The sequence below is a fragment of the Nitrospirota bacterium genome, from assembly GCA_016219645.1.
Taxonomy (GTDB): Bacteria; Nitrospirota; Nitrospiria; order Nitrospirales; family Nitrospiraceae; genus Palsa-1315.
Genome location: JACRLR010000052.1, coordinates 115,344 through 161,272 on the forward strand (window position 1 = coordinate 115,344; position 45,929 = coordinate 161,272).

Sequence of the window (45,929 nt, forward strand, 5' to 3'; positions counted from 1 at the left end):
CTGCTCGACCCACGTAATCACCTGATCGAGCCCCTGTCCAGTCTTGAGATTCGTGAAGATGAACGGCAAATCGCCCCGCATCCGGCGACTATCCCGATCCATGACGTCGAGATCCGCGCCGACATGAGGCGCGAGATCGATCTTATTGATCACCAGGAGATCCGACCTGGTGATTCCTGGCCCACCTTTACGCGGGATCTTATCACCGGCTGCCACATCGATGACGTAGATCACTGTGTCCACAAGTTCCGGGCTGAATGTCGCAGCCAGATTGTCGCCGCCGCTCTCGACAAACATCAACTCAACGTCAGGATGCTGCTCGACCAAATCATCCAAGGCCGCCTGATTATGCGAGGCATCTTCACGGATCGCCGTGTGAGGGCAACCTCCGGTTTCGACGCCCAGAATGCGGTCTTGCGGCAACGCTCCCCGGCGTGTGAGAAACTCGGCATCCTCCTTGGTAAAGATGTCGTTCGTCACCACTGCCAAACTCACGCGATCGCGCAGACGAAGACAGAGCGCTTCAACCAGCGCAGTCTTTCCAGACCCCACCGGCCCACCGACACCGATCACGGGAACATGACCAGCCCGCGCTCCCGTGACGCGACCGTTGCCTGAAAACTGTTCATCGGCTCGATGCATGGGCCTCCTAAATGCCAAAGCGCTTATGCCCTATGTGCTCTTCAGGACCGAAAGAGCCGGGACTCCAGACGGCTGTGCCTCATGGCGTAGATATCTTGCACGGGGGACCAGGAACGGAATACCCTCTGTTGTGCTGCCCGCCGGCTGACCTGCTGTATGACGTCAAGCCAGCTGTCGATGAGCCGTTGTCCTTCCTTCTGTCCGACTGGCAACAGCTTCATCGCCGCAGACACATACCCGGTCGCCGTCTGATAGAGAAACGCCGCGATGGAGTCCTTCTTTGACCAACCGGCAGCCGCGAGCGTCATCCCAAGCGTCACCGCCAGATGGCCGGGTGTTCGCTCCTGTTCGACAGCTGCTAGAAATTCTTCGAGCAACGGATGCTTCGTGGCCTGTTCCACCGCCAGCCTCATGACCTGCCGACCCATCTGCCGGCTGGCAGTCCGCGACTCGCTGCCCAGCTTCATGGCGTCCAATTCTCGATCCGCCTCGAATGCTAGACTCATGACGCCGGAAACGCAGGCATCATGCGCGAATCCCGCCGCCACCGCCTCACGCTCGCCGATTCCAGTCGTAATCAACTCAACCACGTAGCGAGACAGGCCTTCCGCATTCCGAACTGCCCCACCCTGCACCGCCGCCTCCAGCCCGGAGGAAAAGGCATAGCCTCCCGATGGAAAAAAACTATCAACGAATCGAAGACCTTTCAGCATCGAGAGAGTATTCATACCTGACACTCCCTAACCAACAATTACCCCCAGCAGGCTGCTCAAAACGTTGTCCAGCAAGGCCGCAGCCGCCGAACGCACCGGAGACGTACCCTCGGGGGTACGTTGAGGATGCGTTCAAGGCGAGAACGAAGCTGGGCACCGTTTTCAGCAGCCTGCTAAAAAAGGAAATAGCGTTGCGCCATTGGTAACACCGCCATCGGATCACACTTCAATACTTGTCCATCGGCCTTCACGACATAGGTTTCCGGGTCCACATCGATGCACGGCAGCGCGTCGTTCAGCTTCATATCGCGCTTGCCGATCCCTCGGCACTTCTTGACCTCCGCCACGCGTTTCTGCAAGCCGAGAGATCTGTGCACCGCGTGGTCTATTGCGGCCTTGGAGAGAAACGTCAGGCTGGTGGAAAACGGCGTGCGGCCAAAGCTCCCGAACATGGGCCTGGTCAACACCGGCTGGGGCGTTGGGATAGAAGCGTTCGGATCTCCCATGGCAGCCGACATCGGGAATCCGCCCTTCAGGACGATTTCGGGCTTCACGCCGAAGAAGGCCGGCTTCCACAGGACCAGATCAGCCAGCTTGCCGACTTCGACCGAGCCCACTTCGTGCCCGATGCCGTGCGCGATCGCCGGATTGATCGTGTACTTTGAGACATAGCGCCGCACACGAAGGTTGTCATTCGCGCCAGACAGTTTTTCCGCTGCGGTCTGCGACAGATGCCCCCGTTGCACTTTCATCTTGTGCGCCGTCTGCCAGGTGCGAATGATGACTTCGCCGACCCGCCCCATCGCCTGCGAGTCGGATGACATAATGCTGATCGCCCCCATGTCGTGCAGGATATCTTCCGCCGCAATGGTCTCACGGCGAATGCGCGATTCGGCAAATGCGATGTCCTCCGGCACACGGGGATTTAAATGGTGACAGACCATGAGCATGTCGAGATGCTCATCCATCGTGTTCACCGTGAACGGCATCGTGGGATTTGTCGACGAGGGCAATACATTGGCCTCACCGCACACCTTGATAATGTCGGGAGCATGCCCGCCACCGGCGCCTTCCGTATGGAACGAGTGAATCGTCCGCCCCTTGAAGGCCTTGATGGTGTCTTCGACGAACCCGGCCTCGTTCAACGTGTCTGTATGGATGGCGACTTGAACATCGAATTCTTCCGCGACATCGAGGCAGGTGGAAATCGCCGCCGGCGTCGTACCCCAGTCTTCATGCAGCTTGAGCCCTATCGCGCCGGCCTCAACCTGTTCGCGTAAACCCTCAGGCAATGAAGAATTGCCCTTCCCGAGAAAACCGAGATTGATCGGAAACCCCTCCGCTGCTTCCAGCATCCGATGGATGTTCCAGGCGCCGGGCGTGCAGGTCGTGGCATTCGTCCCGGTGGCCGGGCCGGTGCCGCCACCGATCAACGTTGTGAGCCCATTCGCCAAGGCTTCATTGATGATCTGCGGGCAGATGAAATGGATGTGCGTATCGATGCCACCGGCTGTAATAATTTTCCCCTCTGCCGACAGCACTTCGGTACAGGCGCCGACTTCCATTCCTTTTGTGACACCTTCCATCAGATCGGGATTGCCCGCCTTGCCTATGCCGACAATGCGGCCATCCCTGATGCCGATATCGGCCTTCACGATCCCCCACCAGTCGAGGATGATCGCGTTGGTGATCACAAGATCGAGCGCGCCCTTCGCGCGGGTGGCTGCCGGCGACTGGCCCATCCCGTCGCGGATGACCTTGCCGCCGCCGAACTTGGCCTCCTCACCAGGCACAGTCAGATCGCGCGTGACCTCGATCAGCAACTCCGTATCGGCCAGGCGAATGCGATCCCCCGCCGTAGGGCCATATAGATCGTTATATTGTCGCCGAGGAATTTTCATGACTTGTCGGCTGTTGAAAACGGCTCCCAGCGGCGTTCTCGGTCATCCGTCTCCCTACGACGTACCCCTGAGGGTACGCCTCAGTCGTCGGACTCCCTGCGGCCTTGCTGGAAACCGTTTTGAACAGCCTTTCCCTTTCGTTTCAGATCATGCCCAGCTTAATTTTCCTTCTGGATAAAACCCTGCTCGCGAGCTGCTTCCAGCGCCTTGGCTTTCACGGTCGAATCATCAAGACGACCGTTCACCAGTCCATTGATCCCATAGGCCACACGATTGCCGCCTACCGAGATCAGCGTCACCCGCTTGTCTTCGCCCGGCTCAAACCGCACTGCTGTGCCGGCCGGAACTTGCAACCGAAACCCATAAGCTTTCTCACGATCGAACCGCAGCGCGCGATTCGCTTCAAAGAAATGACAATGGGACCCGACCTGGATCGGCCGATCGCCCGTATTGGCCACAAGAAGCTCAACCGTCTGGCGGCCTTTGAACGCGACAATGTCGCCTTCGCCGAGGATGACTTCTCCGGGAATCACAACAGCAGGCTTAATCGAAGCCTTTTGGGCCTCACGGCTCTCGACCCTCCGCTTCATTATCTTTTGCTTGGCTTTGGTCTTCTTTTTCATCGCTTCACCTATCGAATCGGTTCATGCACGGTTACCAATTTCGTGCCATCCGGAAACGTACCTTCGACCTGTAATTCCGGAATCATTTCCGCCACACCTGGCATGACATCTTTCTTCTTCAACAACGTCGCGCCGTAGCTCATCAGATCCGCCACTGAGCGCCCATCGCGAATACCCTCCAGAATCGCCGCTGTGATAAAGGCGACCGCTTCAGGATGATTCAGCTTCAGCCCGCGCGCTTTTCGCTCCTTAGCCAAATTCGCCGCGACATAGATTAATAGTTTTTCTTGCTCTCTCGGTGTTAGATGCATGAGATCCTCATTCCGGTTCCAGTCAGAGATGGGGAAATAGTAACGGGGTGGTTAGGCCGACTTCAACAACGCTCTCGTAACCCCTCCACCACCCATACCCTTCTCTCTTCTTTCCCCTACCTCAAGGTGGTGGGCAAGACGGAATGCGGGTGGCGCCAGTCTGGGGGCCCAGCCGCCTTGCATTCAACTCACTGTTACAGGGTGGCCCGATTGGTCTCCTACTGCGCGCGTCCAACGAGGGCCTTCTCAGGCCGCGCCTTGCGCGAGCAGGAGAACGCTCCTGTCCCCTGCCCACCCCCTCCCATCCCTTCTCTTTTCTATTCGCTCGCGGAAGCGGGAAAGTGGCATGAGCGGGATGGCTAGGTTGGGCTCTACTGCGCGCATCGAACGAGCACATTCTTATCGTGCGCGTTCTGCGAGCAAGGAGTCCACCTAGCCATCCCGCGTACTGCGCTACACCGTCAAATGCTGCTTCACCATGTCCGCGCTCAACTCATTACTCTTGCCCGCCGCCACCACCGCCCCCTTGGCCATCACGACATACTTCTCCGCCAGGCGGGCGGCAAAATGGAGCCCCTGTTCGACCAGTAAAATTGCAAACCGGCGCTGTTGCTTGAATCCTATAATGACGTCTTCAATGTGATCGACGATCGAAGGCTGAATGCCCTCGGTCGGTTCATCGAGCAGGAGCAGCTTGGGATTTGACAGGATCGCGCGGCCGATCGCCAACTGCTGCTGCTCACCGCCGCTCAGGACACCTCCCGGGCGATTGAGAATTTGCGTGAGCTTGGGAAAGAGGTGATAGACCTCTTCAAACGCCGTCTTCTCGACCGTGCCGTTCGCCTTGTCCGATCTCGCCCAGAATCCGAGTTGCAAATTTTGCTTCACCGTCAAGTGGGGGATGATCTCGCGACCCTGCGGCACGTAGGCCAACCCACGGCGTGCTCGCCGGTCGGTTGCCTCCTTCGTGATATCGGCTCCATCGAACATCAACTGTCCTGACCTTGCCGGCAGGAGACCGGTCAACACCTTTAATGTGGTCGTCTTGCCGACACCGTTCCGCCCCATGAGACAGACGACTTCTCCAGGGTCGATGGTAAAGGCCACGTTCCTGAGGATGTGGCTTTCACCATAGTAGGCATTGATGTTCTTCAGCTCAAGCATGGTGGTCTATCTGGTCTATCTGGTCGTACACAAGACAGACCTTCACGTCCTGCTAATGGGCGACCTTTTGTCTACCTAGGTAGATCTCCCTGACGCGCTCGTCGGCCTGTACCTTCTCGACTGTGCCTTCGCAAATCACAGTGCCCTCGTGCAAGACCGTCACGACCCGGGCGATCTGACGGACAAAATCCATATCGTGCTCGATGACGACGATCGCCCGCTGCTCCGCCAAGGATTGGAGCAATCGACCGGTCTGTTCCGTTTCTTTGTCGGTCATGCCGGCGACCGGTTCATCGACCAGCAGCAACGAAGGCTCCAGTAGGATCACCATGCCGATTTCGAGCCATTGCTTCTGCCCATGCGACAGCGATCCGGCTCTGGTATGGGCATAGTCTTGTAAGCCGATCGTTTCAAGGTTCTCGGCGATCCTTCCCCGTTCCTCCACCGTCGATTTCCCTAACAGAGTCGGAAAGACACCTTTGCTCTTCCGTTTCAACGACAGGTCGAGATTTTCCCATACGGTCAGATTCCCATAGATGGAGGGGGCCTGGAACTTCCTCCCGATGCCGAGCTTCACGATCTCATCTGCCTGTTTTCCGACCAGTTCCTTGTCTTGGCCGAAGACGACACGGCCGGATGCCGGTTTCGTCTTCCCGCAAATCACATCCAACAGAGTCGTCTTTCCCGCTCCGTTCGGCCCGATGACGACACGCAGCTCGTTGTAGTCGACCATGAAAGTCAGGTTGTTCAGGGCCTTGAACCCGTCGTAATCGACGGTCACGCCATCGAGATAGATGATGGATTTTTGAAAGGAGCTTTGCTCAACCACCTTCACGCTTCCCTTCAGACGGCGCCGCTGCCTTTCCTGTCCCAATCCGTTCTTTCACCTTGCGCATGATCCCGATGAGCCCGTCCGGGAACAACAGCACCACGGCGACAAAGAGCCCACCGAGAATGAAGGGCCAGAGTTCGGGAAAATAGTTCGTGAGGATACTGCGCCCATAATTCACGCTCACCGCCCCCAATACCGCCCCTGCCAGACTGCCGCGGCCACCCACCGCCACCCAAATCACCATTTCAAGCGACGGGAGCACCCCGATCTGCGCCGGCGTGATGATGCCGACCTGAGGAGCATAGAGCATCCCGGCCAATCCGGCCAAAGCCGCGGCTACGACAAAGACGAACAGTTTGTAGTTCGCCGGGGTGTAACCGGAAAACGTCACCCGCTGTTCGCTGTCCCTCACGGCGACCAGCACCCGACCAGCCCGCGTGCGAATAATCCAGCGGCAGAGGAGATAGGCCCCGCCAAGACAGAGTACGGTGAGCACATACAGCGCCCGTTGCGTGTCGGGCTCGGACAGCCGATACCCCAGCACCTGTTTGAAGTCGGTCAACCCGTTCGTGCCGCCGAGATTTGTGTCGTTCCGGTTGAAGACCAACCATGCGGCGAGCGCCAGCGCCTGAGTAATGATCGCGAAATAGACCCCTTTGATGCGGCTGCGGAAGGCGAAAAATCCAAACACCAGCGCGAACAACATCGGCACCAGGATCGCTCCAATGACCGCAACAGGAAAACTGTAGAAGGGTTTCCAGAAAAGCGGCAACTCTTTCACCTGGTTCCACACCATGAAGTCCGGCAGATCGCTGCCATAGACGCTCTCTTTCCCGATCGTGAGCATCATGTGCATGCCCATGCAGTAGGCGCCTAATCCGAAAAATACCCCTTGGCCCAAGCTCAAAATGCCGGTGTAGCCCCAGATGAGATCGAGCCCCAGGGCCAGGATCGCAAAGGCGAGAAACTTGCCGAATCGATTCAGGCTGAAATCGGAGAGGTGCAGCCAGGAATCTTCCGGCGGCAGGATGTTCAGGAGCGGCATGGCCACAAGCAGAATGAAACCGACAACCCAAAAGGCCAGACCTCCGCCGCGATTCGTGTCCGCTATTCCGTCACTCATCGTTGTCTTCTCTCTACTCCCCAAGGGTGCGGCGCGAGTCCATTCCACTGCGCGCATCGACGCCCTTCATCCTTCTCGATAATCCTTCCAAGCTCGCTCGTTATCTCCCAGGGATGGGGCCTGATTGATCTTCCACTGCGCGCGTCCAACGAGGGCCTTCTGAGGCCGCGCGTTGCGCGAGCACAGAAGATCATCAGGCTCCATCCCCTCCTTTCTCAATCGGCGCTTCGCCCCTTCATCGCAAATAAGCCCGATGGCCGCCACTGCAAGAACAGAATCACCAGCACGAGGATGAACACCTTCCCGTAGACTGCGCCGAAGCTCGGCTCGATCAGCTTGTTCAGCCCGCCGATCCCCAGCGAGGCGACGATCGTGCCGGCCAGTTTGCCAACTCCGCCTGTTACCACGACCATAAATGCATCGACGATGTAGTTCTGGCCGAGGCCCGGGTCGACGTTCCCGACCATCGTGAGGGCCCAGCCTGCGATGCCTGCCAGCCCCGACCCGAATGCAAAGGTATAGGAATCGACTTTCCTGGTCGGGATGCCGAGACAGGCGCTCATATTTCGATTCTGAGTCACAGCGCGCACGCGTATGCCGAGATTCGATCCAAAGAGCGTGTAATAAATCGCAAGAACGCAGACGATCGAAAGCCCGATGATGAATATCCGGTTATAGGGCAGATAGACCCCGATCATCACTTGGGCGCCGCCTCTGAGGGCCCCCGGCGCAATCACGGCGGTGAGGTCACCGAAGTAGACCCGGGCCGCCTGCATGAGGACCAGACTCACTCCCCAGGTCGCCAGCATAGTTTCCAACGGTCGTCCATAGAGAAACCGGATCACTGTTGCCTCCAGCAGCAATCCGGAACCGGCAGCGGCAAGGAATGCGATCGGCAATGCCGCGGGAAAATACCAGTCGAACACATCTGACGGAAACCAGGCCACGAAACATTGCTGCGTGACAAAGGTCGCATAGGCGCCGACCATCATCAGCTCGCCATGGGCCATGTTGATGACACCCATCAAGCCGAAGACGATCGCCAGTCCCAACGACATGATCAGCAGAACTGAGCTGAGGCTGATTCCGCGGAAACAGGTTTCAATCACATTCGACCAGAACCCCCAGGTCTCGATGCGCTGGATCGCTTCGCCGGCCTCCTTCGCCACTACCTTTTCCGGTTCGGTCGCCTCGGCGCCCTCGCCTGCTGCGACGAGTTTCTTCAAGGCCGTCACCCCGTTCTGACTGCGGAGTTCGCCGAGCTTTTCGGCTGCAACGGTCCTGACCAACGGATCGTCTGATGCGAGCCGCAGCAGCGCCGCGGACTCTTCCATCGTGTACCGCACCCACTTATTCGGCTCCTTCGCCGCCGCAGCTTCCAGCCACGGAATCGCCCAGACCCTCCCGGCCGAGCCGAGATCCGTCGCAGCCGATCGGCGAACATCTGTGCTGGGGCTGGTCAGATTCGCCCGGTTCTTCAGGGAATCCATGAGCGGTTTGATGGCCTGTCGGGTGCTCCGGTCCGCATTGGCGCGGATCGCCTCCAACTGCGGAAGCAGGCCGGCATCGCCCTGTTCAACCAACGTACGAATGGCTGCGTCGCGAACTGATTCGTCCTCGCTGGTGAGATGGCTGAGCGCTTGTTCAATAGGAGAGGCAGGAGCAACGGCAACAGGCTCATCCGCTGCCATTGCCCCGATCTGTCCGGGGAACAGGAGTAGGCCCACGATACCGACTGCTGCAACTGTGTGGCCGAGAAAAATATTCACGATTGTAAAGCGCCTCCTCCATAAGACACACGAATGACGGAGATCTTTCGTCCCGTCAACCGAACTTCTCGCCCTCTTAGAGGGGGCTACCAGTAGCCCCCTCTAAGTCACGCGCTATTTTTGATAGGTCCCTTGATGAGCGACCCAGTCGCAACCCTTGTCAGGATTCGTATATTCGCTCCAGGGTTCCGGCTTCACCAGCCCCTTCGAACGGGAAACTGTCTTGAACTGCCCATCCGCCAAGATTTCGCCGATGAGTACCGGTCTATAGGTATGGTGATTGGCCGCATCCATCATGATCTCACCGCCAGGCGCCAGGAACTTGCTGCCATAGACTGCCTTGCGGACCTTGTCGACATCGGTCGACCCGGCCTTCTCGACCGCTTGCTTCCAGATATACGTCCCAAAGTAGGCCGCTTCGATCGGATCGTCCGTAACCCGCTTCTCGCCGTCCGGCAGATTGTTCTTCTTGCAATAGGCCTTGAAATCAGCCACGAACTTTTTGTTCTGCGGCGTATCGACACTTTGAAAATAGTTCCAAGCCGCCAGGTGCCCGACCAGCGCGGACGTATCCATTCCACGCAACTCGTCTTCCGCCACACTGAAGGCAATGATCGGGGCATCTTCGGCCCGCAACCCCTGGTTCGCAAACTCTTTATAGAACGGCACGTTGCTGTCTCCGTTGATCGTGCTGATCACGGCAGCTCCTCCGCCCGCGGCGAATTTCTTCAGTTTGCCGCAGATGGTTTGGTAATCCTGGTGGTGGAACGGGGTGTATTCTTCCATGATGCTGTCCGCCGGTACTTTCTTCGCCAGCAGCATCGCCCTCAGGATCTTGTTGGTGGTGCGGGGATACACGTAATCGGTACCGAGCAAATAGAACTTCGTGAATCCTCCCCCCTCCTTGCTCATCAGATAATCCACCGCCGGCACTGCCTGCTGGTTCGGGGCGGCGCCGGTGTAGAAGACATTGCGCGAACATTCTTCGCCCTCATACTGGACGGGATAGAACAAGAGCCCGTTGTTTTTCTCGAAGACCGGCAGCACCGACTTACGGCTGACCGAGGTCCAGCAGCCGAAGACGACCGCCACTTTATCTTGTAACAGGAGCTGCTTAGCCTTTTCGGCAAAGAGGTCCCAGTTTGAGGCCGGATCGACAACGACCGGCTTGATCATCCGGCCCATCACTCCACCCTTCGCGTTGATCTCTTCCACCGCCATCATGACTGTATCGCGGAGTGAGACTTCGCTGATCGCCATGGTTCCACTGAGGGAGTGCAGTATCCCGATCTTGATTGGTTCCTTGTCTGCCGCATAGGACAGGGCCCAGTTGCCCAAGTTGCCGAGCAGGGAGGCGACCCCTATGCCTGCCACTACCTTGCCTCCTTTGACCAACAGCTCACGCCGCGAGGGGCCCTCTTGCTCACCCGCAGCAACCTTGTCCGGTTCGACCGGGTTAGCCTTATCGGGCTTATTCGATTCCATGATTCGGACTCCTTTCACTCACACTGTGATGTTATGTCAGATCGACAGCATAAACATACGGCCATAGGATGACTCTTCACTGCCTTGCGTTGGACTGTGACCTAACAGTCACCTTGCCTAATACTGTAGCTGTAAGGCCATAACCCACGTATCGATGTGCTGACCCGTCGACCCGGGGGCGTAGTTCGTGTTCTGCCCGTTATAGGTGCTGGTGCCGCCGATATTGCCGTTCCGCCAGTAGGTCGAGATGCGCGCATTGTGACCGGCAATGACATAGTTCAGGCCGAGTTCAAATTCTTCGCGTACGCCGGAGAACTCACCGTTTTGGCCTGTATATCTCCCATAGGGCTGAAATCTCCCGATCCCTATCTCAGTTGGAAACAGATACAGGACATAGCCGGTCCATGCCGTCCCGCCGAACATGCAGAAGCAGCCGCCTAGGTTTGATGACGCGTCGGTAAAGGCGGCTTGGTTCTGTGCCCAATACCGCTTAAATTCAGCGTTCACTGTGACCACGCCACTGTCATTCCCGAGTACTTTTTCATACAGGAGGTCGGTGGTAAGATTCCCGTAGAAGCTGCTATTTATCGCTGTACCAGCGCCGGAATTCTGATACTCTCCCCCTACCGCAAGCGCGAGAATATCACCGGCTGTCCCATAGTAGGTACCGCTGGTATAGTAACCGGGATTCTTCTCTTCGTTCAGCAAGTTCAACGTGAGACGTCCGGCGTACTTCAGCTGGTTCCTTTGATTGGGCCCGCAAGCTCCGCTATAGACTGGGACAGCAGCGGTTACCGCTCCGCTGCCGCCTACGCTTAATTGAGGAAAGTTGCAGGCTGAACCACCAGACTGCAGTCCCGTAAATATCCCCGCGACATATTGCAGATGTGTGCCGCCTGGATGGACCTTCCCGAAGAAGGTCACGCCATTGTCACGGCCATAGAGACCAGCCCCGCCTGTGCCAAAGTTCCCGCTGAAGTCTGATTGATTGAACGGTGTTCTAAAGCCGTCGAAGGTGGCATGGTAGAACGGACCATTCAGTTCGCCACGCTCTGTCGGCACCAACATGCGCCCGAACCAGACGTTCGCTACCTCATTAATCTCAAACTTCCCGATCGCATCCAGAATCCCGATGCTAGAATTGGCCCCGAAGGCATTTCCTGAAGATCCGTTACCATTACCTGCCCCGGCCGTACAGTTAAAACATTCGGTATTGAATTCGAACTTGACGTATTTATGAATCCCTCCGTTGATATAAATACGAGCATTGTTGATGCCGAAGGTGTTGCTGGCTTGTCCACCGCTCGCCGATCCATCTTCGACCATATTGAAACTTGCGCGCGTACCCATTCCAAGACTGATCCACTTGTCATCGTCTACCTTAATCGTGCCGCCGGCGTAAGCACTCGGCAGCACGTATGTCATCCCGGCTAAGAGCGCCAGGGGTAGCCACGCAACCACAAACAGTGTCTTTCTTCTTCCTCTATCTACCTTCATGGTGACAGCCTCCCATGCCCCGTTGATGATCCCATTGCTCACTCATCTTAGGATCTCTCACTTCGACGGCATCGTCGCGGCGCACGCCCTTGTGCGCACCCTCCAGCCCCCTGCAACCGATTCACCTCTCGGATGACTGGCGGCTTCTATACGCTGAAAGAAATGATAAACACACTAGGCATCTCCCTAGGAACCTGAGGGAATCTCCCTAGCGGCGCTATGGGAAGGTTGGGGTTAAGGTTAAGGCTGAGATGAAAAAAGAAAGATCTCCACTCAACCTCAACCTGCATCAGCATGTGACAAAGCTGCCGGTGGACAGATCCACAATACTTTGGGCTCGTGGGGGCATTGTGCCTGGGCAAGAGATGCGGGGCGTTACTCCGATGCGAGGAGGCCGTGGACGAGGGCGTATTTGGTAAGCTCCGCCGTCGTGTGGAGATCGAGTTGTGTCATGAGCTGCGACTTATGAAACTCGACCGTCTTCGGCGAGAGATTGAGGGCCGATGCAATCTCCTTGACTGTCTTCCCCTCTGCCACAAGTTGCAACACCTCCCGTTGGCGCACAGTCAAGGACCTCTCTTTCAGATCCGGAGGTTTGGTCCCTGTGACGACTGTCTGAACCAGACCCTTCGCAACCAGCGGAGTGACATAGCACTGTCCGTCCATGACTGATTGGATGGCTTGGCGTAATTCTGAACCGGCGGATCGTTTGAGCAGATAGCCGGAGGCGCCGGCCTTGAAGGCTTCATTCACATAGGCCGGGTCGGCATGCATGGTCACGAAGATCAACTTGGTGCGAGGCAGAATCTTCTTCAGCTTTTTGGCTGCATCAACTCCATTGAGCTGAGGCATCGAGATATCCAGCGTGACAAGATCGGGCTCAAGCTCCTGGGCCATTCGAACCAACGTACGGCCGTCTTCCGCCGTGCCCACGATCTCGCACTGATCCTCCAAGAGCTTCCGGAATCCGTCCAGCACCAGAGTATGGTCATCGCCCAGGAGCACCCGCGGCCTGTTCATGACACCTCCTCCGGAACGAGTACCACGACCTGCACCTTCGTTCCCTTCCCCACGGCTGATACAACTTGCAAGTCCCCCTGAACCAAGGCGACCCGCTCTTTCATGCCGAGCAACCCCAGTCCATGTGGTCCATGCCGCGGCTGATCTAAGTCGAATCCCACTCCGTTATCCGTAATGGTGACGCTCAGCCCGGATCGAGATCGGCTCAACTCCACATCGACGCGAGAGGCCGAGGCGTGGCGGGCCACGTTGCTGAGGCTTTCTTGAGCCACGCGGTAGAGACAGGCCGCGACCTCCTGGGGAATGACAGAGGGAATATTCTTCTGCTCAAAACTCCCCTGGATTCGGCTTCGAGCGGTAAACTCGTCGACCAGCCGCTGCAGGGCGATAGGGAGACCGAGGTCGTCGAGGATGGAGGGATGCAGCTGATAGGCCAAATGACGCACCACGTCGGACAATTCCACAACCCGATCTTGTATCGCCCGGACGGCCCGGCCCAAGTGGTCCGGCGAGGAGCTGAGCCGTCGTTCTACCCCTTCGATATCCATGGCAAGCAGCGCGAGCCGCTGATTGATGTCATCGTGCAAATCGCGCGAGATGCGGCGCCGCTCATCCTCCTGCACACGCAACAGCTGAAGCGCCAATTTCTGCAGCGCCTGCCGGCTGTTTTCGAGCGATGCCTCGGTCTGCATCCGTTCGGCGACTTCCGCGACTAATGATTCGTTGACCGCGGCCAGCTCTTGTGTCCTGATCTGCACCCGCTTATCCAACGCCTCATTGAGTTGTTGCAATTCTTCTTGGTACAAGCGGCTCTGCTCCTCCGCAAGCTTCCGCGCCGAAATATCGCGGACGAACGCGCTGAACGTGTAGGCTCCCCCCTGCCCCAGGACCGGGGAGATCGCCAGTTCTATTGGAAGCTCGTGCCCGTCCCGATGCCGGCCGTCGATTTCGATACGTCGATTCAATATCGGTCCTGCACCGGTTGCGAGGAAGTGACGCAATCCCCGTTCATGGGCTTCCTTGTGTCGTGCCGGAATGATGGTGTCACAAAGGAGTCGGCCGATGGTCTCTTGCCTGGACCAGCCGAAAATCTGTTCAGCTTGGACATTCCACTCGATAATGATCCCTGCTGCATCCATTCCGATAAAGCCATCCAACGCCATCTCGACAATGCGCCTGGTGCGGGCCTCACTCTGGCGGAGCGACGCTTCTGCCTCCCTGGCAAGCGCACGCTCTTCCTGCGCATGCCGATATTCTTTCCGCACTCGGGTCACAGTCCACACCAAGAGACCGAAAGTCGGAATCACCAGGGCGCCGCCCGCCAGGCCAAGATTCCAGAGGACCTCTCGAATCGGCGCCAGTACGTCGCTCCGATCCATGCGCATCAGCACCGTCCAACGTATATTCTCAAATCCGCGACGGGCGGAAGTTCTGGCATAGCCGGTGATGACCGGCACGTGACGACGCAGGTGCTCCTCCTCGACATAATTGGACAGGGACCCTTCGCTTGCCAGGGCTGACGGCAGGCCGAGTTGCTTGAGATTGACGTGGCCCTTGTGATCGAGATCCGAATCGATGAAGGCCACCCCCTTGTCAGTCAGAAATTGGTATTCCAGCGCCCCCCAGAATCCCTCACGCTGCTGAAAAGACCGACGGGTTCCCGTCATGATATTTTCCAACCCGGTAATCGCCACCCGCGTCGTCACGACCCCCAGAAATTCTCCGCTCGGTCCGGTAATGCGGGCTGTCACGGCTATCGCGTCAGGGCCGCCCATCACCGCGAATGGCTCTACGTCCCCCATGTGAACCATCATCCCGTTACGCGCGGATTGAAACCAGGGTTCGGCGCTGTAGTCTCTCCCCACCGTGGCTGGGTCGGTGGCCACCACAACCTGTCCCTGCTCGTTCGTGGCGCCGATCCATAAGTAGTCCGGGTACGCAGTCTTCATCCCATCGATATAGGCAGCCTGAAACTCGCGGCTGTATGGCTGCACGCTGAATGTCTTTGCCATCATCAGCCCATTGCCATGCCGTTCGATCAGAAATCGATCCACTTTGTCCGAGACTTCGGCGGCTGACTGAGCGAGGGTTTCGCCTGCTGTCGCGATCATGCGGGTTTCGATGTAGCGGAGCGCAACTGCGCTTATCGCCAACATAACAAGCGGCAGGACACTGATAAGGACCAGCAACCAGGAATAGGGGCGGGGAGCCTTGGCTTCAGACATGGTCATTCCATGCTCTCGAGATGACCGTGGAGGGCTTGCTGTGGAAGGAGAAAAGGCCATTCTGGTCATTCTGTCTGTTCCGACAGGACGCCATTGTCCTTTGCTTACGTTCCGGCTGAATCGATGGACGTCGCTGTCCATTACTCAACCCATACAGTTGGGGTGCTGATTCTCGGAGTCTCTTGCCCTCCTGTCAAGTGGCAGGATGCGCTCTTATACTTGGAGGAAGTTGCCGGTGTCCTCGCCATTTAGGTTATGCTAAACTGGCTGCTGGCATATACAGTACGAATTGACGATGTCTAATCATTCACAACGTGCCCTTGTCCTGCTGATCGGAATCGCTATGATCCTGTCTGCCTGCGCGACTGGGCCTGATCTGGACGTCACGATCCATGAGTCCGAACGCGGCGCTGTGCACGTGGAACGGATTCCCGATCGGTCTTTTCACGCCGCTCACCCCGTGACGTTATCAGTAGATACGATGGCACGAGTCCTTCGCGGCGTGGTCGTCAAGGATAGCCGGGGGGTGGTCCTGGGAAACCTGATCCCCGGCAAGACAGTGGTCGATCGAGGGTTTGAGGACAAGGACATTGAGTACCTGGCGCCGCTGCTGGTCGCAGGACTCGCCAGGGCTGCATCGGACCAGCAGGTCGGGTTTCGCGTCGTCCAGGCCGGTGCATCAGCCAATTCGCAAATTGCCGGGCTGACTTTCTGCGTGGACTCCGTGCGTTTTCCCGGTACCTGTGAGTCTGACCTGCCATCGGGAGAAATATCCGAAGAATCGACGGCGGGTTTGCTCTATGCCTATGGACAGTCGCTGTATCTGACCTTGACCGAGTATCACTACCGGACGAAACGGGCCGAAACGAGTACCACAGCCAATCGGCGGATTTTCAATCCGTCAGGAATGGCAAACCGCACGGTACACTTCGTTCCGGAATCTGCCAAGCGCTCCGACAGCTATCGAACAGCGCTTTCAACCGATACAACTCTGGCAATCGACTACGGCCTGCTCGCCACAATGCCCGCCCCGGCAGAAATACGACCGACTGCCGCCCAACCACAGACACCTACGACGGGGAAACCCGCTCAGCGGGATACCGATATGGAGGAGGTGCGGAAAGAGTTGCAGGAGATCAAGAAAAAACTGGCTGAGCAGGAAGCGGGGCGGAACCGGTCAAAGCCGTAAAAGTCTCGCGCGTTTCTAATCTAGGCCCGATGTTTTTCAACCCGTTGGTCGAGTTCTCCGGCTAAGAGCACTGCTTCAGCTATCTCGCGCATCGACTTCCGCAAATCCATACTTTGCCGCTGAATGAGCTTGAAGGCCTCTTCTTCCGTCAGTCGCCTCGAACGCATCAGGTAACCCTTGGCCCGCTCCATGAGCTTTCGAACCGCCAGCGCCTCCTGCATCTCAAGGGACCTCTCGACCAGGGCCGTATGTTCGATGGCAATGGCAGCCTGATTGGCGATGGCCTGGAGCAGCTTGACCTCTTCGCCGGTAAACACATGCGGAATGGACGTATAGCTATTGATCACTCCCATCGCTTTTTCACGCACCATCATCGGCACCGATACCAAGGAGCAGAGCCCCTCCTGCTTGGCCATGTCCCGGTACACATAATCCCGGTCGGTGGTGACATCGGCCACAATGATCGGCCGGCGCTCCTTCACCGCGCGGCCACTGATCCCCTGCCCCACTTTCAAGTTCGCCTTGCGGCGATACTGTTCGCTGAGGCTCTGCGTCGCCTCGATCCGCAGCTCCCCGCTGGCTTCGTCCAACAACATGATTGAGCAGATCTTGGAGTTCATCAGTTGCGCGGTCATCGTCACCATGAGTTGCAGCACATCTTTGATCAGCCGGTTGGACGCGACGGTTTCCGAGACCTGCGACAGCGTTTCCACTTGCAAGGCTTTGCGTTGCATTTGATCGTAGAGTCTCGCGTTTTCAATCGCTCCTCCGACTTGATTGGCAATAGTCGAGAGTAATGCAATTTCATCCGCCTGATAGCGTTTTGGGCGTTTATGTTGAACATTGATCACGCCGACCACTTCTTTTTTGGCCATGATAGGCACGGAGACAAAGGCCTGGTAGCGGTCTTCGGGGAGGTTATGGAAAAACTTGAACCGTGGATCGTCGTTCGCATTGCTCGGGATTACGACGCGCGTTCGTTCCTGCGCAACCCACCCGGTAATGCCCTCTCCCAACCCGATCGTGATGCGGCCGATCAATTTGGGATGAGGGTTTTTCGAGGCTCGAAGGATGAGTTCATCTTGGGTATCTGACAAGAGATACAGGAGGCAGGCGTCCGCCTTGGTGACTTCGACGACTACTTCGACGATATGTTTGAGAATCGCTTCCAGATCCAGTTGGTTGCTGATCGACGCGGAGATGCGGTGGAGCACGTCCACTTCACGCGCTTTCTCACGTAAAGCCTGTTGGAGATGAGCCACTGATGGCGTGCGTGTGGTCGTCATAGCAATCTACCCTCGTGCGGAGACCTGACGGCGGCTCTGTATCCGACTCCCACGCCCATGTTTGTTCTGAAACCATGCTGCACAGATCTGTCGCTCGATCGGACGAATGATCACTTCCCCGACCTTCACCGGCCATACCCCGACGACCCGCCCTCCGAGTACCTTCTTATCATGTTGCATGGCGCCCCAGAGAGACGCAAAGGATGTCTGCGGGACCTGTTCGGATAACCCGGCTCGCTGCACCAAACTTCTGATCCGTTCGACAACTTCTGACCCACAGAGGCCCATGTGATAGGCCAAATCCGCTTCCTGCACCAACCCGATCCCGACCGCTTCTCCATGGATCAACCCATGATAGCCTGCGAGTGACTCCAGCGCATGACCTATCGTATGCCCATAATTGAGAATACGCCGGCGGTCCGACTCCCGCTCGTCTCCGGCAACCACCTGCGCTTTGATCTCGCAGGATCGCTGTATCACGCGCAGAACAGGCGCTTCTTCGAGTTTCAACAGAGCAGGAATCTCCTTTTCCAAAAACGCGAAGAACTCCTCGTCGGCAATGATGCCATATTTGATCACTTCGGCTAAACCGGCAATCCATTCGCGGCGGGGCAGGGTACGCAGCGTGAGAGGATCGATCCATACAGCGCACGGCTGATAAAATGCTCCGATCAGGTTCTTTCCCAAGCGATGGTCCACGCCGGTTTTGCCGCCGACACTGGAATCCACTTGAGCCACGAGTGTTGTCGGCACTTGGACGAACGGAATTCCCCGTTGATAGATTGCTGCAGCAAAGCCTGTAATATCACCGATGACGCCACCCCCAAGTGCCAGCAATAAGGACTTCCGCTCGAACTTCTGCGTCGCCAACTTATCGAGAATTTTGGCAATTGTGCCTAGCGTTTTTGTTCGTTCTCCTGGCGGCAAGATGATCGGGGTCGGATCGTATCCCGCTTTGCGAAGCGACCGAAGGACTCCTTGAAGATAACGGCTTGCCACATGCCGATCTGTCACAACCCCGATCTTCGAAGAAGTGGCAAGGGCCTTAAGCCTGTCACCCACTGATACAAGTAACCCGGGATGCAGAGCGATGTTGTAGCTTCGCTCCCCCAAGGTCACTGGGACAATCTGTTCTGCCACCGAAGCCATGCTCAACGACGGTCTTTCTTGGCTCAATATCCCGGTCGCCTGTCCCATCCATTTGAGGTTAGGAAGGTCTGGCTTCACCGCGCACTTTGTCTGAGGGAACGACGATTTTCGAGGGTCAACATCAGGGAGGATGGTATCACAACGGTTTGGTCCGCTGCTACGGCGGACCTCCGGAGGCAGGGCTGTCCCTCGAACCTTTATGTAGCGTTGGGGGCTGTTCTGGTGTCTGCTACGATGCTTGTCCAGGCCTGGCGAACTGGCCAGGCCCGAGAAAGGAGTAGGCAGACAGCGGGAGAGGGTTCCTTGAACGACCGCTACGAACTCTTCACGATACTCGGCGTCAAGAAGATCAGCAGCTCTTGTTTTGCGACAGCCTCGCTCTTCGACTTGAAGAGCCATCCCAAAACAGGTATGCGAGAGAGATAGGGGATACCTATCACACTGTTGGTCTGTTGATCGATAAAGACCCCGCCGACCACCATCGTTTCGCCATCGCGGATCAGGACCTGGGTATTGGCTTCGCGTCGGTCAATACTTGGACCGGCCGGATTGCTTCGTGCACCGACGGCATTTCTGGTCGCACGAACCTTCATCATGATCTGCTTACCTGTTTCCTTCGGATCACGGGAGGTAATCTGAGGAGTCACGTTCAGTTCCAAGTTCGCATCCACAAAGGTTGTCTGGGTCCCTTGGAGAGAAGTCGTCTGGAACGGGATCGATTCTCCCTGTGAGATCTTGGCCTCACGCTTGTCCAAGGTCGTGACCTTCGGTGCGGCAATGACTTTACTCAGACCGAGCAACTCACCTGCCGACAACCGCATGTCAAGCAACGCTCCATCAGTTTTCCCAATCGTAAACCCGACACCAGGGGTTGATGTCAATCCACCGACTGTCGCGGGAAGATTGACCAGAAAGTTAGACGTTTGAGCGCCAAATGCACCAGTCGTACCAGATTTGAAGTTCGCTACCGCCCCGCCCGAAAGCAGATTCACATTCTGGACACCCCACTGAACGCCCAGGGAACGGGAATAGGTCGTGTCGGCCTGGACTATCCTGGCTTCGATTTGGACTTGAGGTACTTCGAGGTCGAGCCCGTCGATCAGCTGCTTCATCACCCCAACCTTGCTCTCAGTATCCCGAACAATGAGGGCATTGGACCCCTGGCTCATTTGCATGAGCCCTCTCGGGCTCAAGTACTGCCGAAGGGACGTCATGAGTTCCATCGCTTGCAGGTTTCTGATATAGAATACTCGGTCAACCAGTTCCTCTGCCTTTATCTTTGCATCCTTCGCCTGAGCCTCTTCATTCTGCTGTTTCGCAATATTCGCCAACGTATCGATCCATAGGATATTGCCCTGTCTGATCTTGCCCAACCCGTTCATCTTCAAAATCATATCGAGCGCCTGATCCCAGGGCACACTCACAAGCTTCATCGTAACCTTGCTCTTGACCCCTTCACCGACAACCATGTTAAATCCGCTGACTTCGGCGATGAGACGCAGCACATTACTGATGTCGGCCTGTTGGAAATCCAGTGAAATGCGCCGGCCGATAAAGTGCGTTTCCCCAACAACCAAATCTTCCTTTGGCGTGCCTACCTCACCAGCATCTGCTCCGGATGTCATCTGAACCGGCTGTACGTAAAATTTCATTGGGTTGCGCTGAAAAAGTGCCGTTGTCCGCTGACCTACCCGAGAAGTGGCAGCCGCCTGGACCACCGGCATTACACGATTCTCTGATCCGATCGTTTCGACCGCCTCGCCACGGGATGAGTCCTTATCCGCCCCCACCTCTGTACCAACGCCCTCCCGAAGCGTCACAACAAGATTCGCCCCTTGCGGTTCAACTGAGTAGGCAACCGTACCGGTAAGATCTAATACCACCCGTACTCTATCACCATGATAACCCGTACGGACTCGCTTCAAGAACTGATGATTGACAGATATAGCAGGCTTACTGATGGCGGAAGCGACACCTGGAATGTCAATCAGGAGACGCCGTTCATCGAGACGCGTCACTTCATGATGCGGTAGTTTGCCGTCCCCCGAGATGACGACGCGGATGTCGTTCGTGCCACGCTGAACATCGATACTGGTCAGGATTGCTGCCCCTCCTCCCTCGATGCTCGAAGGCATACTTGAATCGTCGACAGAAACCTCGATTGGTGCTCCCAACGATGGTATGGCCATCGGGACAGTCAGCGCTCCCACCGCCGAGAGCACGCGAACGAATGCTGTGGTTGTTACGGTCTGCTTAGGTGTCATTCTGCGCCCTCTTTCGGGTGGAGGAGCTTGACATATTCCCGCTCCTGTTTACTCCCATACACATCTGTAAACCGCTCTTGCACCACAATACCTTTCTCCGTCACAGCACTTACCACGCCATTATTAGGACCGATACGCGTTCCTCGGCGCACTGTGTATCCATTTCCATCAGGCGTCTGGACCATAGCCGTGTTGCCATACGCCCCCCATACGACAGCAATCAGATTCATCTCCGTCAGCCCGACACGTTGGAGCGGAGGTAACGAGGGGTCGATCGTCCCGACTCCCAATTGTTGCAACACCGGCACGAAGGGATCGCGACGCCCGGACGGGTCATAGGAACGTGTGCTTATTGGCTCCACCGTTGAATTGGGTGCGACTGGTTGAGCAGTCTGATCGCCGGCTACCGCGGTTGGTGCTTGCTCCGTCTCCGCAAAGCACAGGCCGACTGAGACAAGGAGGCACGCACATCCAAGCAGAGCTATTTTTGTTGTCTTCATGGTCAATTGCTCATTTTCACAGGTGACATCCATCGCTTGGGCCTCGAACTGCTGACGACACTGTGCCCTATTTTTTCTGAGGGCTCGCAGGAACCGCCGCAGCCAGCTTGACTTCCTCTGGCGCCGCATAGGCAACAAGGTCAAACACCGTTTGGGTGACAAACCGCCCCCTCTCAACCTTTGGAGCTCCCATCTTAAGGCCGGATACGGTCACAATTCTTGGCAATGCGTTGATTCGGTCGAAAAACAAGGCCGCGGTATGGTAGCCACCAGAGACCTCGACATTGACCGGCATCTTGACAAATAGTTTCGATGGATCTTCGGTCTTGGCACTGGGTTTCCACAGCTTAATGTCAAGCCCAAGACGAATCCCTAGATCTGATACCTGCTTGAGCAACATCACTGCCTCCTCTTCAGGCGGCAATCGCTCTTTCTTTTTCGCGAGTTCGATCTCAAGTTGCTTGTTGGCAGCAATGAGTTCATCAAGATGCCTGACTTTAATGGTCAATGTTTGAATCTGAGTGTCGAGCCCGCCAATCTCCCCCTGGAGCGCTGCGATCTCCGTAGACTTTGGCTCAGCGACATAATAGTAGAAGCCCACGATAATCCCGGCGAGAACCATCACTAAAAGCCCCACCTTCTGAACCAATGGGATCGACCGCAAGAGGTCAAGATTTACAGCAGGTAGCTTCATGGTTCTTAACCTTTGAGACGGAAGCCCAGTTTGAACTGATAGATATTGAGTTGATTCTCCACCGCCGCTCGGCTCTCTTGGAGATTGATATTCGTGAAATAGTCGGTCCGGCGCAGGTTGTTCACGAATTCCACCACATCGTCATTGGTTGCCGCACGACCTTCAAGCTCGATCTCGTTTGCAGTGACCGCCACTCTCACGAGCCACACCTTCAGCGGTTCTAGGCTCTGGCTGACATGGTCGAGCACCTTGACAGGGCCGACACGCGACTTTTCCAATTCGTCGATAATTCGGTTTTTGTCTTCCAGGACTTTCTTCCGACTCTCGAAATCGGAAACCTGCTTCACTTGCTCCTTCAGTTGTGCAACTTGCTTTTCCTTGTCAAGCTTTTCGGCCTGCCGTGCGGTGATCTCTTCATCGAGTGCCGCCGAATACCACCAGCACCCTGCGAGGGTGATAAACAACACGCCTACACCCAACAACGCCTGTGCCCTGACATCATACTGAGGCTTGGCCTTGTGCCCCTTGGGTCCAGGCAGTAAATTAATGCGAATCATCGATCCCCTACCGATCTGAGCGCCAATCCAACCCCCACGGCGGCCAGCGGAGCCATTTCAGCTAGCTCATTCTGATCAAAACCACTTCCTGAGGTGTCGATTTCACCGAACGGATTCGCAACTTCGACAATGGCTTGCATCCGGTCACTCAGCTGCGGGACCAAACCCTTGACCTGCGCGCCCCCTCCGCACAAAAGCACCTGCTGAACATCCACATCCGACATGGTTGACTTGAAATAATCGATGGTCCGAGCAATTTCCGACGCCACCTCTGCATTGACACTGTCGACGACCGTCGTCAATGTGGCCTCATTGCTCCCCACCGAACGCCCGCCTTTCTTCGTTTCCTCTGCTTCATCATAGGACATCCCCAATTCCCGCTGAATCGCTTCCGTATAGCGATTTCCCCCGATGGGAATATCACGCGTAAACAGCGAGGTGCCGCCTCGAACAATATTGACATTCATGACACTCGCGCCGATATTGACGAGCGCGGTCGTTTCCTCCTGCGAAACGGGGTAGTTGATCGCATGCATGTTTTCGATTGCGAAAGCATCGACATCCATGACGATCGGAAGCAGCCCGGCCCCTTTGACAAGTTCGGTCAGCTCATTGATCTTGTCCTTCTTGGCTGCTACGAGAATGATCGACATCTCTCCCTGGGTATCACCCGTTGCTTCCGAAGAAGGCAATACGCTGAAGTCGATGTTCACTTCATTTATGTCGAAGGGGATGTACTGCTCCGCAGCAAGCCGTACCTGCCCTTCCAACTCCTCTTCAGGCATCGGCGGCAGGCTGATTTTTTTAATAATCACCGCGTGGCCGGAAATCGACACCGCAACTTGCTTCACCTTGATCTTCGTTTCCTCAAACAACTCCTTAATCGCCGATACCACTCGCCCCTCATCCATCACCGTGCCATCGACGATGACCTCCGGCTCGAGTGGTTTGAAGCCAAACTTCTGGAGAATGTATCGCCCACGGCTTTCTTTCAACTGAACGAGTTTGATCCCGCTTGACCCGATATCCAACCCGACGAGCTGCCGCTTCGGGGTGAACATCGAAAACAAGTCCGTTTCGGCTAGACTTTTAAATGAACTCAACATACGTGCCCCTGACTGTACATGACTATTCGCGGAGCGCAAATCTTTATGTGAATTTCACGCAGTATGTCCCTCATGACCGTACTCCAACGAACTTGACCGCTCCAAATAAGGAAAATATTTCTAGAACCTATCTCAAAATCGATTTGCGAAGACAGAGCAGTTTCGCTTTATGAGTATCCGCCATGAGCAACCTGCAGAATCCTTGGAAATATGCCGTCACTACACTGGAGTTCGCATGCGTGAACGCTCGGCGGGCTACCAGCATTTCTCTTCACTCAGCGCGCCCTGACAAATACTCCTGATCCCTCTAAACTTATTATGAGAAGCCACTTCGGCGTGAATCAGATCCGTCAAGTGTCTAGATGGCGCGGCTACAGTGAAGCCCGGCTTTATGCACAGGCTAAGTATAGTTCATGGCCGCCACCTGTCAAGCAAATCACTGTCGATACACAGGCCTGAAAACAAGCCTAATGGTTGTAATATTGCAGTAGAAGAGCGGGCTAGAAGCTCTGAGGATTATTGCCTGTCGAGATCGCGATGCGCGGCAGTCACTTGATAACCAAGCGCTGAAAAACTTTCTTGGAGCCGACCTGCAATCGCCACGGACCGATGTCGTCCCCCTGTGCAGCCAATCCCAACATTCACATAGCTCCGGCGTTCTCGTTCAAAAAGAGGAATGAGAAATTTAAAGAAGCCCTCCAGCTGCCCGACGAAGGCAATGGCGTCCGGATCGGTCAACACATAGGTCCGCACCCGTGGGTCCTCTCCTGTCAATGGCTTGAGGTCAGGAACGAAGAATGGATTCCGCAAAAACCTGACGTCGAACAAGAGGTCGATGTCGTACGGTACGCCGAACTTGTAACCGAATGTCACGAGTGAAATGGTTAACTTGTGCGGCGCATCCTCCCGTCTGAACTCCCTGATCAACAACTCCCGCAACTCATGCACCGTCAAATCCGAGGTATCAATGATCCGGTCTGCGTGGCGCCGTAGATCGGCGAGACGATCTTTTTCAAACCGGACTCCTTCCAATACAGGGAGATGAGATAGGAGCGGATGGGGCCTCCGAGACTCAGAGAATCGACGAACCAGCACTTCCTCACGGGCTTCAAAGAATACTAACTCAACCGCGTGACCGAGCACCTTGACTCGATCGAGAATCCCCACGAGATTGGAAAAGAATACACGCTCCCTGACATCTATGCCGAGCGCAACATTCTTAATTTCGCCCCCCTGCTGGTGGCATAACTCGACAAAGGCTGGCAGAAGAGCCGGCGGTAAATTATCAGTGCAGAAATACCCAACGTCTTCCAAACACTTGAGGGCATGCGACTTTCCTGAACCTGAAAGACCGCTGATCACAACCAAGTTGAGTCCGGCCATACCTGCCTGCCCCTTACGGATCGATCAAGATCATTCGATTACGGTCTACACGCTGCAGAATCTGCAGCTTTCCAGAAGCCAGCGCAGTGAACACCAGTAATGAACCAGGCAGAGAATTTAATTGACGTTTGGCATCTTCGAGAGTCAGGACAGGTCGGACCGGACGGATGACTTCCAGTTCCTCTTCTTCATTACGGGGAACAGGAGGAGAGACCTTACGCGACAACCGCTTCGCCGGCTCTTTATGATCAGCCTGACGTTCCTTGTGTTTTCTGATCTGGGCTCCCAAGCGATCCACAAGCTGGTCGACCGTTGCGTACATTTCAGGCGTTGAAGCTTTTGCCTGAATTCTTCTCCCTTGTATCGTACAGACGACTTCCGCACTATGCTGAAGTTTGCTCACACTGAGAATCACGGACAGATGGCTCAGCGCCACTTCATATCGCACCAGCCGCTCAAACCGGCTTTCAATGTGTTGTCTGAGGGCCGGTGTTATCACAAGGCGTCGTCCTGTAATTTTCATAGGCATTCATCCTTTCGAGCGAATAACTCCGGCTCCTCTGTGGCATAGACTCTGTCTCTGTACTCTAAGCATCCATACCACCTAAGAGAGATACCGGGCAGGAAGCACCGACGAGTGGTGATGGTCGACGCATGGTAGGTGAGCGAGGCTGGTAAGACCGGTTGATCTGGTTCATCTAGTTTGCATTCTACATCTGGTTAATCTCTTTCAACCACACACCAGACAGACCAGACAAACCCGATATCGAGCTTCATACGTTGGCGGGTTTTTTCAGCACTCTGCTAAAAGAATCGCTTGCGCTGAGTGGCGGATGGGATATGCTCTTCCGCCCGATACTTGGCTACCGTCCGCCGGGCGATCACAACTTTCTGTGTAAGCAGCCGCGCGGCGATCTCCTCGTCCTTGAGCGGGTGGCTCACATCTTCTTCTGCCACCATTTTCCGAATCATCTCCCTCACTGTCACGGACGACATCATATCGGAGGGCTGATCCGCCCGCTGCAAACCTGCGTTGAAGAAGAATTTCAGTTCCAACATCCCTTGTGGGCAGTACATATACTTATTGGCTGTCACACGGCTGATGGTCGACTCATGCATCCCAATATCCTCAGCCACTTGCTTCAGCACCAACGGCTTGAGATACTGCACGCCCTTTTCAAAAAACTGCTCTTGAAATTTCACGATACTCGACACCACCTTTACGATCGTCCTGTTTCTCTGATCGATACTCCGAATAACCCATTGCGCTGCCCGCAGTTTTTCGTCCAGATAGGCTTTTGTTTCAGCCGCCCCATTCTCACTTGCCCCCATCAATTGCTTGTAGTATGGGCTGATGCGCATACGGGGCAGCCCATCGTCGTTCAGCAATACCACCCATTCCCCTTCGTTCTTGACAACGAATACATCGGGGACAATCACATAGTTTTGTGTGTTCGTAAACGGTCGTCCGGGCTTCGGCTCGAGCACTTCGATGACCTTGGTAGCCTGAAACACCTCCTCTACCGTGACATCTAAGGCTTTCGCGATCCTCGCATACTGTTTCTTCTCCAAGTCTTTGAGGTGGTGTTGAACAATGGCTTCAACAATCGAGCCCTTCAAGGCGCCGGGCCTGGCCCCCAGAGAACCCATGGGACTCTTTCCCAAATGTCCGATCTGCAAGAGCAAGCATTCCGCAAGGTCTCGCGCCGCCACGCCAGTCGGATCAAAGCTTTGAACGTCCTTGAGGACTGACTCCGCTTCCACCTCGGTGAAGTCGGTGCCATCGACGATCTCCGCGAGAGGCATGCGCAGATAACCATCATCGTCAAGGTTACCAATGATCAACCGCCCGATCCCCTTTTCACGGTCGGATAAACCGGAAAACGACAGCTGCCAGAGGAGATGGTCTTCCAAGGATGTCGCTTTCGACATGGTTTGTTCATAGGAAGGAAACTCCTCCTGTGAGGAGGACTGCGATTCAGACCCCCCGATGCGACGATCACTTCCAAAGTACTCTTCCCAACCGGCCGCTGAAATCTCATCCGGCGTGTCTCGTTCTTCCGGAGTCGACTCTTCCACATTCGACGGCTCACTATCCGCCGATGCCGCAGCATCTTCCGCCTTTTCCTCGGCACCTGTCGCCTCGCTTTCCTCCGCCTCAGTGGGGATATCCTCTAAGAGCGGATTCTCCATCAAATGCTGGGTTAGACTCTGCTGCAGCTCGAGTCTGGACAATTGCAGCAGCTTGATCGCCTGCTGCAATTGTGGAGTCATGATCAGCTTTTGACTCAGCCGAAGATCGAGCCTGAGCTTCATGCGCGCAGATCCTTCAGCATCATAACTTGAACCGTTCCCCTAAATAGACAGCCCGAGCCGCCTCACTCTTGACGATGAATTCAGGAGGACCCGCCTCAAGAATCAGCCCTTCATTGATGATGTAGGCCCGATCCGTGATGGAAAGCGTTTCCTGAACATTGTGATCGGTGATCAAAATTCCGATCTCTTTTTCTTTCAATCGCTTAATAATCTGCTGGATGTCCGCAACCGCGATCGGATCTATTCCTGCAAAAGGTTCATCGAGCAACATGAATAACGGGCTCGTCGCAAGTGCTCTAGTAATTTCTAACCGCCGGCGTTCCCCACCCGACAAGGCATAGGCCATGCTCGTTCGAATAGGAGAGAGGTCCAGCTCCTTCAGGAGCATATCGACTCGATCCCGACGTTCTGCACGAGAGTAGTCCAGCATTTCAAGAATTGCCAGAATATTATCTTCAACAGACAAGCGTCGAAACACAGATGATTCTTGAGGCAAATATCCTATTCCTTTCCGCGCGCGTCGGTACATCGGAAGATCGGTAATCACCTCTTCACCGAGTGAGATCGCCCCCTCATCTGGCTGACACAGACCAACGAGCATATCGAAAATAGTGGTTTTCCCAGCCCCGTTGGGCCCCAGTAATCCCACGACTTCACCAGCGCAGACCTCGATCGAGACTCCTTTTACGACTTTGCGCGAGCGAAAACTTTTCACCAATTCCTTCGCGCGCAGACCGATCGTTTTCGCACCAATCACCGGAGAGCCAGTCGACGCGGCTCGCCCCTGAATTGCCTCGATCACTTGGCTGCTCTCCCCTCTGGCTCGATCCGCACATGCGAGCCACCTTCCACCACACTCCGGTCTTCCGCCAGAAACATCGTGATTTGCTTGCCGCTGACCCTTGTTCCCTTATCCCAAGCCACCGGATCACCTGTCAGCACGATCTTATCCCCCTCATGATAATAGACCGCTTTCTCACAGGTCGCACTCCCCGAATCCTTCTCGATTTTTACACGTCCAGTCGCCTCAATCCTATTGACCGATCGATTCGACACCGCCGGCACAGCATCAGGCCCTTTCGATATCTCGCCGCCTTTGACGGATTGATGCCCTTTCTGGTTCTGACTCGTCACTGGGTCTTGTTCGCGAAACATCACCACCATGCGATCGGAATGGACAATCAGTGATCCACGAGTCAGTACAACCTCGCCTTCAAAGACCGCCTGGCTATCCTGATTCTTTACGGTCATCTTCTTGGCCGTAATGGTCGTGCTTACCGCGCTCTCACCACCACCTTTGGGGAGGGCAGCGTTAGCCGACTCACTTAATGAAGCTATCCCAAGCGGGACCAAGTTAAGAAGCAGGAGCCAAATCCACATGGACATCCTCAAGGACTTCAAACTCTTCGCGGTCCAAATGGCCCAACAACCCACGACCCGTCACCTCTAGCCCATGACCCACGATACGGACGGGATCCTGCGTGCGAATCTCTCTCGTCTGATCAGTCCAAGCCAGGTGGTTGGTATAGATCACGTATCCACTTTCGGTTTGAATCACGAGTGGTTCTGATCGATTCGCGAGGACAAAGTTCTTCGTCTCTGTATTCAATGTCCCTTCATCTCCTGTCACCGTCAATTCTTTCCCCTGCCGCCCAAAGAGTGTGACTGCGACGGTTTGGAGTATCGCCTGCTTGTTCCGTTCAAAAACCCGAGCCTCTTGCGCCTGCACCTGCCACTGGACCGTATCGCCCTTCGTGTGCGTAAACATAAACTGGGAAACAGTGGCATCGGCTGTGTCTATAGATCCGGACACAGCCGCCGTCGGGGTGGGCGCCGTTGTCGAATTGGTTATCAGCAGGTACCCAAGAAAACAAGCTAAGACCACACTGAGCGTTAGTAAACCTCCCCGTACCCATCGTTGCCACACCTTGTCCCTGTACCTTTTTCAGTAGCATGTAGGAAACTGGCACGATAGTAGCATGGGCTCAAAACCAAGTAAACTTATGCCACAACCCCGGCATAGTCTGTTCAGTATAGAAATGGAATGAATGAGATAGGAAATGACCGAAACGATAACAAGACAGTGGGTTCTAGCGCAGGCTACGGTTGAGGTCAAAGCTGAGCAAGAATTAAATTGTTCTAGACCTTTACCTCAGCCTCTCCCTCCTAATTTCTCCGACGGAAATTTCAGCAACCTGCTAGCTGGCTGCCGGACTCGCAGGCGTTGATGCAGCAGGGGCCTGTTTCTTGGCAGCCGTAGTATCCGGTCGCGTGACGAGTTCGATTGCAACAAGCTTTGCGGCATCGCCGATCCGCCGCCTCGTCTTCACCATCCTCGTATAGCCACCGGAGCGATCTTTAAATCGAACCGCCACGTCGCTGAACAATTTTGAGACAACGTCCTTACTCCGAATAAATGCGAGGGCTTGCCGACGAGCGGGTAATGTTCCCGCCTTGCCAAGCGTGATCATCCGATCCGTAAATCCTCGAATTTCCTTCGCCTTGGCCTCTGTCGTCTCGATACGTTCATGTTCGAGCAACGAGGTTACGAGGCTTCTGAACAGAGCCCACCGATGTTTCGTCTGTCGCCCAAGCTGTCTGCCTTTTTTTCTATGACGCACGGAGTCCCTCTTGTTTCGTTACTCGCTCTTCTGACCGCCGCTGCTCTGTTGCGCTCCGTCCAGCTTCACACCAAGCCCCAAACCCATCTCCGTCAAGATTTCTTTAATTTCGTTGAGCGATTTCTTCCCGAAATTCTTCGTCCTCAACATCTCTCCTTCGGTCTTCTGCACGAGATCTGCAATGGTTTTGATGTTCGCATTCTTCAAACAGTTTGCAGCGCGAACTGACAGCTCCAACTCGTTTACGCTACGGAACAGATGCTTGTTGACTTCCCGTTGCCCTTCATCGCCTCCGAGATCGGCACGCCCTTCGACTCGTTCATCGGGATTGATAAAGATATCGATGTGATCACGCAAAATGCCTGCCGCCGTAGACACGGCATCGCGCGGCGAGATGGTCCCATCCGTCCAGACTTCCAAAGTCAGCTTGTCGTAATCGGTCATGCGTCCGACACGAGCATTCTCCACATGAAAGTTCACGCGCTTGATCGGTGAAAACACCGAGTCAATCGCAATCACACCGATCGGCAACCCTTCTTCCTTATTTCGCTCGGCAGGCACATAGCCCCGTCCATGCTTCACCGTCATTTCCATATCGAACGAGGCATCTTTGTCCAACGTCGCAATATGGAGATTCGGGGTTAAGATGGTGACGTCCGCGTCATGAATAATATCGGAGCCCTTTGCTTCGCCCGGCCCTTTTTTCTTGAGGCGGAGCGTCTTCGGCTTATCGGTGTGTAAGGCAAGCCGCAGTCCTTTGACATTCAAAATAATTGAAGTCACATCCTCTGTGATCCCAGGGATCGTGGAAAACTCGTGCAGGACCCCCTCAATTTTCACCGTAGTCACAGCCGCACCAGTCAGCGACGACAACAGCACACGCCGTAATGCGTTGCCGACCGTGGTCCCAAATCCACGCTCATAGGCTTCAGTCGTAAACCTGCCGAACGTTTGAGAATGCGTGTCCTTGTCGACTTCCACCCGCATCGGGATCTGAAAGTCTTTCATTGCTTTAATCATGACTCCCCCTTCATCTCATCGAATAGCCGACAGCTGAGCAGGACCAGTTCACGGCAGAAACCGGCTTCCACAATCCACGCCTACCTGGAATACAATTCCACCACCATCTGCTCATTCACCGGCAACGAAATCTGGTCTTTCGACGGCAGTGCTCGCACCGTCCCCCTAAAGGCTGTCTTGTCGAGATCCAACCACTCTGGAATGCCTCGTCCCTCGACAGACTCCAAAGCCGTTTGGATCGAAACCAATGTGCGGCTTCGCTCCCTAACGCTGATGACATCTCCCGCTTTGACCTGTGCACCAGGCACATTGATTTTTCGGCCATTCATGGTCAGATGTCCGTGGCTCACCAGTTGCCTGGCTTCTTTTCGCGAGGCGCCGAACCCTAATCGGTAGGCGACATTGTCCAACCGGCATTCCAGCAAGCGCAGGAGCACTTCTCCTGTAATACCGGACTGGCGCTCCGCGCGCTCAAACACTCCGCGAAACTGGCACTCCATCAAACCGTAAATTCTGCGGAGCTTCTGTTTCTCTCTCAGCTGCGTGCTGTACTCAGAGTTCCTCGGACGCTTTTGCCCATGCTGTCCAGGAGGATAGCTTCGTCGCTCGATAGCGCACTTCTCTGTCATACAGCGCGAACCTTTCAGAAACAATTTCTCACCTTCTCGCCGACACAACCGACAGACGGGACCGCGATACTTTGCCACTGCTTCCTCCTCGTTCTTCGTTAACCGTTACTCAATAACCGGGTTTCCTGTCCTGCCGCTTCACGTATCACGATGAACGATCCACTTCTTCAGACACGACGCCGCTTAGGGGGACGGCATCCGTTGTGGGGGATCGGTGTCACATCTCGAATCATATGGATCCGCAATCCAGCGGACTGGAGAGAGCGAATCGCCGATTCACGACCGGACCCAGGCCCGTTCACATACACATCCACTGAGCGCATTCCGCTCTCCATCGCTTTGCGCGCCGCAGCCTCGCCGGCTCGCTGAGCGGCGAAGGGCGTGCTTTTGCGAGAGCCCTTGAAGCCTTGGTTCCCCGAGCTTGCCCATACGATCGTATTGCCGCTCATGTCGGTAATCGTGACGATCGTGTTATTGAAGGAGGCTTGGACGTGAGCCACCCCGCTCTGCACAATCCGACGTTCTTTCTTTTTCCCTTTTTTGATGCTCATGACAGCTCCCTACTCAAGTAACGGCCACGCCCTAGGCTGGGCGCGCAGGCGGTTTTGGTTTACTTCCCACACCGGAACGGCGACCTTTTCTCGTCCGCGCATTGGTCTTGGTCCGCTGGCCGCGGACGGGCAACCCTTTCCGATGGCGCAGCCCACGGTACGTGCCACTATCGATCAATCGTTTGATGTTCATCGAGAAAGTCTTTCGTAGGTCACCTTCGACCTGAAAGCCTTCCTGAATAATCTCACGGATTTTGACGATGTGCTCTTCGCTCAAGTCCTTGACGCGAATTGCTCCGTCGATCCCGGCCTTCTCCAAGATAGAGAGCGCGGACGCCCGCCCAATCCCATAGACATACGTCAGGCCGATGTCCGCCCGCTTCTCTCTCGGCAAATCCACTCCGGAAATACGAGCCATCTCTCTCTCCCTTCGGTCGAGTCGTGAAACGTTATTCGTGAGTCGTGAATCGCAAAAACGAGACCGCTTAACGATTAACGAATAACGTCTTCAACCCTGCCGTTGCTTGTGCCGCGGATTCTCGCAGAGAATTCGCACCACACCTTTGCGCCGAACCACCTTACACTTTGCGCAGATCGGCTTGACGGATGATCTCACCTTCATAACTCGTTTGCACTCCTACTTAAATCGATAGGTAATCCGCCCACGTGTCAGATCGTACGGCGACAGTTCCACCGTGACCTTATCGCCGGGAAGAATACGGATGAAGTGCATTCGCATTTTCCCGGAAATGTGCGCGAGAATCTTATGGCCATTGTCCAATGACACACGGAACATCGCATTCGGTAGCGTTTCATTCACTGTGCCTTGAATTTCGATCACATCTTCTTTCGGCACTACCTCTACCCCTTCCCCTAAAACTGCGCCAGCCCATCCCAGCTGTTTAGAGCTGGGTCAAAATACGCGGGGGCCCACTCGGCTCAATGACGATCGTATGTTCAAAATGTGCAGAAAGACTGCCATCCACCGTTACCGCCGTCCATCGATCCTCAAGAATCTTAACGGCAGCGCCACCCATGTTGACCATCGGTTCAATCGCGAGGACCATTCCAGCCTGTAGGCGTGGACCCTGTCCAGGCTTCCCATAATTCGGCACCTGAGGCTCTTCATGCAATTGCCGGCCAATCCCATGGCCGACAAATTCTGTCACGACCGAATAACCGGCAGCCTCGACATGCCGTTGCACTGCATGTGAAATGTCGGACAACCGATGGCCAACCATAGCTTGTCCGATTCCAAGATACATGGCCTCTTCAGTCACTTGCATCAAGCGAGCATTTCGTTCAGTCGTCTTCCCTACCGAGACCGAAATCGCCGAATCTCCGTAAAATCCGCCGACGATCGCCCCCAGGTCGAGCCCGATAATATCGCCCTCCTTCAGCACTCGCTTGGAGGGAATCCCGTGGACCACCTGGTCATTCACCGAGGCGCAGAGCGTTTTTGGATAACTCCGATACCCCTTAAAGGCCGGCCTCGCACCTCGTGACACAATCTCATCTTCGGCTAGCCGGTCCAGCTCGTCTGTCGTCATCCCGGGCCGGACGGCCTTCTGCAAAATCTTGAGTGTCTCTGCCACTACTCTCGACGCCTGGGCTATCAACGCAATCTCTTCCGGCGTCTTGAGAATGATCATGTCGCCCGGTACGGTGCCAGCTCCTGCGAAAGATGCTGAAAGACGGCATCGACTGTCCCAGACGCTTCCAGCTGGAACAGCACCCCCCTCTCTTCATAATACTTCACGAGCGGAGCGGTTTGCTCGTCGTACACTTTCAGCCGCATCTCGATCGCATCGCGGCGATCATCGCTGCGCTGCACGAGCGACTCTCCGCATCGATCGCAGATTCCACTCACCTTGGGCATCGCAAAGTCTACATGGAACGTCGCTTGGCACTTCTGACAGCTTCGTCGGCCGCTCAATCGCCTTACGATGTCCTCACGCGAAACCTGAAAATTCACGACCCGGTCCAGGGCGATACCTTTGGAGACTAAAACGGATCCCAAGGCTTCCGCCTGAGGAACAGTCCTGGGAAACCCATCCAACACGAATCCATTCGTGCAGCTGGGGTCAGCCAACTTCTCTCTCACCAACCCAATGACCACCGCATCAGGAACCAGCTTCCCCTGATCCATGTAGCTCTTCGCTTCGAGACCCAGCGCGGTCTGGTTGCGAACCGCCTCACGGAGAAGATCGCCGGTTGAGAGCTTCGCCACATGACACTGCGCAGCGATACGATCTGCCTGAGTCCCCTTACCGACGCCTGGTGCGCCGAGAAACACCACCCGCATGAATCCCCTTTACCCGTTCCGCCCACGAAGGGGAGCCATACCCTTACCGAGAAACCCTTCGTAATTTCGCATGAGCATATGAGACTCAATCTGCTGAGCCGTATCGAGGCCCACACCGATCACAATCAGCAGCGAGGTGCCACCGAAGTAGAACGGCACATTCAATTTGTAGATCAACAACTCCGGGATCACACAGACGATCGCGAGATAAATCGATCCGGCAAACGTGATTCTCGTCAGCACTTTATAGATATAGTCGGACGTCCTGGTGCCAGGGCGAATTCCGGGAATGAATCCACCGTACTTCTTCATGTTGTCTGCCATATCCACCGGGTTCAGGACCACTGCGGTGTAAAAGAAACAGAAAAACAGAATCAGGCCGACGTACATCAAAGTATAGAGCAGCGAACCAGGCGCGAGCTGAGCCCCAATGGCCTTCACCCAAGGTGTTTCAAAAAACCCTGCAATCGTTGCAGGAAAGGCGATAATCGACGACGCGAAAATCGGCGGAATGACCCCGGCCGTGTTAATCTTCAAGGGGATATGTGTACTCTGGCCGCCGAACACTCGTCGTCCGATCACCCGTTTTGCATACTGCACCGGGACTTTCCGCCGCCCGCTTTCCAAAAACACTATGGCCGCCACCACCACGATCATCAGTACGCCGAGGGCGACCAATAAGATAATGCTGAGCTGCCCGATCGTGTATAGGTTGAACGTCTGGGCCACGGCGGAGGGGAGCCGCGCGACGATCCCTGCAAAAATAATCAAGGAAATGCCGTTCCCGATCCCCCGCTCCGTAATCTGTTCACCGAGCCACATGAGGAATCCTGTACCGGCCGTCAAGGTAATGACGGTCATCAGACGGAATCCCCACCCCCCGGTCATGACGAAGGCGCCGTTATTCATTTGTTCAAGACCGATGGCAATCCCAAAGCCTTGAATGATTGCGATGCCGATCGTCCCGAACCGGGTATACTGAATTATTTTCTTTCTACCGCGTTCTCCCTCCTTGGCCAACTTTGTGAGATGCGGGACAACGACCGTCAGCAACTGGAGAATAATCGAAGCGCTGATGTAGGGCATAATACCCAGCGCTAAGATCGTCAACCGCGAGAGTGACCCGCCTGAAAAAATGTCCAAAAACCCGAGCAGCGCACCGCCTTCTTTTTGTAGAAACTCCGAGAGCGCTTCGCCGTTGATCCCCGGTGTAGGGATATGGGCCCCGATCCGATAGACCACCAGCATCCCTATGGTAAAGAGGATGCGGGTGCGCAGCTCAGGGATTTTGAGAATATTCTGAAAACTGGTCAGGAGTCTCTCAAACACCGGGAATGACCTCGACTCTCCCTCCAGCCGCTACAATCTTGGCCTCCGCCGACTTACTGAATTTGTGCGCCTGCACGACGATCGCCTTCGTGACATTTCCGTTTCCAAGAATCTTGATCGGCAGCGACTTGCGCTTGATCAAACCGACATCGACCAGCGCCTGCGGCGTGATGGTGCCGGAGACAATGATGTCACCGAGGCTTTTCAGGTTGACAATCGAGTACTCCTTGCGAAAGACGTTCGTAAAGCCATGTTTGGGCACTCGACGGATCAGAGACATCTGACCCCCTTCAAACCCACCCGCCTGCCGACTCCGACCACCGGATCTGGCCAATAGTCCCTTGTGGCCCTTTCCCGATGTTTTTCCATGACCAGAGCCTGGCCCACGACCGATCCGCTTCCGCCGCTTTCTAGAGCCCTTTGCAGGGCCGAGATCATGTAAATTCATTGTGGGTACACTTCCAATAGATATCCAACTTTACCGATCATCCCTCTGACTTGTGGAGTATCAGGACGAGTCACAGTCTGCCGAATCTTCCTCAACCCAAGACCACTCAACACTCGTCGATGCTTTTGGGGTGTGCCAATCGGGCTTCGCCGCAGGGTAATGACAAGCCCCTTGGAGGCACCTTTGGCGGCCTTTGTTGCTGACATTAGGCGCTCACTCTGTTCTGTGCGTCACCTGCTCCATTCCGACGCACGTTGAGAACATCTTCAGCGTTACGGAGCTGGCAGAGTCCGTTGAGGGTAGCACGAACCGTATTAAAGGGGTTTCCACGACCCAGGGTCTTCGCAATGACGTTATGGACGCCGGCCACCTCTACGACCGCTCGAACGGCGCCCCCTGCGATAATCCCAGCCCCCTTCTGTGCCGGTTTCAGAAGAACATGCTCGGCACCGAACAATCCATGGACCTCGTGCGCAATCGTTCCAGAGGTGAGGGCGACATGCACCAGGTTTTTCTTGGCCTGTTCAACCGCCTTCGAGATCGCGACAGGCACTTCGGCGGCCTTTCCTTTTCCAATGCCGACCCATCCCTGTCCATCTCCGACGACAACCAGCGCGCAGAAGTTAAACCGCTTTCCACCCTTGACGACTTTTGCGACGCGGTTGATAAAGACAACCTTGTCCTTCAGGCTTAGTTCATCTGGATTAACTCGCACGCTAGTTACCCTCTCCGGTCATTCGGTTAAAGTTGAGGTTCAGGCTGAGGATGATTTGGGTTCGTTGTTCACCTCGCATGCTTGACCTCGACCTTAGCCTCAACCTAAAATTTTAGACCACCTTCACGCGATGCTTCCGCCAACGCTTTGACGCGTCCGTGGTACATCCGACCACCACGATCAAACACCACAGCCTGTACCTTGGCGGCCTTTGCCCGTTCTGCCAACAACTTCCCAACAGCCTTTGCGCCATCGACACTGCCGGTGGATTTCAGTGCCGTGCGCAGAGACTTATCGAGAGAGGACGCAGCGGCCAACGTGATCCCTTTCTGGTCGTCAACAATCTGAGCGTAAATATGCGCCCGGCTGCGAAACACGTTGAGGCGCGGGCGCTCAGCCGTACCATAGACTCGCTTTCTCACCCGCTGCTTCCGCCTGGTGAGCTGACCTTCTTTATCCGCAGCATTCATAGCTCGTCCTATTTCCCCGTCTTTCCGGCTTTCTTACGTAACACCTCTCCGGCATAGCGAACGCCCTTTTGCTTATACACATCGGGGGGTTTGATGGCTCGCAAGTTCGCTGCAACCTGACCCACCATCCGCTTGTCCGCCCCCTTCACATTGATTAGCGTTTGCTTGTCCACCTTCACATCGATTCCAACAGGAATCGGATAGGTCACCGGATTGATATAGCCGACACTGAAGCTCATCGCCCGTCCCTGCACGGCAACCTTGTAGCCGACCCCGGTGATTTCCAAGTTGCGTTCATAACCCTTCGTCACACCCTGAATCATGTTGCTCAGTTCAGCGCGAGTCAGCCCATGCATGGCACGGACTTGGCGATCCTCACTTGACCGGCTCACCACAAGCTGTCCGCCGGCAACTGAGACCCCGAGACCCGTGGACAAGGACCAATCGATCTTCCCGAGCGGGCCCTTCACGGACACGACAGACCCGTCGATTTTTACATCCACGCCTGCTGGAATCTGGATTGGTTTTTTCCCTATGCGTGACATCGATACCTCGTTCCTCTACCACGCCGCCGTAATGGCAAACTGGTTCACCCTGACCGTCACCACACCGAACACAACACCTCTCCGCCCAGTCCGGCACGGCGCGATTCTTGATCCGTCATCACCCCTTTCGAGGTGGACAGAATCGCCACACCGATGCCGCTCTTGACTCGAGGGATATCTTTAATTCCGACATATACCCGGCGACCCGGCTTGCTCACACGCTGCATACCGGTGACCATGGGTTGCCCTTCCGGCATGTACCGTAACGTCACTTTCAGTATCGGGTGCCCATCCTCGACATCCGCCTGAACAGCCTGGATATATCCTTCGTTTTGAAGGATACGAAGGATTTCGCGCTTGAGACGGGATGCCGGGACGTTCACGGCATCGTGACGTCGGCGAAGCCCGTTTTGCAATCGTACCAACAGGTCACTAATGGGATCTGTAACCATACCAACCCTTTCACCAACGTTCTTCGTGTTGCGAGATGCGGAACATCAACCCGGTGACAGAGGACACGGACAACCTACCAACTCGACTTCCGAACCCCCGGAATTTCACCCTTCAGGCTCAACGACCGAAAGCAAATTCTGCACATACGAAACCGGCGCAAGAACCCCCGCACACGCCCACAGATCTCACACCGATGATAATCCCGAACCGGGAACTTCGCTTTGACAGCCGATTTATTTCTAAGCGCTAATCTCGACACCTGCAGCTCCTTCGCTTGCTATTAGGTCCGGAATGGCATTCCCAAATGCTTCAATAACGCCCGGCCCTCATCATTGGTCCTGGCGGTTGTCACAATCGTGATATCCATCCCATGGATGGAAGCAACCTCATCGTATTTTATCTCCGGGAAAATGAGCTGTTCTTTGAGCCCAAGCGTGTAATTGCCTCTCCCGTCGAACGACTTTGGCGACACACCCCTGAAGTCTCGAATCCGTGGCAACGACAACGTCACGAGACGATCAAAAAACTCCCACATTCTGCGGCTACGCAACGTAACCTTGGTGCCAATCGGCATGCCTTGGCGCAACTTGAAGGTGGCAATGGCTTTCCTTGCTTTCGTAATCAGCGGCTTCTGGCCTGTAATCAGGCCCAACTCTGTAGCGGCACTCTCCAGCAGCTTCACATTCTGAATCGCTTCTCCCATCCCCACATTCAAGACGATCCGTTCAAGCTTCGGGACCTGCATGATATTTTTGTAGCCGAACTCCTTCATGAGCGCAGGCACAACCTTCTGCACATACACCTCGCGCATCCGAGGATTGAACTTGGACTCCTCGCTGCCCTCGTCTTTTGCCTGTGGGGCAGGCGCCCCTTCCTTCTTCTTGGGTACTCGCCGCTCGGATGCCTTACCGGATTTTCCTGATTCGACCTTCGCCATCTGGCGTCCTCGCTCCTATTCGACTGAGTCGTTCGATTTTTTACTGAACCGGATCCGTCGGCCATCGTCGAGCGTACGCACGCCCAGCCGAGTCGGCTTCTTTGTCACGGGACATAGATAGAGCACGTTCGAAATTGCCAGTGGGGCTTCGCGCTCAAGGATGCCGCCTTGTTTCACCTTCTGATTCGGCTTGGTGTGGCGCTTGATCATGTTCAGCTTTTCGACCACAATCTTTCCCACTGCAGGATCAACAGACAGCACTTTCCCGGACTTACCGCGATCCCGTCCGGCAATGACGACGACCATATCACCCTTGCGAATTCGGCTCTTCTTCAACGCCTGCTTATTCATCGACCCGTCTCCATCCTCGCTACAGCACTTCAGGCGCCAGGGAAATGATCTTCATGAACTTTTTCCACCGTAGCTCGCGTGCGATCGGCCCAAATATACGGGTTCCAACCGGGTCTCCATCCTTATTGATGAGGACGCAGGCATTCCGATCAAACTTGATATAGGACCCATCTTCTCGGCGCACTTCTTTGGTCGTCCTCACGACCACCGCACGACTGACATCGCCCTTCTTGACCGTGGCCGCAGGAATGGCTTCCTTCACTGCCACGACAACGATGTCGCCGAGTGAGGCGTACCGACGCCTGGTCCCGCCAAGCACATGAAAACACATGGCCTGCTTGGCACCCGAGTTATCCGCCACATCCATGTATGTATAGCTTTGAATCATCGTTCCGGTGTTTCCTCTAGCTTGCGCACGAACTGAACCTACTCATCACGGCCCTTTTCCAGAACCTCGACAACCCGCATATGCTTATCTTTACTGATCGGCCTGGTCTCGACCATACGGACTCGGTCACCGACCTTGCAGGCATTATCCTCATCGTGCGCTTTGAATTTCGTCACACGCCGCAGCACCTTTCGATAGAGCGGGTGAATGACCGAACGCTCGATCTCTACGACCACCGTCTTATTCATCTTATTACTGACCACCTGCCCGACCCACTCACGCCGCGCATTTGCTGACTTTTCCATCCTCAAGCCCCCTTCGCCGTCTCAGAAACTGGTTCGGCTTGTACAAGCTCGCGCTGAATCGTCTTGATTCTGGCAATCGAGCGCTTCGCCTTTCGAACCTGCATGGGGTTTTCCAACCGTCCCGTTCCCAGCTGAAAACGAAGATTGAAAAGTTCCTGCGTAAGCTCCTGAGCCTTCACCTCCAGCTCAGGTCCCGACAGTTGTCGTAATTCCTTCAAATCCATCGATGCAATCCCCTTATATCCTAACGGGCTCAGTTCGACCGGCGTTACGCGTTAAACTCTCCCCGGATGACACACTTGGTGGCGATAGGCAATTTATGCGACGCTAAACGGAACGCCTCTTTTGCGACATCCGGCGTCACGCCGTCCATCTCATAGAGTATGCGGCCCGGCTTGACGACGGCGACCCAATACTCCGGATTGCCCTTCCCTTTACCCATTCGAGTCTCAGCCGGCTTCTTGGTAATCGGTTTATCAGGGAAAATTCTTGTCCACACCTGGCCACCGCGCTTCACACAGCGAGTGATTGCAATGCGCGCCGCTTCAATCTGCCGACTGGTGATCCAGCCAGGCTCGAGGGCTTTGAGCCCAAACTCTCCGAGGGTAATCTGACTGCCTCGATAGGCCTTACCGGTCATACGCCCCTTCATCATTTTACGGAACTTGACTTTCTTCGGTGCTAACACGATACCCTCTCCAATTACCCTATTCTGCGGTCAAATGCCGTTTCTTTGTCCAGAGGCTGCAGCGGAAGAATTTCTCCCTTATAGATCCAGGTCTTGATCCCAATCTGCCCCATCGTCGTATGGGCTTCCGCAAAGCCGTAATCGATATCTGCTCGAAGGGTATGAAGAGGCACACGCCCTTCGCGGTACCACTCTGACCGCGCGATTTCCGCTCCGCCTAGGCGGCCTCCGACCATAATTTTGATACCCTGAGCGCCAAGACGCAGTGCGGACTGCACGCTTCGTTTCATAGCCCGCCGGAATGCCACTCGTTTTTCCAACTGGGTTGCGACGTTTTCACAGACCAACTGTGCGTCCAATTCCGGTTTCTTGATTTCCTTCACCGTAATGTACACCTGACCGCCATAGCTCTTCTCCAGCTCCGCTTTGAGCTTATCGACTTCAGCCCCCTTACGACCGATGATAATGCCGGGGCGCGCAGTATGAATGATCACACGTGTCTGGTCTCCAGACCGCTCGATTTCAACCTTGGCGACACCGGCATGAAACAGACGCTGTTTCACCATCTTGCGAATTCTAATATCCTGATGGAGCAGCTTTGCGTAATCCTTGCTGGCATACCACCGGGAACTCCACGTCACGTTATATCCAAGCCGGTAACCGATCGGATGTGTCTTATGGCCCATAACTTCTTGCGCCTCACTCAGTGTAGGAAATGAGTCCGTTTTGTTCGCTGATACCCTTTACGTCTTTTCTTTCGTGCTTGCAGCTGACACAACTACCGTAATGTGGCTCATACGCTTATGAATCGAATTCGCGCGCCCCTGCGACCGAGACCGAAAGCGTTTCAATGTAGGGCCACAATTCACAAATGCCTTCGACACGACCATCGAATCACTGTCACCGAGCTCCTTTTGCTCCGCGTTGGCCACGGCGGACCGCAAAATCTTTTCGACTACCTTCGACGCCTGACGCGGTAAATTCCTCAACAGCGCCAAGGCCATTGGAACCTGCTGCCCACGGATCAAATCGACCACTGGGCGGGCTTTCCTCGGAGAGATCCGAACGAACCGTAGAACTGCTTGCGCTTCAGCCATAGCCGTCACATCCAATCACGTGTGCCGAGAACGTACCCTAACCCTTACTTGAGGGCGACTGCCTTTTCCGTCCTGGCATGCCCATGCCCCTTAAAGAATCTGGTTGGAGCAAACTCCCCCAGCTTGTGTCCAACCATGTTTTCCGTCACGAAGACAGGAATAAACTTCTTACCGTTATGGACCGCGAACGTGTGTCCGATCATATCTGGAATCACGGTGGACCGCCGCGACCAGGTCTTAATAATCTTTCGATCTTTGTTTTGATTCATCCGGTCCACTTTCTGGAGCAGATGGTCGTCGACGAATGCGCCTTTACTGACTGACCTCGGCATCGCGTACTCCTACTTGCGGCGGGCAATAATGAACTTGTCTGTCGCCTTGTTGGTCCGGGTCTTGTAACCCTTAGTGGGAAGACCCCACGGAGAGACCGGGTGGGGGTTCCCCTGCCCAGACTTTCCTTCCCCACCCCCATGCGGATGGTCGACCGGATTCATCACGACACCCCGGACATTCGGGCGTCGACCCAGCCATCGATTCCGGCCTGCTTTCCCGACATTGATATTCTCGTGATCCGTATTCCCAACCTGCCCGACGGTTGCCATGCAGGTCGAAAGAATTCTCCGCATTTCACCGGAGCGGAGTCTTACCTGAACATATTCACCATCACGCCCCATGACCTGGGCAGAGCCACCCGCACTACGAATCAGCTGTCCGCCTTTTCCCGATTTCAGCTCTATATTGTGAATGGTGGTTCCCAAGGGCATGCTGGAGAGCGGTAACGCATTTCCAATACGCACTTCTGAACCAGCACCCGATTGCACCACATCACCGACTTGTAGGCCGACAGGGGCCAGGATATAGCGTTTCTCTCCATCCTTATAATGCACCAAGGCGATCCTGGCTGACCGATTGGGATCGTACTCAAGCGCGGCAATGGCCCCTGGAATCCCGGTCTTATCGCGTCGAAAATCAATTTTCCGATAGAGCCGTTTATGCCCACCCCCGCGAAAACGTACGGTCGTCCTCCCATCGTTGTTCCTCGCGCCGGTACTGCGCCGAAACGAGGTAAGCGATTTCTCTGGCCGCTTCCTCGATAGACCCTCGGTCGTGACCGCAGTCATCCCGCGACGGCCCGGTGTCCTTGGCTTATATGCTCTAATTCCCATTTTTCAGTCGCCCTTCCAGCACGCTCAGACCGGTTCGACGGAATGTCCCGCTACGCGCTCTCGTAGAGCTCCAACTTCTCGCCTTGCTTGAGCTTGACAAAAGCCTTTTTCCAATCTGACCGCTTACCAGAGAAACGTCCCAGCCGCTTCACCTTGCCGCGGACATTCATCACATTCACCCGTTCGACTTTGACTTTTAAGAGCGATTCGACCGCTTGCTTAATCTGGACACGATTCGCATCCGGGTGAACGAGAAAACCAACCGTGTTCTGACTTTCCCGCATAGCCGTGATCTTTTCCGTCAACAACGGCTGCGACAGAATGCCATGGAGTCCCGATTTCATGCCCAGACCTCCTTCACCCTTGGCAACTCGCGCTCAAGAATCAGAATCGATGTAGCCCGAACAATATCGTAAACATTCAATCCTTCAGGCCCCACCACACAGACATTCGGGAGATTGCCTGCAGCCTGAGCCAATCCGGCATGCCCCGCACCGGCGACAATCAAGGCATAGGACCCGGCGCCTAAATTCGTCAGCGCCTGGGCCAACAATTTTGTCTTGGGCTGACCCAACGAGAGATTCGACACGATCACAACTTGCCCGTCAGCTAACTTCGCCGACAGCGCGCATTGAAGCGCCGCACGATACTTCTTTTTCGGCATGCTGAAGGAATAATCTCGCGGCTTCGGTCCAAACACCGATCCACCATGACGCCATACAGGAGAGCGGACCGACCCTGCCCGAGCCCGCCCCGTGTGTTTTTGCTTCCAGGGCTTTTTCCCGGATCCAGCCACCTCTCCACGCCGCAACGTCGATGCTGTCCCCTGACGCTCGCAGGCGCGCTGCATCACTACCGCTTCATGGACTAAGGCGCTATGCGGCTTACAGCCGAACACTTCCTCAGGAAGATCCACAGACCCGACCTTCTGCCTCTTCAAATCAACGACATCAACCGTGGGCATGCCCTACCCCTTCTTCGACTTTCTTACCACGATCAGCCCATTTGCTGCGCCAGGGATTGCCCCACGAACGAACAACAAGTTTTCATCGGGCCTGGACTCAATCACTTTCAGTCTCTGGGCCGTAATCCGCTTCGCTCCCATATGTCCGGGCAAGGTCTTCCCCTTCCAGACTCGAGAAGGATATGAACTGGCGCCCATCGAGCCGGGATGACGGTGGAACATGGACCCGTGAGATTCAGGACCGCCGCCATAATGGTGCCGCTTCACCACGCCCTGGAATCCTTTTCCCTTCGAAATACCGGTGATGTCCACCCAGTCGCCTTTTTTAAAGATATCGACTTTGACGGATTGCCCCACTGCGACCTCGCCAACCTTTTGAAATTCTCTGAGCACACGAGTGGCCGGCGCCTCCGTCTTCTTGAGGTGGCCCAGTTCGGCTTTGGGCAACTTGCGCTCTTTCACTTCACCGAAAGACAGCTGGACCGATTCATACCCATCACGCTCTTTTGTCTTGATCGTCACCACGCGGCAGGGGCCAGCTTCGATGACGGTCACAGGCGTAAACCGCGTCTCGTCAAACATCTGGGTCATTCCCAGCTTTTTACCCAACAACCCGTTCGTCATTTCAATTCGTGAGGCGTGAAACGTAAGGCGTAAGGCTCTCGCTGCTCGACATCACCTTACCCCTCACACCTAACCCCTTACGCTCCTATAACTTTATTTCCACGTCTACGCCGGCGGCCAAATTCAACTTCATCAGGGAATCCATCGTTTCAGGCGTTGCGTCCATGATGTCCATCAAACGCTTGTGCGTTCTGATCTCGAACTGCTCGCGAGCCTTTTTATCCGCATGTGTCGCGCTCTGCACCGTGAACTTTTCAATGCGCGTAGGGAGGGGAATCGGCCCTACAATTTTTGCCCCACTCCGGCGGACGGTTTCAACGATTTCCGTCACGGCCTGGTCTAAGACCCGGTAATCAAACCCGCGGAGCCGAATCCTGATTCTCTGTTCAACCTTAACCATAACCATTCAACCCTTTATTCGCCCGTCAATCGCTACGCCAGGATTTCGGTGACGACGCCGGAGCCGACGGTCTTGCCCCCCTCGCGCACCGCAAACCGCAACCCCTGATCCATCGCGATCGGGCTGATTAACTCCCCCGTCACGCTCACATTGTCCCCCGGCATCACCATCTCC

59 protein-coding genes (1 of these 59 only partly in view) are annotated in these 45,929 nt (G+C 55.3%); 1 reads left to right on the plus strand and 58 read right to left on the minus strand.

Annotated elements, in window-relative coordinates; translation table 11 throughout:
- The 13 genes from ureG to HZB34_15560 all read right to left on the minus strand — a co-directional run.
- Positions 1–642 carry the 5' portion of an urease accessory protein UreG gene (gene ureG, locus HZB34_15500; protein MBI5317365.1) on the minus strand. Its footprint begins 15 nt before the window's first position, so the window shows 642 of its 657 coding nt (coding positions 1–642); its start codon is at positions 640–642; its stop codon lies beyond the left edge, outside the window.
- 41 nt (positions 643–683) lie between these two features.
- Positions 684–1,370 carry a hypothetical protein gene (locus tag HZB34_15505; protein ID MBI5317366.1) on the minus strand — a complete coding sequence of 229 codons (687 nt, stop codon included), beginning with the start codon at positions 1,368–1,370 and terminating at the stop codon, positions 684–686.
- A gap of 158 nt (positions 1,371–1,528) precedes the next feature.
- Positions 1,529–3,256: an urease subunit alpha gene (gene ureC / locus HZB34_15510; protein MBI5317367.1), complete on the minus strand. Its 1,728-nt coding sequence runs from the start codon at positions 3,254–3,256 to the stop codon at positions 1,529–1,531.
- A 158-nt stretch (positions 3,257–3,414) separates the two neighbouring features.
- Entirely contained in the window at positions 3,415–3,846 is a 432-nt protein-coding gene (ureB, locus tag HZB34_15515; protein ID MBI5317368.1) for an urease subunit beta, read from the minus strand.
- Positions 3,847–3,887: 41 nt separating this feature from the next.
- Entirely contained in the window at positions 3,888–4,190 is a 303-nt protein-coding gene (gene ureA / locus HZB34_15520) for an urease subunit gamma (protein ID MBI5317369.1), read from the minus strand.
- 453 nt (positions 4,191–4,643) lie between these two features.
- On the minus strand, positions 4,644–5,354 hold the full coding sequence (gene urtE, locus HZB34_15525; GenBank protein ID MBI5317370.1) for an urea ABC transporter ATP-binding subunit UrtE: 711 nt from the start codon (positions 5,352–5,354) through the stop codon (positions 4,644–4,646).
- Between the two features lie 52 nt (positions 5,355–5,406).
- Positions 5,407–6,189: an urea ABC transporter ATP-binding protein UrtD gene (urtD, locus tag HZB34_15530; GenBank protein MBI5317371.1), complete on the minus strand. Its 783-nt coding sequence runs from the start codon at positions 6,187–6,189 to the stop codon at positions 5,407–5,409.
- Positions 6,176–7,309, minus strand: a complete 1,134-nt coding sequence (urtC, locus tag HZB34_15535) for an urea ABC transporter permease subunit UrtC (protein MBI5317372.1) — start codon at positions 7,307–7,309, stop codon at positions 6,176–6,178. The genes urtD and urtC overlap by 14 nt, the downstream gene beginning before the upstream one ends.
- Positions 7,310–7,524: 215 nt before the next feature.
- A complete protein-coding gene (gene urtB, locus HZB34_15540; GenBank protein MBI5317373.1) occupies positions 7,525–9,078 on the minus strand; it encodes an urea ABC transporter permease subunit UrtB in 1,554 nt (517 codons plus the stop codon).
- Between the two features lie 114 nt (positions 9,079–9,192).
- A complete protein-coding gene (urtA, locus tag HZB34_15545) occupies positions 9,193–10,563 on the minus strand; it encodes an urea ABC transporter substrate-binding protein (GenBank protein MBI5317374.1) in 1,371 nt (456 codons plus the stop codon).
- Positions 10,564–10,680: 117 nt separating this feature from the next.
- Positions 10,681–12,060 carry a hypothetical protein gene (locus HZB34_15550; protein ID MBI5317375.1) on the minus strand — a complete coding sequence of 460 codons (1,380 nt, stop codon included), beginning with the start codon at positions 12,058–12,060 and terminating at the stop codon, positions 10,681–10,683.
- Positions 12,061–12,435: 375 nt separating this feature from the next.
- Positions 12,436–13,080 (minus strand): response regulator transcription factor, encoded by a 645-nt coding sequence (locus HZB34_15555; protein ID MBI5317376.1) that lies wholly within the window; start codon positions 13,078–13,080, stop codon positions 12,436–12,438.
- Positions 13,077–15,311 (minus strand): PAS domain S-box protein, encoded by a 2,235-nt coding sequence (locus HZB34_15560; GenBank protein MBI5317377.1) that lies wholly within the window; start codon positions 15,309–15,311, stop codon positions 13,077–13,079. Before HZB34_15560 ends, HZB34_15555 begins: the two co-directional genes overlap by 4 nt.
- 289 nt (positions 15,312–15,600) lie before the next feature.
- On the opposite strand from HZB34_15560, the gene HZB34_15565 reads away from it, so the two are divergent.
- On the plus strand, positions 15,601–16,494 hold the full coding sequence (locus tag HZB34_15565) for a hypothetical protein (GenBank protein MBI5317378.1): 894 nt from the start codon (positions 15,601–15,603) through the stop codon (positions 16,492–16,494).
- 20 nt (positions 16,495–16,514) lie between these two features.
- Here HZB34_15565 and HZB34_15570 read toward each other — a convergent pair whose 3' ends face one another.
- The 45 genes from HZB34_15570 to tuf form a co-directional block, all read right to left on the minus strand.
- The gene (locus tag HZB34_15570) at positions 16,515–17,780 is read right to left on the minus strand and encodes a GAF and ANTAR domain-containing protein (GenBank protein ID MBI5317379.1); all 1,266 of its coding nucleotides are present in this window, start codon (positions 17,778–17,780) and stop codon (positions 16,515–16,517) included.
- Between the two features lie 6 nt (positions 17,781–17,786).
- Entirely contained in the window at positions 17,787–18,929 is a 1,143-nt protein-coding gene (locus HZB34_15575) for a 3-dehydroquinate synthase (protein MBI5317380.1), read from the minus strand.
- Between the two features lie 314 nt (positions 18,930–19,243).
- The gene (pilQ, locus tag HZB34_15580; protein MBI5317381.1) at positions 19,244–21,193 is read right to left on the minus strand and encodes a type IV pilus secretin PilQ; all 1,950 of its coding nucleotides are present in this window, start codon (positions 21,191–21,193) and stop codon (positions 19,244–19,246) included.
- Positions 21,190–21,693, minus strand: a complete 504-nt coding sequence (locus tag HZB34_15585; protein ID MBI5317382.1) for a pilus assembly protein PilP — start codon at positions 21,691–21,693, stop codon at positions 21,190–21,192. The genes pilQ and HZB34_15585 overlap by 4 nt, the downstream gene beginning before the upstream one ends.
- Before the next feature lie 67 nt (positions 21,694–21,760).
- Positions 21,761–22,387, minus strand: coding sequence for a type 4a pilus biogenesis protein PilO (gene pilO / locus HZB34_15590; GenBank protein MBI5317383.1), 627 nt, complete (start codon positions 22,385–22,387; stop codon positions 21,761–21,763).
- A gap of 5 nt (positions 22,388–22,392) precedes the next feature.
- Positions 22,393–22,944 (minus strand): PilN domain-containing protein, encoded by a 552-nt coding sequence (locus tag HZB34_15595; GenBank protein ID MBI5317384.1) that lies wholly within the window; start codon positions 22,942–22,944, stop codon positions 22,393–22,395.
- Entirely contained in the window at positions 22,941–24,005 is a 1,065-nt protein-coding gene (gene pilM, locus HZB34_15600; protein ID MBI5317385.1) for a type IV pilus assembly protein PilM, read from the minus strand. The genes HZB34_15595 and pilM overlap by 4 nt, the downstream gene beginning before the upstream one ends.
- A 561-nt stretch (positions 24,006–24,566) precedes the next feature.
- Complete coding sequence (rapZ, locus tag HZB34_15605; GenBank protein MBI5317386.1) at positions 24,567–25,433, minus strand: RNase adapter RapZ; 867 nt, start codon at positions 25,431–25,433, stop codon at positions 24,567–24,569.
- Positions 25,434–25,446: 13 nt separating this feature from the next.
- Positions 25,447–25,956 (minus strand): ribosome-associated translation inhibitor RaiA, encoded by a 510-nt coding sequence (gene raiA / locus HZB34_15610; GenBank protein ID MBI5317387.1) that lies wholly within the window; start codon positions 25,954–25,956, stop codon positions 25,447–25,449.
- A 281-nt stretch (positions 25,957–26,237) separates the two neighbouring features.
- Positions 26,238–27,749: an RNA polymerase factor sigma-54 gene (rpoN, locus tag HZB34_15615; GenBank protein MBI5317388.1), complete on the minus strand. Its 1,512-nt coding sequence runs from the start codon at positions 27,747–27,749 to the stop codon at positions 26,238–26,240.
- Between the two features lie 19 nt (positions 27,750–27,768).
- Positions 27,769–28,488 carry an LPS export ABC transporter ATP-binding protein gene (gene lptB, locus HZB34_15620; protein ID MBI5317389.1) on the minus strand — a complete coding sequence of 240 codons (720 nt, stop codon included), beginning with the start codon at positions 28,486–28,488 and terminating at the stop codon, positions 27,769–27,771.
- 59 nt (positions 28,489–28,547) lie between these two features.
- Complete coding sequence (locus HZB34_15625; GenBank protein MBI5317390.1) at positions 28,548–29,129, minus strand: hypothetical protein; 582 nt, start codon at positions 29,127–29,129, stop codon at positions 28,548–28,550.
- Positions 29,104–29,676: an LPS export ABC transporter periplasmic protein LptC gene (lptC, locus tag HZB34_15630; GenBank protein MBI5317391.1), complete on the minus strand. Its 573-nt coding sequence runs from the start codon at positions 29,674–29,676 to the stop codon at positions 29,104–29,106. Before lptC ends, HZB34_15625 begins: the two co-directional genes overlap by 26 nt.
- Positions 29,677–29,947: 271 nt before the next feature.
- A complete protein-coding gene (rplQ, locus tag HZB34_15635) occupies positions 29,948–30,370 on the minus strand; it encodes a 50S ribosomal protein L17 (protein MBI5317392.1) in 423 nt (140 codons plus the stop codon).
- Positions 30,371–30,388: 18 nt separating this feature from the next.
- A complete protein-coding gene (locus tag HZB34_15640) occupies positions 30,389–31,390 on the minus strand; it encodes a DNA-directed RNA polymerase subunit alpha (protein ID MBI5317393.1) in 1,002 nt (333 codons plus the stop codon).
- 80 nt (positions 31,391–31,470) lie between these two features.
- Positions 31,471–32,097 (minus strand): 30S ribosomal protein S4, encoded by a 627-nt coding sequence (gene rpsD / locus HZB34_15645; GenBank protein MBI5317394.1) that lies wholly within the window; start codon positions 32,095–32,097, stop codon positions 31,471–31,473.
- Positions 32,098–32,186: 89 nt separating this feature from the next.
- The gene (rpsK, locus tag HZB34_15650; GenBank protein MBI5317395.1) at positions 32,187–32,570 is read right to left on the minus strand and encodes a 30S ribosomal protein S11; all 384 of its coding nucleotides are present in this window, start codon (positions 32,568–32,570) and stop codon (positions 32,187–32,189) included.
- A 31-nt stretch (positions 32,571–32,601) separates the two neighbouring features.
- On the minus strand, positions 32,602–32,988 hold the full coding sequence (gene rpsM / locus HZB34_15655; GenBank protein MBI5317396.1) for a 30S ribosomal protein S13: 387 nt from the start codon (positions 32,986–32,988) through the stop codon (positions 32,602–32,604).
- Between the two features lie 90 nt (positions 32,989–33,078).
- Positions 33,079–33,192 (minus strand): 50S ribosomal protein L36, encoded by a 114-nt coding sequence (gene rpmJ, locus HZB34_15660; protein ID MBI5317397.1) that lies wholly within the window; start codon positions 33,190–33,192, stop codon positions 33,079–33,081.
- A gap of 15 nt (positions 33,193–33,207) precedes the next feature.
- The gene (infA, locus tag HZB34_15665; protein ID MBI5317398.1) at positions 33,208–33,426 is read right to left on the minus strand and encodes a translation initiation factor IF-1; all 219 of its coding nucleotides are present in this window, start codon (positions 33,424–33,426) and stop codon (positions 33,208–33,210) included.
- Between the two features lie 46 nt (positions 33,427–33,472).
- Positions 33,473–34,222, minus strand: coding sequence for a type I methionyl aminopeptidase (map, locus tag HZB34_15670; protein MBI5317399.1), 750 nt, complete (start codon positions 34,220–34,222; stop codon positions 33,473–33,475).
- Entirely contained in the window at positions 34,219–34,875 is a 657-nt protein-coding gene (locus tag HZB34_15675; protein MBI5317400.1) for an adenylate kinase, read from the minus strand. Before HZB34_15675 ends, map begins: the two co-directional genes overlap by 4 nt.
- 9 nt (positions 34,876–34,884) lie before the next feature.
- A complete protein-coding gene (secY, locus tag HZB34_15680; GenBank protein MBI5317401.1) occupies positions 34,885–36,204 on the minus strand; it encodes a preprotein translocase subunit SecY in 1,320 nt (439 codons plus the stop codon).
- A complete protein-coding gene (gene rplO / locus HZB34_15685) occupies positions 36,197–36,652 on the minus strand; it encodes a 50S ribosomal protein L15 (GenBank protein ID MBI5317402.1) in 456 nt (151 codons plus the stop codon). The genes secY and rplO overlap by 8 nt, the downstream gene beginning before the upstream one ends.
- Entirely contained in the window at positions 36,649–36,858 is a 210-nt protein-coding gene (gene rpmD / locus HZB34_15690) for a 50S ribosomal protein L30 (GenBank protein ID MBI5317403.1), read from the minus strand. Before rpmD ends, rplO begins: the two co-directional genes overlap by 4 nt.
- Positions 36,858–37,367 (minus strand): 30S ribosomal protein S5, encoded by a 510-nt coding sequence (gene rpsE / locus HZB34_15695; protein MBI5317404.1) that lies wholly within the window; start codon positions 37,365–37,367, stop codon positions 36,858–36,860. Before rpsE ends, rpmD begins: the two co-directional genes overlap by 1 nt.
- Before the next feature lie 104 nt (positions 37,368–37,471).
- Positions 37,472–37,837, minus strand: a complete 366-nt coding sequence (locus tag HZB34_15700; GenBank protein ID MBI5317405.1) for a 50S ribosomal protein L18 — start codon at positions 37,835–37,837, stop codon at positions 37,472–37,474.
- A gap of 8 nt (positions 37,838–37,845) precedes the next feature.
- On the minus strand, positions 37,846–38,382 hold the full coding sequence (gene rplF / locus HZB34_15705; GenBank protein MBI5317406.1) for a 50S ribosomal protein L6: 537 nt from the start codon (positions 38,380–38,382) through the stop codon (positions 37,846–37,848).
- 56 nt (positions 38,383–38,438) lie between these two features.
- Positions 38,439–38,834 carry a 30S ribosomal protein S8 gene (gene rpsH, locus HZB34_15710; GenBank protein MBI5317407.1) on the minus strand — a complete coding sequence of 132 codons (396 nt, stop codon included), beginning with the start codon at positions 38,832–38,834 and terminating at the stop codon, positions 38,439–38,441.
- 74 nt (positions 38,835–38,908) lie between these two features.
- Positions 38,909–39,094: a type Z 30S ribosomal protein S14 gene (locus tag HZB34_15715; protein ID MBI5317408.1), complete on the minus strand. Its 186-nt coding sequence runs from the start codon at positions 39,092–39,094 to the stop codon at positions 38,909–38,911.
- 21 nt (positions 39,095–39,115) lie between these two features.
- On the minus strand, positions 39,116–39,646 hold the full coding sequence (rplE, locus tag HZB34_15720) for a 50S ribosomal protein L5 (GenBank protein ID MBI5317409.1): 531 nt from the start codon (positions 39,644–39,646) through the stop codon (positions 39,116–39,118).
- A 141-nt stretch (positions 39,647–39,787) separates the two neighbouring features.
- The gene (locus HZB34_15725) at positions 39,788–40,123 is read right to left on the minus strand and encodes a 50S ribosomal protein L24 (GenBank protein ID MBI5317410.1); all 336 of its coding nucleotides are present in this window, start codon (positions 40,121–40,123) and stop codon (positions 39,788–39,790) included.
- A gap of 19 nt (positions 40,124–40,142) precedes the next feature.
- Positions 40,143–40,511 carry a 50S ribosomal protein L14 gene (rplN, locus tag HZB34_15730; GenBank protein ID MBI5317411.1) on the minus strand — a complete coding sequence of 123 codons (369 nt, stop codon included), beginning with the start codon at positions 40,509–40,511 and terminating at the stop codon, positions 40,143–40,145.
- 38 nt (positions 40,512–40,549) lie between these two features.
- Entirely contained in the window at positions 40,550–40,816 is a 267-nt protein-coding gene (rpsQ, locus tag HZB34_15735) for a 30S ribosomal protein S17 (GenBank protein ID MBI5317412.1), read from the minus strand.
- Between the two features lie 2 nt (positions 40,817–40,818).
- The gene (rpmC, locus tag HZB34_15740) at positions 40,819–41,040 is read right to left on the minus strand and encodes a 50S ribosomal protein L29 (protein MBI5317413.1); all 222 of its coding nucleotides are present in this window, start codon (positions 41,038–41,040) and stop codon (positions 40,819–40,821) included.
- A 44-nt stretch (positions 41,041–41,084) separates the two neighbouring features.
- Entirely contained in the window at positions 41,085–41,504 is a 420-nt protein-coding gene (rplP, locus tag HZB34_15745) for a 50S ribosomal protein L16 (protein ID MBI5317414.1), read from the minus strand.
- Positions 41,505–41,518: 14 nt separating this feature from the next.
- A complete protein-coding gene (rpsC, locus tag HZB34_15750; GenBank protein ID MBI5317415.1) occupies positions 41,519–42,190 on the minus strand; it encodes a 30S ribosomal protein S3 in 672 nt (223 codons plus the stop codon).
- A gap of 57 nt (positions 42,191–42,247) precedes the next feature.
- Positions 42,248–42,601, minus strand: a complete 354-nt coding sequence (gene rplV / locus HZB34_15755; protein ID MBI5317416.1) for a 50S ribosomal protein L22 — start codon at positions 42,599–42,601, stop codon at positions 42,248–42,250.
- 44 nt (positions 42,602–42,645) lie between these two features.
- Positions 42,646–42,933: a 30S ribosomal protein S19 gene (gene rpsS / locus HZB34_15760; GenBank protein ID MBI5317417.1), complete on the minus strand. Its 288-nt coding sequence runs from the start codon at positions 42,931–42,933 to the stop codon at positions 42,646–42,648.
- Positions 42,934–42,942: 9 nt separating this feature from the next.
- A complete protein-coding gene (gene rplB, locus HZB34_15765) occupies positions 42,943–43,767 on the minus strand; it encodes a 50S ribosomal protein L2 (GenBank protein ID MBI5317418.1) in 825 nt (274 codons plus the stop codon).
- 50 nt (positions 43,768–43,817) lie between these two features.
- Positions 43,818–44,111, minus strand: a complete 294-nt coding sequence (locus HZB34_15770; protein ID MBI5317419.1) for a 50S ribosomal protein L23 — start codon at positions 44,109–44,111, stop codon at positions 43,818–43,820.
- Entirely contained in the window at positions 44,108–44,731 is a 624-nt protein-coding gene (gene rplD, locus HZB34_15775; GenBank protein ID MBI5317420.1) for a 50S ribosomal protein L4, read from the minus strand. The genes HZB34_15770 and rplD overlap by 4 nt, the downstream gene beginning before the upstream one ends.
- A gap of 3 nt (positions 44,732–44,734) precedes the next feature.
- Positions 44,735–45,355 (minus strand): 50S ribosomal protein L3, encoded by a 621-nt coding sequence (gene rplC / locus HZB34_15780; GenBank protein ID MBI5317421.1) that lies wholly within the window; start codon positions 45,353–45,355, stop codon positions 44,735–44,737.
- 85 nt (positions 45,356–45,440) lie between these two features.
- The gene (rpsJ, locus tag HZB34_15785; protein ID MBI5317422.1) at positions 45,441–45,755 is read right to left on the minus strand and encodes a 30S ribosomal protein S10; all 315 of its coding nucleotides are present in this window, start codon (positions 45,753–45,755) and stop codon (positions 45,441–45,443) included.
- Between the two features lie 32 nt (positions 45,756–45,787).
- Positions 45,788–45,929: elongation factor Tu (gene tuf / locus HZB34_15790; protein MBI5317423.1), on the minus strand; the 142-nt coding region annotated here is incomplete at its 5' end.

Coding starts and splice junctions, on each gene's coding strand:
- HZB34_15505 (MBI5317366.1), bottom strand. CDS start 1,370: ATGAATACTCTCTCGATGCTGAAAGGTCTTCGATTCGTTGATAGTTTT.
- ureC (MBI5317367.1), bottom strand. CDS start 3,256: ATGAAAATTCCTCGGCGACAATATAACGATCTATATGGCCCTACGGCG.
- ureB (MBI5317368.1), bottom strand. CDS start 3,846: ATGAAGCGGAGGGTCGAGAGCCGTGAGGCCCAAAAGGCTTCGATTAAG.
- ureA (MBI5317369.1), bottom strand. CDS start 4,190: ATGCATCTAACACCGAGAGAGCAAGAAAAACTATTAATCTATGTCGCG.
- urtE (MBI5317370.1), bottom strand. CDS start 5,354: ATGCTTGAGCTGAAGAACATCAATGCCTACTATGGTGAAAGCCACATC.
- urtC (MBI5317372.1), bottom strand. CDS start 7,309: ATGAGTGACGGAATAGCGGACACGAATCGCGGCGGAGGTCTGGCCTTT.
- urtA (MBI5317374.1), bottom strand. CDS start 10,563: ATGGAATCGAATAAGCCCGATAAGGCTAACCCGGTCGAACCGGACAAG.
- HZB34_15550 (MBI5317375.1), bottom strand. CDS start 12,060: ATGAAGGTAGATAGAGGAAGAAGAAAGACACTGTTTGTGGTTGCGTGG.
- HZB34_15555 (MBI5317376.1), bottom strand. CDS start 13,080: ATGAACAGGCCGCGGGTGCTCCTGGGCGATGACCATACTCTGGTGCTG.
- HZB34_15560 (MBI5317377.1), bottom strand. CDS start 15,311: ATGACCATGTCTGAAGCCAAGGCTCCCCGCCCCTATTCCTGGTTGCTG.
- HZB34_15565 (MBI5317378.1), top strand. CDS start 15,601: ATGTCTAATCATTCACAACGTGCCCTTGTCCTGCTGATCGGAATCGCT.
- HZB34_15570 (MBI5317379.1), bottom strand. CDS start 17,780: ATGACGACCACACGCACGCCATCAGTGGCTCATCTCCAACAGGCTTTA.
- HZB34_15575 (MBI5317380.1), bottom strand. CDS start 18,929: ATGGCTTCGGTGGCAGAACAGATTGTCCCAGTGACCTTGGGGGAGCGA.
- pilQ (MBI5317381.1), bottom strand. CDS start 21,193: ATGACACCTAAGCAGACCGTAACAACCACAGCATTCGTTCGCGTGCTC.
- HZB34_15585 (MBI5317382.1), bottom strand. CDS start 21,693: ATGAAGACAACAAAAATAGCTCTGCTTGGATGTGCGTGCCTCCTTGTC.
- pilO (MBI5317383.1), bottom strand. CDS start 22,387: ATGAAGCTACCTGCTGTAAATCTTGACCTCTTGCGGTCGATCCCATTG.
- HZB34_15595 (MBI5317384.1), bottom strand. CDS start 22,944: ATGATTCGCATTAATTTACTGCCTGGACCCAAGGGGCACAAGGCCAAG.
- pilM (MBI5317385.1), bottom strand. CDS start 24,005: ATGTTCACCCCGAAGCGGCAGCTCGTCGGGTTGGATATCGGGTCAAGC.
- rapZ (MBI5317386.1), bottom strand. CDS start 25,433: ATGGCCGGACTCAACTTGGTTGTGATCAGCGGTCTTTCAGGTTCAGGA.
- raiA (MBI5317387.1), bottom strand. CDS start 25,956: ATGAAAATTACAGGACGACGCCTTGTGATAACACCGGCCCTCAGACAA.
- rpoN (MBI5317388.1), bottom strand. CDS start 27,749: ATGAAGCTCAGGCTCGATCTTCGGCTGAGTCAAAAGCTGATCATGACT.
- HZB34_15625 (MBI5317390.1), bottom strand. CDS start 29,129: ATGTGGATTTGGCTCCTGCTTCTTAACTTGGTCCCGCTTGGGATAGCT.
- HZB34_15640 (MBI5317393.1), bottom strand. CDS start 31,390: ATGATTAAAGCAATGAAAGACTTTCAGATCCCGATGCGGGTGGAAGTC.
- rpsK (MBI5317395.1), bottom strand. CDS start 32,570: ATGAGCATCAAAAAAGGGAAAAAGAAAGAACGTCGGATTGTGCAGAGC.
- rpsM (MBI5317396.1), bottom strand. CDS start 32,988: ATGGCTCGTATTTCCGGAGTGGATTTGCCGAGAGAGAAGCGGGCGGAC.
- rpmJ (MBI5317397.1), bottom strand. CDS start 33,192: ATGAAGGTGAGATCATCCGTCAAGCCGATCTGCGCAAAGTGTAAGGTG.
- map (MBI5317399.1), bottom strand. CDS start 34,222: ATGATCATTCTCAAGACGCCGGAAGAGATTGCGTTGATAGCCCAGGCG.
- HZB34_15675 (MBI5317400.1), bottom strand. CDS start 34,875: ATGCGGGTGGTGTTTCTCGGCGCACCAGGCGTCGGTAAGGGGACTCAG.
- rplO (MBI5317402.1), bottom strand. CDS start 36,652: ATGAATTTACATGATCTCGGCCCTGCAAAGGGCTCTAGAAAGCGGCGG.
- rpmD (MBI5317403.1), bottom strand. CDS start 36,858: ATGTCAGCAACAAAGGCCGCCAAAGGTGCCTCCAAGGGGCTTGTCATT.
- HZB34_15700 (MBI5317405.1), bottom strand. CDS start 37,837: ATGAATGCTGCGGATAAAGAAGGTCAGCTCACCAGGCGGAAGCAGCGG.
- rplF (MBI5317406.1), bottom strand. CDS start 38,382: ATGTCACGCATAGGGAAAAAACCAATCCAGATTCCAGCAGGCGTGGAT.
- rpsH (MBI5317407.1), bottom strand. CDS start 38,834: ATGGTTACAGATCCCATTAGTGACCTGTTGGTACGATTGCAAAACGGG.
- rplE (MBI5317409.1), bottom strand. CDS start 39,646: ATGCGCGAGGTGTATGTGCAGAAGGTTGTGCCTGCGCTCATGAAGGAG.
- HZB34_15725 (MBI5317410.1), bottom strand. CDS start 40,123: ATGAATAAGCAGGCGTTGAAGAAGAGCCGAATTCGCAAGGGTGATATG.
- rplN (MBI5317411.1), bottom strand. CDS start 40,511: ATGATTCAAAGCTATACATACATGGATGTGGCGGATAACTCGGGTGCC.
- rpsQ (MBI5317412.1), bottom strand. CDS start 40,816: ATGGAAAAGTCAGCAAATGCGCGGCGTGAGTGGGTCGGGCAGGTGGTC.
- rpmC (MBI5317413.1), bottom strand. CDS start 41,040: ATGGATTTGAAGGAATTACGACAACTGTCGGGACCTGAGCTGGAGGTG.
- rpsC (MBI5317415.1), bottom strand. CDS start 42,190: ATGGGCCATAAGACACATCCGATCGGTTACCGGCTTGGATATAACGTG.
- rplV (MBI5317416.1), bottom strand. CDS start 42,601: ATGGCTGAAGCGCAAGCAGTTCTACGGTTCGTTCGGATCTCTCCGAGG.
- rpsS (MBI5317417.1), bottom strand. CDS start 42,933: ATGCCGAGGTCAGTCAGTAAAGGCGCATTCGTCGACGACCATCTGCTC.
- rplB (MBI5317418.1), bottom strand. CDS start 43,767: ATGGGAATTAGAGCATATAAGCCAAGGACACCGGGCCGTCGCGGGATG.
- HZB34_15770 (MBI5317419.1), bottom strand. CDS start 44,111: ATGAAATCGGGACTCCATGGCATTCTGTCGCAGCCGTTGTTGACGGAA.
- rplD (MBI5317420.1), bottom strand. CDS start 44,731: ATGCCCACGGTTGATGTCGTTGATTTGAAGAGGCAGAAGGTCGGGTCT.
- rplC (MBI5317421.1), bottom strand. CDS start 45,355: ATGACGAACGGGTTGTTGGGTAAAAAGCTGGGAATGACCCAGATGTTT.
- rpsJ (MBI5317422.1), bottom strand. CDS start 45,755: ATGGTTAAGGTTGAACAGAGAATCAGGATTCGGCTCCGCGGGTTTGAT.